We start from the raw sequence: 56,693 nt of genomic DNA on the forward strand, positions 1-56,693 counted from the left end.
CCAGATCCGCGCCCAGGTCGGCAGCGACAACGTCCTGCTGGGCCTGTCCGGTGGTGTCGACTCCTCGGTGGTGGCGGCCCTGCTGCACAAGGCCATCGGCGACCAGCTGACCTGCGTTTTCGTCGACAACGGCCTGCTGCGCCTGCACGAAGGCGAGCAAGTGATGGCCATGTTCGCCGAGAACATGGGCGTCAAGGTGATCCGCGCCAACGCCGAGGAGCAGTTCCTCAGCAACCTGGCCGGTGAATCCGACCCGGAGAAGAAGCGCAAGATCATCGGCCGCACCTTCATCGACGTGTTCGATGCCGAATCCTGCAAGCTGGAAAACATCAAGTACCTGGCCCAGGGCACCATCTACCCGGACGTGATCGAGTCGGCTGGCGCGAAAAGCGGCAAGGCCCACGTGATCAAGTCGCACCACAACGTGGGCGGCCTGCCGGAAGAAATGAACCTCAAGCTGGTTGAACCGCTGCGTGAGCTGTTCAAGGACGAAGTCCGCCGTCTGGGCCTGGAGCTGGGCCTGCCGTACGACATGGTCTACCGTCACCCGTTCCCGGGCCCGGGCCTGGGCGTGCGCATCCTCGGTGAAGTGAAGAAGGAATACGCCGACCTGCTGCGTCGCGCCGACCACATCTTCATCGAAGAACTGCGCAAGGCCGACTGGTACCACAAAGTCAGCCAGGCATTCGTCGTGTTCCAGCCGGTGAAATCGGTGGGCGTGGTGGGCGATGGCCGTCGTTACGCCTGGGTCGTGGCCCTGCGCGCCGTGGAAACCATCGACTTCATGACCGCACGTTGGGCACACCTGCCTTACGAGCTGCTGGAAACCGTCAGCGGCCGGATCATCAACGAAATCGAAGGCATCTCCCGCGTCACCTACGACGTGTCGAGCAAGCCGCCGGCCACCATCGAGTGGGAATGATCCCGCAGCCTCACGAGAGTCAGGCTCGGGTGAAATGGACGAGTATTTTCTAGTCCGCCAAGAAGGCCCCTGATCGCGAGATCAGGGGCCTTCTTGCTAAAGAATATCGACCGTCCTGCGGGGCGGGTCATCGGATAGGGATGTTGAGATGAGTGTGTTTGGCAAGCTGCTGCGAACCTTGGGCCTGGCGGCAGAAGCGCCTGAACTGCCGAGCGCGATGGCGCAGCCATTGTCGCGTTTTGATCGTTTTGCCGCGGACAATCGCGAAGCCTTTGCGCTGATCGGCGCCTTGCCGGAGCAGGAGATCGTGGCTGAAGAGCGGCGCCTCGCTGCCGAGGTGACGGACATTCTGCTGTCGCTCAAGCCGTTTATGGTGGAGGGGGTGTCGCGTCTGGAGATTCAGGAACATGTGCTGCAGCAGCTTGATAGCCGGCAGTTACTGCCTGCGCTGGTGGGCTACAAGGGATACCCCGCAGCCGTTCCTGTCTCGGTGAATGCGGAGCTGATCGGTTGCCTGCCCTCGGAGAAATGCTTGCCGGCCAGTGCGTTGGTCAAGGTCGAGGTCGTGGTGTCATCGCGCAAGGGGTATGGGGCGCAGTCCTGGACCTTTGCCACGCCCGGCGCCAGCACAGAACAACTGCGCTTGTTGAGCGCTGCCAAGGACGCTCTGGAGCAGGGCTTGCGACAGGTACGCGGTGGTGAGTCCCTGGGGGCCATCGGCAGCGCGATCCAGGAAGTACTGGACGCCCAGGGATTCAGTGCGGTGTTTGAATACTGCGGTTATGGCATGGGCAGGCAGCGGATCCAGGCGCCTCAGGTACTGGGTTACCGCGTTGCGGGACGCTCCGAGCCCATGGTGGCCGGCCAGGTATTGAATGTTCAGGTGTTGGCCAAGGCCGGAACCTCACGTGTCCGGGTGATGCCCAATGGCTGGAATGTGGTCGCTCACGATCGGTGCGACGGGGTGGTGGTCAGTGCCATGGTCCGGGTGACGGAGGTGGGAGCAGAACGTCTCAGTCGGTTTGTCGACTGAAGTCACTGCGTTGCAAGACAAATGGCGATCGCACCTTGGGTGGATCGCCATTTGTATGTCCAGGTATTGGAAAACCCGGGTTTTTCGCGTTCACGCAATACCGGGAAAGACATTGCCCCGTCGAGCCTCCGGGGTGCCGTGTACCTTTGAAGTCGTCCCTCAGTGTTTTGCCCTTGCAGCGAATTGTCGCTGAGCGGCATTGATCGGATTGTATTGGGTTGTCAATTGACAACCTTGTGTTCCTGACGATACTGGAGGCTATGGATGGCTCGTGCAACTCATCCCAAGAAGGACATTGAAATGGCCCTGCGCTACGCCGAATGGCAGGGCTGGCGCATCGAGGTCGGTGGTGGCCATGCGTGGGGGCGGATCTACTGCCCGTACAACAACGAAGTGTGTCGCTGTGGCGAGTTCTGCGTCACCAGTGTCTGGCGGACCCCGAAGAACCCGACCCAGCACGCCCGGGCGCTATGCCGGGTGATCGACAACTGCACCGTGAACCAGCTGCGTGGGGCCAAGGCGCCGGCAGCCCGTCAGGAGTAAGCACCATGGAATACCTGTTCACCCTCAACTATCTGCTGCCGCTGGAGGGCTGTGATCCGCTGCAACTGGTGGAGCGCCTCGGTGCGGCGGGGTGCACCGACGTCCTGGTCGGCACCGGCCTGGCCGGGCGCCTGGCCCTGGAGTTCAGTCGCGAGGCCGAGAGCGCCGAGGCAGCGCTGCTCAGTGCCCTGGGGGATATCAAGCGCATCATCCCCGAGGCGCGGCTGGTGGAGGCCAGTCCGGATTTCGTCGGCCTCAGCGAGATCGCCGAGATCGTCGGGGTGTCACGGCAGAACATGCGCAAGCTGATGCTTGGCCACGCCGACAGCTTTCCCCTGGCGATCCATGAGGGCAGCACCTCGCTGTGGCACCTGGCGGAGGTCCTGAGCTGGCTGGACAGCAAGGGCGGTTATCCCCTCAAGCATCCGGTGATCGAGGTGGCGCGGGTGGCGCAGCAGGTGAATACCGCCAAGGAGGCGCAGCGCATTGGCCCCCTCAGCGCTGAGCTGGCGGCCCTGCTGGGCTGACGGGGCAGGGCTTAGCGCCGGGCCACGTCGGAGAAGTAGAACTTGTCCAGGGTGTGCCGTGATTCGGTGTACTCGAACTGCCGCCCGTCCTGCAGAAAGGTCTGGTTGCTCACCACGATCACATGGCTCTGGCCGTCCAGGTCGAGCAACTGCTGGTCGTCCTTGCTCCGCGGGCTGGCCTCGATGGTGCGCTGGGCATAGCTGATGTTCAGTTGCAGGGTCTGTTCGATGTAGGCGTAGATCGAATGCTCGGCGATCTGCCGGTCCAGCCCCGGAATCAGCTCGGCGACAAAATGGTTGATGTCGAGAATCACCCGCTTGCCGTCGATTCGCCGCACGCGCTTGATGCGGGTGATCAGGCTGCCTTCTTCGGCCTGCAGGTGATTGAGCAGCGCGCCTTGCAGGGGGAACTGGCTGAACTCCACCACCTCGGTGCTGACGTCATCCCCCAGGCGCGGATAGGTTTCCTGGAAGCTGACGATGCCGCCCAGCTGGAACTCGATGGGATTGGGCGAGAGCACGAAGGTGCCCTTGCCATGGATCTTCTGCGCGAAGCCGCGCTCCTGCAGCAGTTCGATGGCCTTGCGCACGGTGCCGCGGCTGGCCTGGTAGCTGTCCATCAGTTCGCTTTCCGAAGGCAGGCGGGCGCCACGCTCCAGGCGTTCGGTGGTGATGCTGGCAAGCAGATCACTGTAGATCTGGTTGTATTTGCTCATGGGATGGCTCTGTGCCGGACTGTGCTCAAGGCAGGCACCTTAAGGGCTGGACGGGGCATTTGTCCATGCGCCCGGGCCAGGCTTTCCCAGGCGGAAACCACCCGGCGCAAGGCGGTGGCGGAAGAAAATTTCAAACTCGTCTGTACGAGTTGTTGATTTAACTCGTACAGACGAGTAAGTTGCCCCTCGGCGTGCTGCCAATAACAAAAATCTCAGGTGGAAGAACAAGCATGAGCCACGACTATTCAACGATCGCCAGCGAGTTGCTGCACAGCCTCGGTGGCGCCGACAACCTCGAACAGGCGGCCCACTGCGTGACCCGCCTGCGCCTGGCCCTCAAGGACCCGAGCCTGGTCGACAGCGCCACCCTCAACCAGATCGACCTGGTCAAGGGCTCGTTCTTCACCGGTGGCCTGTATCAGGTGGTGATCGGCCCCGGCGAAGTGGAAAAGGTCTATGCGGCCTTGCGCCAACAGACCGGTCTGGCGGCCTCGACCATTGCCGACGTGAAGGACAAGGGCGCCCAGAAGACCCACGCCATGCAGCGCCTGGTGCGGGTGTTCTCCGATGTGTTCATGCCGATCCTGCCGGCGCTGATCATCGCCGGCCTGCTGATGGGGGTGAACAACCTGCTGGGGGCCAAGGGCATGTTCATCGAGGGCAAGACCCTGCTTGAGGCCTACCCGGGCCTCGACGGGCTCTGGAGCCTGATCAACCTGATGGCCAACACCTCCTTCGTGTTCCTCCCGGCCCTGGTGGGCTGGTCGGCGGCCAAGCGCTTTGGCGGTAGCGAGATCCTGGGCATCGTCCTGGGCCTGATGCTGGTCCACCCCGATCTGCTCAACGCCTGGAACTACGGCAAGGCGGTGGCCGGGCTGGATGGCCAGAGCCTGCCGTACTTCGACATCTTCGGTCTGTTCCAGATCGAGAAGGTGGGCTATCAGGGGCAGATCCTGCCGATCCTGCTGGCGGCCTATGTGATGAGCGTGATCGAAAAATGGCTGCGCGCCCGGGTGCCCAACGCCATCACCCTGCTGGTGGTGCCCATCACCACCATCGTGGTCACCGGCGTGCTGGCCCTGGCGATCATCGGTCCGGTGACCCGGCACCTGGGGATTCTGATCACCGAAGGCGTGGTCACCCTGTTCGAACTGGCGCCCATGCTCGGCGGCGCGATCTTCGGCCTGCTCTATGCGCCACTGGTGATCACCGGCATGCACCACATGTTCCTGGCGGTCGACCTGCAACTGATTGCCACCCAGGGCGGCACCTTCATCTGGCCGATGATCGTCATGTCCAACCTGGCCCAGGGCAGCGCGGCCCTGGCGGTGTTCACCATGAGCCGCAACGCCCGTGATCGCAGCATGGCGTCGACCTCGGCGATTTCCGCCTACTTCGGCATCACCGAGCCGGCGATGTTCGGCGTCAACCTGCGCTACAAGTTTCCCTTCTATGCCGCGCTGATCGGCTCGGCCCTGGGCTGCGTGTTCCTGTCGCTGAACAAGGTCCAGGCCTCGGCCATCGGCGTCGGCGGGCTGCCGGGGTTCATCTCGATCATTCCCCAGTACATCCCGATGTTCGTCATCGGCATGGTCATCGCCCTGGTGGTGCCTTTTGTCCTGACCTGCGGCCTGAGCCTGAAGATCATCCGGCCCGGCTATCGCGTGGCCTGACCCGCCCTGTAGGCGCCGGCTCGCCGGCGAATGTCCTCGTACTTTCCAAAGGATTCCCCCATGCAAGACTGGCAGCGTTCGGTGATCTACCAGATCTACCCGAAGAGTTTTCACAGCCACCAAGGGCGGCCCACCGGCGACCTGCTGGGCGTGGTGGACAAGCTCGACTACCTGCACTGGCTGGGGGTCGACTGCCTGTGGCTGACGCCGTTCCTGCGCTCGCCACAGCGGGACAATGGCTACGACATCAGCGACTACTACGCCATCGATCCCAGCTACGGCAGCATGGCCGATTGCGAGCTGCTGATCGCCGAAGCCGGCAAGCGCGGGATCAAGCTGATGCTGGATATCGTGGTCAACCACACCTCCATCGAGCACGCCTGGTTCCAGCAGGCCCGCAGCAGCCTGGACAACCCCTACCGGGACTTCTACATCTGGCGCGATGAGCCCAACAACTGGGAATCCAAGTTCGGCGGCTCCGCCTGGGAATACGAGGCCCAGACCGGGCAGTACTACCTGCACCTGTTCGATCACACCCAGGCCGACCTCAACTGGGACAACCCCCAGGTGCGCGCCGAGGTGTTCAAGATGATGCGTTTCTGGCGCGACAAGGGCGTCGGCGGCTTCCGCCTCGACGTGATCAACCTGATCTCCAAACCGGCGGATTTCCCCGAGGACCAGAGTGACGGCCGCCGCTTCTATACCGACGGCCCCAACGTCCACCAGTACCTGCAGGAGATGCATCGGGAAGTGTTCGCCGGCCACGATCTGGTGAATGTCGGCGAGATGTCCTCCACCCGCCTGGAGCACTGCATCCGCTATTCCCATCCGGAGTCGAAGGAGTTGTCGATGACCTTCAACTTCCATCACCTGAAGGTGGACTACCCCAACCAGCAGAAGTGGCTGCGGGCCGATTTCGACTTCCTCGAACTCAAGCGCATCCTCTCCGATTGGCAAACCGGCATGCAGGCCGGCGGCGGCTGGAATGCGCTGTTCTGGTGTAACCACGACCAGCCGCGGGTGGTCTCGCGCTTTGGCGATGACGGCGAACACCGGGTGGTCTCGGCGAAGATGCTGGCCACCGCGCTGCACCTGCTCCAGGGCACGCCTTTCGTCTATCAGGGCGAAGAGCTGGGCATGACCAATCCGCATTTCGAGCGCATCGAGCAGTACCGCGATGTCGAGACCCTGAACATCCACCGCCTCAAGCGCGAGGCCGGTGAAGACCCGCAGGTCATCATGGCGGCGATCCAGCAGAAATCCCGGGACAACGGACGCACGCCGATGCAGTGGCATGCCGGGGCCAACGCCGGTTTCAGCGGCGCCGAGCCCTGGATCGGGATACCGGCCAACGCCAGCCAGATCAATGTCGAGGCGCAACTCGACGACCAGGATTCGGTGCTGCATCACTACCGTCGGCTGATCGCCTTGCGCCGCCAGGAAGCGCTGATCCAGCACGGCCTCTATCGCCAGCTGCTGCCCGAGCATCGGCAAGTCTGGGCCTATGTGCGCGAGGGCGAGGGCGAGCGCCTGCTGGTGGTGAACAACTTCTACGGCGCGCCGTGCCAGGTCGAGTTGCCGGAAGCGGTAATCGGCGCGGGCATGCAACAGCGCCTGCTGATCAGCAACTACCCGGACCACGAGCCCCGCAGCCGGCACGTGCACCTGCGGCCCTACGAATCCTTCGTTCTGCACCTGACCCTGTAGCAGCCGGCTGGCCGGCGAACCGGGCCAGGGGATCTTTCTGGCCCAGCGCATCCGCCGGCCAACCGGCGCCGACGAATTCGAACAACACAATAAAAATAATGGGTGGCTTATGAGAACAACAATAAATCGCGGTCTGGCGGCGTCCTGCCTGTGCCTGGCCTTGCCTTTTCCGGCCCAGGCCCTGGAGTTTGCCGGCTACCTGCGCAGTGGCCTGGGCACCTCGGTCAACAGCGGCTCGCAGTCCTGCTTCCAGTTGCCCGGCGCGCAGTCCAAGTACCGCCTGGGCAACGAGTGCGAGCAGTACGCCGAGCTGGAACTGCGCCAGGACCTGTACACCCTGGACGACGGCTCGGTGCTCAGCGTCGACGGCATGGCCTCGCTGTACAACCGCTACGACCGCAACCTGAGCTTCCAGGGCGAGAACGGTTCGGCGCGGATGCCGCAGATGTACGCCCAGTGGTCGAACCTGCCCAGCCTCAATGGCGGTTCGCTGTGGGCCGGGCGCCGTTACTACAAGCGTAACGACATCCATATCTCCGACTTCTACTACTGGAACCAGAGCGCCACCGGCGGCGGGGTCGAGGACGTGCGCATTGGCGATCTGAAATACAGCTACGCCTTTTCCCGCAAGGACAATCTCTATCAGAAGCAGGCGGTGAGCCGTCATGACTTCAACGTCGCCGGCTTCCAGACCAACCCCGGCGGCGAGCTGGAACTGGGCCTGAGCTACCTGGAAAAGCCCGATCGCCGCGGTGCCCACAATGGTTGGGCGATCACCACCCAGCATGTGCAGAAGGACTTTTTCGGCGGCAAGAACAAACTCGCCCTGCAATATGGCGAAGGCCCCGGCACCGGCCTGGGCTACACCGGCAACACCTACCTGGATGACAGCAACAAGAGCTATCGCCTGGTGGAGTTCTTCGACTGGCAACTGACCCCGCGCTTCGGCGGCCAGGTGGAGGCGGTCTATCAGAAGGACATTCGCCCCGACGGCCAGGATCAGAACTGGATCTCGTTGGGCGTGCGCCCGGCCTACGCCATCACCGAGCAGTTCAAGCTGGTGACCGAGTTCGGCCACGATCAGGTGGAGGCGCCCGGGGGCACCCGCAAACTCAGCAAGTTCACCTTCGCACCCACCTGGTCACCCAAGGGCCCGGACTTCTGGGCCCGGCCGGAGGTGCGGCTGTACTACACCTATGCCAGCTGGAACGAGGCCGCCAAGCGCGCGGCCAATGAGCTGGCGGCCGGTTCCGCGCTGTCCGACAGCGGCGTGTTCGGCAGCGCCCGGCATGGCGCGAACGTCGGCTTGCAGGTCGAGTACTGGTGGAAATAAGCGATGCTGTCGGGGCTCGCGCTCCATCGGCACTTCAAGGAATCAACAGCAGGTGACGTCATGGCCATAACCCAACCCTTGCAATTGCTCGCGCCCCTGTCCGGGGTGCTGCTGCCCCTGGAGCAGGTCCCGGACCCGGTGTTTTCCAGCCGGGTGATCGGTGACGGGCTGTGCATCGACCCGACTTCCCAAACCCTCTGCGCACCGCTGTCCGGGGTGGTCAGCAACCTGCAGCGCAGCGGCCACGCGCTGAGCATCACCGGCGAACAGGGCCAGCAGGTGTTGATGCACATCGGGCTGGACACGGTGAACCTGGCAGGCAAGGGCTTCACCTGCCTGATCGAGGAAGGCCAGCAGGTCACGGCCGGCCAGCCGCTGATCGAGTTCGACGCCGACTACCTGGCCCTGCATGCCCGCAGCCTGCTGACCCTGATGCTGGTGGTCAGCGGCGAAGCGGTGACCGGGCTGGTCGGCGACCGACTGCTGGTGGAGCTGGGACAGCCGGTGTTGCAGATCGAGCCCGCCTCCGCAGAGGAAGGTGCCAAGGCCGAGGACGCTGAAGCTGAGGCGCTGTTTTCCAAACCGCTGATCCTTGGCAACCCCCAGGGCCTGCATGCGCGCCCGGCGGCGCTGCTGGCCCAGGCCGCCAAGGGCTTTGCCGCGAATATCTGCCTGCACCGGCGCCAGGACTTGGCCAATGCCAAGTCCCTGGTGTCGATCATGGCCTTGCAGACCGTGCAGGGCGATGCCTTGCAGGTCAGCGCCGTGGGCGCGGATGCCGAGCAGGCGATCCAGGCGCTGGTGGAGCTGCTGGCCTCCGGTTGTGGCGAAAAGATCAGCGCCGCAGCAAGCCCCGAGCCGCGAGTCGTGGTTGATGAAGCGCTGGATCCGTTGTGGCGAGGCGTTTGCGCGTCACCGGGCTCGGCATTTGGTCAGGTGCTGCAGGTGGCCGAGCAGAGCCTGCAGATACGCGAGGCGGCAACCCGCCCGCAGCAGGAGCGCGAGTCTCTGGAGCAGGCCCTGAGCCAGGCCCGGGCGGCTCTGCAGTGGCTGCGCGACAGCGCCAGCGCTGACGCGCAGCAGGACATCTTCCGGGCCCATCAGGAGCTGCTCGATGACCCGAGCCTGCTGGAGCAGGCCCACGCCCTGATCGCCAATGGCAAGAGCGCGGCCTTTGCCTGGAACAGCGCCATCGAAGCCACCGCCGAGTTGTTCAAGGGCCTGGGCAGCAGCCTGCTGGCCGAGCGCGCGGTGGATCTGGCGGATGTAGGCCAGCGGGTGCTCAAGCTGCTTCTCGGGGTGCAGGAGCCAGCCCTGATCCTGCCGGATCAGGCGATCCTGATTGCCGAGCAACTGACCCCGTCGCAGACCGCGAGCCTGGACACCACCAAGGTGCTGGGGTTTGTCACCGTCGGGGGCGGCGCCACCAGCCATGTGGCGATTCTGGCCCGGGCCCTGGGCCTGCCGGCGATCTGTGGCCTGTCGCCTCGGGTCCTGTCCCTGGCCAACGGCACCCGGGTCCTGCTGGATGCCGATCGCGGCGAACTGCATACGGACCCGGACCCGCAACGGGTGCAGCAATTGCAGGCCCTGCGTCAGCAGCAACGCCAGCGCCAGCAGCAGGACCTGGCCCAGGCCGCGCATCCTGCGGTGACCCGCGACGGTCATCACCTGGAGGTGACGGCCAATATTGCTTCCCTGGCCGAGGCCGAGCAGGCCATGAGCCTGGGCGGCGAAGGCGTTGGCCTGTTGCGCTCGGAGTTCCTCTACCAGGACCGCAGCCAGGCCCCGAGCCCCGAGGAGCAGGCCGCGACTTACCAGGCCATTGCCCAGGCCCTGGGGCCGACGCGCAATCTGGTGGTGCGGACCCTGGACGTGGGCGGCGACAAGCCCCTGGCCTATGTGCCCATGGACAGCGAAGCCAACCCTTTTCTCGGGCTGCGGGGTATCCGCCTGTGCCTGGAGCGTCCCGAACTGCTGCGCGAGCAGTTCCGGGCGATGCTCGCCTGTGCCGGGCAGGCCCGCCTGCACATCATGCTGCCGATGGTCAGCCAACTGGCGGAGCTGCGTCAGGCGCGCCAGTTGCTCGATGACGAGGTCCGGGCCCTGGGCCTCGTGGAGCGGCCCAAGCTGGGGATCATGATCGAGGTGCCTTCGGCGGCCTTGATGGCGGATCGTTTTGCCCCGGAGGTGGATTTCTTCTCCATCGGCACCAACGACCTGACCCAGTACACCCTGGCCATGGACCGCGATCATCCGCGCCTGGCCGGTCAGGCCGACAGCTTTCACCCTGCGGTGCTGCGCCTGATCGCCCGCACGGTGCAGGCCGCCCATGCCCACGGCAAGTGGGTCGGCGTCTGCGGCGCCCTGGCTTCCGAAACCCTGGCGGTGCCGCTGTTGCTGGGCCTGGGGGTGGATGAACTGTCGGTGAGCGTGCCGTTGATCCCCGCCATCAAGGCCCGGGTGCGGGAGTTGGATCTGAGCGAGTGCCAGGCCTTGGCAGCGCGGATCATCGATCTGGAAGACGCGGTTCAGGTACGTGAATGCCTGCAACGGCAGCAAGTCGCCGCCGACTCACTGGTTCTGGAGAACTGAAGATGTTCGAGAAATTGCAACGGGCGTTCTGGAAGGCCCTGACTCCAGACCTGATCCCTGATCAGCCGAAGGCCCCCCAGGCCAAGGGCAGTGTTCTGAGTGACGCGATGCTGGCGGCACTGGGTGGCAGCGCCAACATCAAGAGCCAACAACCATTGGCCCTGACCCGCCTGCGCCTGGAACTGCATGATCCGCAGTTGCTGGACAGCAGCGCCCTGCGAGTGGCGGGGGTGCCGGCAGTGATGCCCCTGGCCGGTGGTGTGGTGCATCTGCTGTTGGGATTGCAGGGCTGAGGGGCTTGTTCGCCGGCAAGCCGGCTCCTACAAGAGCAACGGGCTTGCCAGGGAGCAGGCTCCCGAAAATACCCATCGTTTCCCCGTCCCGCCTGCGTCCGGTCGCCGCGCCGGCCTTACTGTTTCTCAACTGCGGGTGTATCGTATTCGCCTTTTGCGGGCCTGGGCCCGCCGCGGATACGTGAGGTAGTTGAGTCCATGTCCTTTACCCGTCGACAAATACTCGGTGGTCTGGCCGGTCTGGTAGTGGTGGGCGTGGGAGCGGGCGGCGCCTCGCGCTACTGGCTGGGGAAAATGGCTGACGCCGAGGCGGGCCACGACTACGAGCTGATCGCCGCGCCGCTGGATGTGGAACTGGTGCCGGGGCACAAGACCGAGGCCTGGGCTTTCGGCCCATCGGCACCGGGCACCGAGCTGCGGGTGCGCCAGGGCGAGTGGCTGCGGGTGCGCTTCATCAACCACCTGCCGGTGGCCACCACCATCCACTGGCATGGCATCCGCCTGCCCCTGGAAATGGACGGCGTGCCTTACGTCTCGCAACTGCCGGTGCTGCCGGGGGAATACTTCGACTACAAGTTCCGCGTGCCGGATGCCGGCAGCTACTGGTATCACCCCCACGTCAACAGCAGCGAGGAACTGGGTCGCGGCCTGGTGGGCCCGCTGATCGTCGAGGAGCGCGAGCCTACCGGCTTCCAGTACGAACGCACCCTGAGCCTGAAAAGCTGGCACGTGGATGAAGAGGGCGCATTCACGCCCTTCAGCGTCCCGCGGGAAGCGGCGCGGGGCGGCACCGCCGGGCGCCTGTCCACCATCAACGGCGTGTCCCAGGCGGTGATCGACCTGCCGGCGGGGCAGATCACCCGGGTGCGCCTGCTCAACCTCGACAACACCCTGACCTATCGCATCAACATTCCCGACGTCGAAGCGCAGATCTACGCACTGGATGGCAACCCCATCGAGCCGCGTCCGTTGGGCAAGGAATACTGGCTGGGCCCGGGCATGCGCATCTGCCTGGCGATCAAGGCGCCGGCGGCGGGGCAGGAACTGTCCCTGCGCAACGGGCCGGTGCGCCTGGGCACCTTGCGTTCGGTGGCCAACAGCGATGCGCCGACTCAGTGGCCGCCAGCCCTGCCGGCCAACCCGGTGGCCGAGCCGGATCTCGACAATGCCGAGAAGCTCAACTTCAATTTCGAGTGGGTTGGCTCGGTCTCGGTGAACGTGGACAATGGCCAGCCGCCGAGCCTGTGGCAGATCAACGGCCAGGCCTGGGACATCACCGACAAGACCTGCGCCGACCGCCCGATTGCCACGCTGAAAAAGGGCAAGAGCTACATTTTCGAATTGAAGAACATGACTCAGTACCAACACCCGATCCACTTGCACGGCATGAGCTTCAAGGTCATCGCCTCGAACCGCAAGAAGATCACCCCCTACTTCACCGACACCTACCTGCTGGGCAAGAACGAGCGTGCCCGCGTGGCGCTGGTGGCGGATAACCCTGGGGTCTGGATGTTCCACTGCCACGTGATCGACCACATGGAAACCGGCCTGATGGCCGCCATCGAGGTGGCGTGATGCGCCAGATACGCCCGGCGCCGATCATCGACCGCAGCCGCGACCAGGACTTCATGCGCGAAGCCCTGGCCCTGGCCGCCCAGGGCGCGGCCCTGGGCGAAGTGCCGGTGGGCGCGGTGCTGGTGCTGGATGGCCAGATCATCGGCCGCGGCTACAACTGCCCGATCAGCGGCAGCGACCCCAGCGCCCACGCCGAGATGGTGGCGATCCGCGCGGCGGCCCAGGCGGTGAGCAACTATCGCCTGCCCGGCAGCACCCTGTACGTGACCCTGGAACCTTGCAGCATGTGCGCCGGCTTGATCGTCCACTCGCGCATTGCCCGCGTGGTGTACGGCGCCCTGGAACCCAAGGCCGGCATCGTGCAGAGCCAGGGTCAGTTCTTCACCCAGGGGTTTCTCAATCATCGGGTGCTGTACGAGGGCGGGGTGCTGGCCGAAGAGTGCGGCACGGTGTTGAGCGAATTCTTCAAGGCGCGCCGGGCGCGCTGAGCGCAAACCGGTTCGCGGCGTACACCAAACCGTAGGAGCCGGCTTGCCGGCGAAGAGGCCCTTGAGCCTTGCACCGCTTTGACGGGCGCCTTCGCTGGCAAGCGGAACGCCGCCCGGCCAGCTCCTACAGGGGGAAGGCGGGGTTATTTTCTGGCGACAATCACCGCGCGCATCGGCGCCGGCAGGCCTTCGATGGTCTTGCTGTGATCGTTGGGGTCGAGGAAGTCGCTCAGGGACTGGTACTTCATCCACTCGGTGCCGCGCTGCTCCTCGACGCTGGTCACGCTGACATCCACGCAGCGCACATCGCTGAACCCGGCGCGCCGCAGCCACAGCTCCAGGGCCGGCACCGAGGGCAGGAACCACACGTTGCGCATCTGCGCATAACGGTCTTCCGGCACCAGCACCTGATGTTGATCGCCTTCCACCACCAGGGTTTCCAGCACCAGTTCGCCACCCTTGACCAGGCAGTCCTTGAGCGCCAGCAGATGCTCGATGGGCGAACGCCGGTGGTAGAACACCCCCATGGAAAACACCGTGTCGAAACCTTCCAGGTTGGCCGGCAGGTCTTCGAAAGGAAACGGCAAGTGCCACACCGCAGGCTGCGACAGGTAGCGCTGCACCGCCTGGAACTGGCAGAAGAACAGCCAGTTGGGGTCCACGCCGATCACGCTGTGGGCGCCGGCGCCGAGCATGCGCCACATGTAGTAGCCATTGCCGCAGCCGACGTCGAGGATGCGTTTGCCTTCAAGGTTCAGGTGCGGGGCGACCCGCGACCATTTCCAGTCCGAGCGCCATTCGGTGTCCACGTGCACGCCGAACAGGTCGAACGGGCCCTTGCGCCAGGGTGACAGGCCCATCAGCGCGCTGCGCATCTGCGCCCGGGTGGCGTCGTCGCAGTCGGTGTCCAGGCGCAGGCCGTTGATCAGGTCGACTTCGCTGGGCTGGATGTTCGGCAATGCGTCCAGGGCGCTCTGCCAGCGTTCAAGGTCGCCATGGCCCTTTTCCATCTTGGCATCGAGCTGGGCTTGCAGACCGGCGGCCCAGGCGGCCAGGGGCGTGCCCGCCAGGCGGCGGGCGAGGGGGGACAGATCAATCATGGCAGGGCAATCAACGAGGCAAAGTTAAGACACTGGAACCACGGCACGACTTTCGAGAACCCGGCGGCCAGCAGGCGTTCGCGGTGTTCTTCGAGGCTGTCGGGCTTCATGACGTTTTCGATGGCGCTGCGCTTCTGGGCAATTTCCAGTTCGCTGTAGCCGTTGGCGCGCTTGAAGGCGATGTGCAGGTCGGTGAGCAGGGCGTGCTCCTCGGCATCGTTGAAGCGCAGCTTCTCCGAGAGGATCAGCGCGCCGCCGGGCAGCAACGACTGGCGGATGCGCCCGAGCAGGGCCAGCCGTTGCTCGGGGGCGATGAACTGCAGGGTGAAGTTCAGCGCCACCACCGACGCGGGCTGGAACTCCAGGGCCAGGATGTCGCCTTCGACCACCTGCACCGGCAGCAGCTCCTGGAACATCGAATCCTGGCCGTTGAGGTATTCCCGGCAGCGCTCGACCATGGCCGCCGAGTTGTCCACGGCGATTACCCGGCAACCGTCCGTGCGCACATGGCGGCGCAGGGCCTGGGTCACCGCGCCCAGGGACGCCCCCAGGTCGTAGAGCACGCTGTTGGGCTGGGCGAACTGCGCCGCCAGCACCCCGAGGTTCTCGACAATGGTCGGGTAGCCCGGCACCGAGCGCTTGATCATGTCCGGGAACACCCGCACCACATCCTCGTTGAAGGCGAAGTCGGGCACCTGGGCCAGGGGCTGGGCGAATAGGCGGTCGGGTTCTTTGCTCACGGCATTTCCAGCGATGGAGATAAAAAAGAGGGCGGCATTGTAGCGGCTGCCGCAGGCTGCGATAAGGCCCGCAGGGCCTTCAGCAGAGCAAGGGCGACGCAAGGTGTGGCCCTTGTCGCCGGCCAGCCGGCTCCTACAGCAAGTAGGGACCGGCTTGCCGGCGCAGGCTGATCAGCGCGGCTTCTGGCTGAACGCCGAAGCGGCGATGCCCCACTGGCCCAGCCAGTAGAAAATGATGATCAGGTAGGGCGCGGCATCGAAGGCCAGCACGAAGCGGCTGATACCGATCAGGCCGTCGGAGAAGGCGAAGCTCAGGGCCCCCGCGGCCGCCAGCGCCGCCGAGCGTTTGGGCACCGCTGAGCCGAGGCGTGCCAGGGCGCGCCAGAGCATGGCGCTGATGGTCAGGGCGTAGACGATCACCGGGATCAGCAGCGGGCCCAGGCCGTGGGCGATCAGAATGCTCAACAGCCCCGCGCCGATGGCCAGTGCCACCGCCAGTGGCAGCAGCGCCGGGCGCCGGCAATCGCTGAGGTAAGCCTTGAGGTAGGCCAGGTGGGCCACCAGGAAGGCCCCGAGGCCGAACACGAACAGGTCCGAAGGCCAGGCCAGCAGCACGTCACCCAGCACCGAGAACAGCAGGCCGAGGATGATCCAGCGGCGGTAGTCCCCGGACGGCGCATCATGCAGCCAGCCCAGCAGGGCCAGCACCGGCAGCGGCTTGACCAGCAGGCAGAGCAGCGTGGCATGCACGCTGACCCCGTAGATGAAAGTGGCGGCGCCCATCAGCGCGAGGATCAGCCAGCCCATGTCAGTTGACCGTGATCGAGCAGTCGAAGGCTTTCACCGGGGCCTCTTCCGGGGCCCAGGGTTGCTGGTAGGTCAGCAACAGCCGGCCCTGGCCCGTGGCGAAGGCCTGGAAGCGCCAGGTCGACTGCCCGCCGCTGCCCACCAGGCCGGTGTCCTCGGGGTTGCTGTAGACCTCGGGGCTGACCTTGCGCAGGATGCCGCCGGCCGAATCCTGGATCGCCCAGCGATAGCCGGTGGTGGGGTTGCTCGGCAGGGTCAGGGTCAGGGTTTGCCCGTTGTGCAGTTGCAGTGGGCATTGGTTCTGGTTTTCCACGCTGACGTTTTGCTTGGGCTGGCTGGCGCAAGCGCTCAGCAGGGCGAGACTGAACAAGGCAAGAAGGCGGTGTGCAGGCATGGGTCAGGAAGCTCCGATCATTCGTGACGAACGGCGAGCATAACTGAAGATGATGGGCGGTGTGGGGCAGGGATGGAGGTTGGCGGTTATGGCCTGTTCGCCGGCACGCCGGCTCCTACAAGGGATAACCCGTAGGAGCCGGCGTGCCGGCGAAGGGATTTAGAACAGGACCTTGGCCACGTCGGCAAAACGCTTGGCGAAGTGCACGGTGAGGCCTTCCTTGAGGTAGTCCGGCAACTCCTCGAAATGCCCGCGGTTGGGCTCCGGCAGGATCAGCTCGTGGATCTTCTGGCGCCGCGCGGCAATGACTTTTTCACGGACCCCGCCAATCGGCAGCACATGCCCGGTGAGGGTCAGTTCACCAGTCATGGCCACGCCTTTTTTCGGCGGCTGGTTGCGCGCCAGGGACAGCAGGGCGCTGGCCATGGTCACCCCGGCGCTCGGGCCATCCTTGGGCGTGGCGCCTTCCGGTACGTGCAGGTGGACGAAGGCTTCGTCGAAGAACTTGCTGTCGCCGCCGAACTGCTTGAGGTGCGAGCTGACGTAGCTGTAGGCGATTTCCGCCGACTCCTTCATCACGTCCCCCAATTGCCCGGTGAGCTTGAAACCGCGGTTGTGGGTGTGGATCCGCGTGGCCTCGATCGGCAGGGTGGCGCCGCCCATGCTGGTCCAGGCCAGGCCGGTGATGACCCCGGTGCCGCTCAGGACCTGCTCGTTGCGGAACACCGGCATGCCCAGGGAGGCTTCCAGGTCCTTGGGGCCGATCTTGATCGTGGCGTCCGGCTGGTCCAGCAGTTTGACCACCGCCTTGCGCACCAGCTTGCCCAGCTGTTTCTCCAGCTGGCGCACCCCGGCTTCCCGGGCGTAGCCGTCGATCACCGTGCGCAGGGCGCTGTCGCTGATGCTCAGGCTGGTCTTGGCCACGCCGGCCTTTTCCAGCTGCTTGGGCCACAGGTGGCGCTTGGCGATGGCGAGTTTTTCTTCGGTGATGTAGCCCGACAGGCGAATCACTTCCATACGGTCGAGCAGCGGGCCGGGAATCGAATCCAGGGTGTTGGCGGTGCACACGAACAGCACCTTGGACAGGTCCATGCGCAGGTCCAGGTAATGGTCGAGGAAGTCGACGTTCTGCTCCGGATCGAGGGTTTCGAGGAGCGCCGAGGCCGGGTCGCCCTGGTAGCTCTGGCCCATCTTGTCGATCTCGTCGAGCATGATCACCGGGTTCATCACCTCCACTTCCTTGAGGGCCTGCACCAGCTTGCCCGGCTGGGCGCCGATGTAGGTGCGGCGGTGGCCCTTGATCTCGGCTTCGTCGCGCATGCCGCCGACACTGAAGCGATAGAACGGCCGCCCCAGGGATTCGGCAATGGACTTGCCGACGCTGGTCTTGCCCACGCCCGGCGGACCCACCAGCAGCACGATGGAGCCGCTGATCTCGCCCTTGTAGGCGCCCACCGCGAGGAATTCGAGAATGCGGTTCTTGATGTCGTCGAGGCCGGCGTGGTGCTGGTCCAGCACTTTGCGCGCGTGCTTGAGGTCGAGCTTGTCCTCGCCGTAGACGCCCCAGGGTACGGCGGTGGCCCATTCCAGGTAGTTGCGGGTCACGGCGTATTCCGGCGAGCCGGTTTCGAGGATCGACAGCTTGTTCATTTCCTCGGCGATGCGTTTCTGCGCCTGGGCCGGCAGCACCTTGCCGCTCAGCCGCTGCTCGAACTGCTCCAGGTCGGCGCTGCGGTCGTCCTTGGTCAGCCCCAGCTCCTGCTGGATCACCTTGAGCTGTTCCTTGAGGAAGAACTCACGCTGGTGCTCGCCGATCTTGCGATTGACCTCGGCGGAAATCTCCTTCTGCAGGCGCGCCACTTCGACTTCCTTGCGCAGCATCGGCAGGACTTTTTCCATGCGCTTGAGCATGGGCACGCAGTCCAGCACCTCCTGCAACTCGTTGCCGGTGGCAGAGGTCAGGGCGGCGGCGAAGTCGGTCAGGGGCGACGGGTCGTTGGGGCTGAAGCGGTTGAGGTAGTTCTTCAGCTCTTCGCTGTACAGCGGATTGAGCGGCAGCAGCTCCTTGATCGCATTGATCAGCGCCATGCCGTAGGCCTTGACCTCATCTGTGGGTTCGCTGGGCTGGTGCGGGTATTCGACTTCCACCAGGTACGGTGGCCGATGGTGCTTGAGCCAGGTGCGGATGCGTACCCGGGTCAGGCCCTGGGCGACAAATTGCAGCTTGCCGTTCTCGCGGCTGGCGTGATGGACCTTGACCAGGGTGCCGTACTCCGGCAGCGCCGACGTATTGAAATGCCGCGGATCCTCGGCAGGCGTGTCCATGTAGAACAGGGCAAGGGAGTGGTGCTCGGACTGGCTCACCAGTTCCAGGGTTTCGGCCCAGGGTTCGTCGTTGACAATCACCGGCAGCACTTGGGCCGGGAAGAACGGCCGATTGTGGATCGGGATGATGTAGACCTTGTCCGGCAGGCTCTGTCCGGGCAGGGCCAGGCCGGTGCCGTGGGCACTCGATTGTTCGGTATTTTCCGGATCGACGTAGTCGCGGGGATCTTCGGGGAATTCTTGCTGGTCGCTCATGGAGGCTCCTGCGCGATGGGCTATGCAAGTTAGATGGGGCAGGTCATGACGGGTTTCAATGGGAAACAGGTTTCAGCTTTTTTCCGGCCGGGGAAAACCCCGCCGAAGGCCTCGTTCAGCCGTACCGAGGAGGAACCGATGGCGCACTTGCACACTTTGACGGAGATTGATTGTCAATAAAATGACTGTGTAATCACCGATTTTATTGCGTGATCTTCTGCAATTTGAGGATTAATCTGAACGGCCGGAATGCCGGGGCGATACTGGCATTTATTTGACGCACGCATTCAGCTTTTCAGAGGGATGGGTATGAAGAATGGACTTTTCAGTGCTCGGCGGTCGTCGTCCGCAGCGCCAGGTTTCCGGCCCGAGGGGCGATCAAATCTGCTGGGCACGACCTTATGAGGTGGCGCCGAACCTTTCAGGCAAGGATTGTCGGGGTGCTGGCGCTGTTGCTGTTGGTGCTGATCGGCGCGGTGTATTTCGCAGTCAAGACCGCGACCACCCAAGCGGTGGAAAAGCAGGCGCAGCAGCAATTGAAAATCGGCACCCGAGTCTTCGAGCGTCTGTTGGATCTGCGGGGGCGCACTCTGCAATACGGGGTCGACTGGCTGGTGGTGGACTCGGAGTTCCGCCGGGCCGTGCTCAGTGGCAAACCGGTGGATATTCTTGCGGCACTGGCCCAGCACCGGGGCGGTATCCGTTCCAGCGAGATGTTCGTGCTCAGTCCCGAAGGCCGGGTCATCGCCAGTACCTTGCCGGCGGTGGCCCGGGACCGGCCCTTCCCCTATGACCAGGCCCTGCGCCGAGCCTGGCGCCACGACACCCACATGCTGTTCGTCGCGATCCAAGGCCGCCCCTACCTGTTGGTGCAAGGGCAAGTGCAGGCTTCGTCGCCCCTGGCCCGGGTGGTCATGGGGTTTCCCATGGACGAGCTGTTCGCCCGGGAGCTGCGCTCCATGAGCAACCTGGAAGTTTCGTTCCTGACCGTCGACGCCCAACGCCCCGGCGAGCTGTTCAGCACCCAGCCCGAATTCTTCTGGTCACCCATCATCAACGCCCTGGGCGATCCGCTGTGGCAGTCCCTGCCGCCGTTGAGCGAAGCCCATGGCCAGCGCTTTCTCAACCAGGCCCTGCAACTGGCCAATACCGGGGACCCCGGCGATCCGCGGGTCATGGTCCTGCTGCAAAGCCCCCTGGAGCAGGCCCTGCAGGCCTTCGCGCCACTGGATCGGGAATTTTTGTGGATCGCCCTGGTGGCCCTGGTGATTTCCCTGGTCTGTGCGCTGTTGATGGCCCGGCGGGTTTCGCGGCCCCTGGAAGACCTGGCCGAAGCGGCCCGGCGCATCGGCGCCGGCAATTATCAGGCGGCGGTGGCCATCAAGCGCAGCGATGAATTCGGGGTCCTGGCCGATGCCTTCAACGCCATGCAGAGCGCCATTGCCACCCGTGAGCGGCAACTGGCCCACAATGCCCTGCACGATCCCCTGACCGGTCTGCCCAATCGGACCCTGGCCATCGAACGCCTGGGCCAGGCCATCGCCGCCCGGCGCAAGGTGGTGCTGCTGTACCTGGGCATCGACAATTACCGGGCGATCCATGAGGGCTTCGGCAGTGAAGGGCTGGAGCTGATGATGGGCGAGCTCAGCCGACGGCTGCGGGAAGTGCTGGCCCAGGGCGATACGGCCGCGCGGATCAACGCCAGCGAATTTCTGCTGCTACTGGAGAACTCCGAACTCGATGGCGCCATTGCCGTGGCCGATCGCCTCCACGAGCTGTTGAGCCGGCCGCAACTGATCCATGGCGACGAGGTTCGGCGGCAGATCTGCATGGGCATGGCGGTGTACCCCGCCGACGGCCAGTCCGCCGAGGAATTGATCAGCCGCGCGGCCATCGCGCGCCACGACGCCTCGCTCAATCCCGGCTACCTGCAGGTCTATCAGCAGGACCGTGACTTGGCCCACCAGCGGCAGATCAGCCTGATCCGCGATTTGCGCCGTGCCGCGGCCGAAGGCGAGCTGTTCCTGCTGTATCAGCCCAAGCTCGATCGGCACCGGGATGATTGGCACCAGGCCGAAGCCCTGCTGCGTTGGCAGCATCCGGTGTTCGGCGTGGTGTCGCCGGCGGAGTTCATTCCCCTGGCCGAGCGGACCGGCAGCATGCACAGCCTGACGTCCTGGGTCATCGAGGCCTGCATCGGCCAACTGGCCGAGTGGAACCGCCGGGCCTTGCCGGTGCGCCTGTCGTTGAACATTTCTGCCAGTGACCTGGAGGACGACGGCCTGGAGGTCCGGGTCCGCGAATGCCTGGAGCGCTACCAGGTGGCGGCCGAGCAATTGGTCTTCGAAATCACCGAGAGCGCCATCATGCGCAATCCGCAGCAGGCCCTGGCCGTGCTGCAGCGCTTGCGTGGCTGCGGCATCAGCCTGTCGGTGGACGATTTCGGCACCGGCTATTCATCCCTGGCGCAGTTGCAGCGTCTGCCGGTGCAGGAGCTGAAGATCGACCAGTCCTTTATCCGCAACCTGAACGAAACCAGCGGTGATGCGGTGATCGTGCGCTCGACCATTGAAATGAGCCACAAGCTGGGGCTCAAGGTGGTGGCCGAAGGGGTGGAGTTCGAGCATTGCCTGAGGCTGCTGGAAAGCTGGGGCTGCGACACGCTGCAGGGTTACCTGATCAGCCGGCCCCTGGCCACCGAGGCCTTCGAGCGCTGGGTGTCGAGGTCGCGGGTGTCCAGCTGAGGGCGTTGGATGCCGGCCGCGGCCGGCATCCGGGGAGGGATCAGAGGCGGGCCGATTCGGCCTTGTTCAGCAGGCTGTGCAGCTCCGGTTCGATGTCTTCGGCGCAGAGGTTGTCCATGACCTCCTGGATGCAGGGCGCGTAGCGCTGTTCGATGGCGGCTTCGGCCCAGTCCAGCTCATAGATCGCCATGATCCGTACATCCAGGTAGGGCGAGTCTGCCAGCAGACGTTTCAACAGGGCGATGGCCGGTGGGGTGCGCAACTCGCCCAGGGATACCGCGCAGCGTTGCTGCCAGTATTCGGGCCGTGACAGCAGCGTCTCGCCGAGTCGTTGCCATTGCGTCGGGGTAAAGGCGCCTAGCACGCCCTTGGCCACCTGCTCGGTGGTGTATTCGTTCCAGTTGGCGGCTTCCGAGTCGCCGAACCAGTGCTGTAACCGGTCAAACAATTCATCACGTTTATCCGTATTCATGATGTCTTTCTCCTGCTTAGGGCGGCGGCGCCAGCACGCTGTTCCTGGCCTGCCACCCAATGCCATGGTGTTTATTCAGGCGTGCCAGGACCGATGCTGCCTGATTTACGCAGGGCTTCCCAGCATTAAAGGGACTACCGGGACCAATGACCGCGCTCGCCGCCGGGCAGCGCTTGGCCCGCCGCAGCCCCTGCCCAGGTCGCGGTTTACCAGGCGCCGGCGAATTTCACCGCGGCCGCGGCGCGCGAGGGCACCTTGAGGGTGTGCAGCAGGGACGACACATGGATGCGCACGGTGAACGGCGAGATCTCCAGTTCCCGGGCGATTTCCTTGTTGGTCTTGCCCTGGGCAATCAGCCGCAGGACTTCCTGTTGCCGGGTGGTCAGCTGGCTCACTTCGGCACCGGCATCCAGGGGCAGCAGCAGGCCGGAAGGCGCGTACTTGACCACCACTTCGCCTTCGCGGATGGCCTGGATCGCCTGGCCGATTTCCTCCGGGCTGATGCTCTTGCCGATGAAACCGTCGGCCCCGGCGGCCATGACCTCGCCGATCAGGTCCTGGTTGTCGACCATCGACACCACGATGATCGAGGTCCGCGGCAGTTGGCGGCGCAGGTCGGCAATCAGGCTCACCGAGGTCAGGCCGGGAAAGCGCAGGTCGAGAATCAGCGAGTCCGGCTCCTCGCCGGCCTGGGCCAGGGCCAGCACCGCGGCCAGGTCGCCGGCCTCTTCGAGCACGGCGTCGGGCAGCAGGCGCTGGAGGGTGCGCAGCATGCCTTCGCGAAACAGCGGGTGGTCGTCGGCGACGATAATCCGGCAGGTCATGTCGTGAAACTCCTTGAAACATCCAGTCCTGCGCCCATGCTAACTTGACGCGCGGCGTTATAACGGGCCGCTGGTCGTGTTCGAAACGCGGTTTGGCCGAGCGGCAAAAGACCACGGCCACACAGATTGCACAAGGAGGTGATCGCATGAACGTTGAGAAGGACAGCGAACTCGACCAGGCCACCCTGCGGATTATCGTGTCCGGTTGCGCCCTGGTCTGGTTTGCCGTGATCGGCTTTCTGCCGGGGCAGCAGGTCGACCCTTATGTGCCGGTGATGATCTACATTGCCCTGTTCATGCTGGGTTCGATCATCCTGCGCATGGCCATCGCCCGCTGGCCCGGGCACTACCCGGCGCGGCGCATCCTGGGCATGGTCTACGACTACACCGGCACCTGTTACGGCCTGGTGGTGGGCGGCGAGGGGGCGCTGCCGATCTACGCGGTGATGGTCTGGGTCAACCTGGGCAATGGCATGCGTTTCGGTTCGCGCTACCTGGCGATTGCCACGGTGCTGGCGCAGGTCGCGCTGTTCATGGTCTACCTGCTGACCCCCTATTGGCAGGCCCAGCCCTACATGGTGCTGATGCTGATGATCACCAGCACGGTGATTCCGGTGTACGCCCATATCCTGCTCAAGCGCACCCGCCTGGCGTCCGAAGAGGCGATTGCCGCCAACCTGGAAAAGTCCCGCTTCCTGGCCCAGGCCAGCCATGACCTGCGCCAGCCGATCCACTCCATCGGTCTGTTCACCGCCTGCCTGCGCGAAGCCAACCTGGGGATGGATGAGCGGCGGCTGGTGGACAACATCGACCGTTCGCTGCTCAACGTTTCGCAGCTGTTCCGTTCGATCCTCGACCTCTACACCCTGGACAACGGGCGGGTGCAGCCCAAGTACGACACCGTGCACCTGGGCGAGCTGCTGCGCGACCTGGTACGCCAGAACACCGAAGCCGCGCGCTGGGCCGGTGTCGAGCTGCGGTTGCGGCCTTGCGCCCATTGGGTGCGAGTCGATCCGGGGTTGTTGGCGACCATGGTGCAGAACGTGCTGTCCAACTGCTTCAAGTACGCCGCCGAACGGCCGGTGCTGATTGGCGTGCGCCGGCGCGGCGCAGGCCTGGCCATTGTCATTTATGACCAGGGCCGGGGGATTGCCGAGGAACATCTGCCGAAAATCTTCGATGAGTTCTACCGGGTCCGCCAATTGCGCGACAAGGACGTCGAAGGCGTCGGCCTGGGTCTGTCCATCGTCAAGCGCCTGGGGCAGTTGACCGGCCTGCAGGTGACGCTCCGCTCGCGGGTCGATCACGGCACCACGGTCAGCCTGCATGGCTTGTCACCGGCCGCGCCACAGCGCTTGCACGGCCGTGACGAGGCGCTGCAGAGCGGCTTGCTGACCGGGTTGCGGGTCTGTCTGGTGGAAGATGACCGCAACGTCCTGCTGGCCACCTCGGCGCTGCTGGAACGCTGGGGTTGCGTGGTCCAGGCCGAGTCGAGCGGGGAAGATTTGCTGACCGACTGCGACATCATCGTCGCCGACTACGACCTGGGCACCCGGGCCTCGGGCATCGAATGCATCGACAGCATCCGCCGACAGCGCGGCTGGGAGGTGCCGGCGCTGATCATCACCGGGCACGACATCGAGAAAATCCACGCGGCCCTGCACGACCGCAACATCGCCATCCTCTCCAAGCCGGTGCGCCCGGTGGAACTGCGGGGCACCTTGCGCGCCCTGCGCGAAACGCCGCTGGCGTCGGCCCGCAGCGCTTCGGCGACAGAGGTGGTTACCAGGTCCGGCACGGGATAAGCAGGGGGTAGTTGGTCATGGTCAGCTTCTTGTTCTCGCCGCTGGCCACTTCGACGAAGTCATCCAGCATCCCTGAGTACGAAGAGATCGAACTGCGCTCGGTGTAGTAGTGGGTGGTCACCGGCCCGTAGTTGGTGTTGCTCTGGCCGGTGCCCACGTACTCGTTCCAGCGGCTGGTGCCGTACACCATGTCCTGGCCCTGGACGAAGTAGCGGCCCGGTTGCAGCCCGGTGAACTGGAAGATGCCGTTGCCGTCGGTACGGGTCACCCGGTGCACGGCCAGGGCCTCGGGGACCATGCTCACCGGGGCGCCTTCGGGCTGGGACGCGCGCAACTTGTGCCAGGCCTGCAAGTGCGGGGTGACCGGGTAGAGATAGATCTTGACGTCGCGGCTGTCCTCGATGCCGTCGTTGCCGACGATGCAGAACTTGCCGGTGAGCGTGGCGCTGCCGGGCTGCAGGGCGGCGCGCGCGGCCTGGGTGTCGAAGGGCACGTCGGGGTACTGCACGCTGGGAATCTTCACCGGCGGGTATTCGGCCAGGGTTCGCCCTTGGCGCGGCGCACAGGCCATCAAGGTACAGGCGAGCAGGGCCAGGCCTGTCACCATGAAGAGACGGGGTTTCATCAACTTGGGACCTTTTCAGGAGGGAGCGGTGCTCGCCCGACGCTGTCCCGCTGCTACACCGGGGCAGCCCGTCGTGGCGAACCAGGTTGGCCTTGGGGCTAGCGCTTTATTGCTTGCTGCACTCGGCCGGCAGCGCTACCGCTCCGCCCATGGTGGCGAAGGCGACCATGCCGCCGCTGGGCAATACGCAGTTGTATTCGCCGGCGCTGGTACTGGCGGTGAAGTAGGTCTGGGACGCGTCGCTGCGCACGTTGGAAACCGTGGAAACCGGCTTGCCGAGGGTAATTTGCGCGCGGTTCTTGAGGTCGTCGTTGCTCGGTTTGGCGATGGCGCAACCGCCCAGGGCAAGGGCCAGGGCGCTGAGCAGGGCGAGGGGACGAAGGCTGGACTGGAGTTTCATGATGGCTCTTCCTTGGTGTTGTTGTGTTTTCAACGGCGCAGCCGCTCCCGACACCGCAGAACGGCGGTGTTGGGGGTGATCGGGTGGTTGCCCGGCACTATATCCCCGGGCTGGGGGAGGGTCGATTAGCACAAATGGGCTAATGTCGCTTTGCAATTACGGGGCGCTGGGGGAGGCGCACAGGGCCGCCGGATGGGACCGGCGAAGTGTTGCCGGTCCCGGATCAAGCTCAGGTGAGCAGTTGTTCCTGCAGGCGCCGGCCGAGCACGTCCAGCAGGTCGCAGCCGTCGCGCAGGGGGATGACGCAGAGTTGGGCGAAGTCCTGGAGCAGGGCCGGGTTGCTCTGCAGGTTGTCGTGACTGGCGATGTTTTCCAGCAATTGGGTGGCCGCGCGGATGCGGTGGGCGGCGGCCTCGTGGAGCGCGTCCAGCGGGGCCTGGGTGTCCACCAGCAGGGCGGGGATGTTGTAGTCGTTGCTGGTCAATGGCATGTGACGAGAGTTGGGCTCCGTCGCAGTGGTGTCAGATTTGTTGGGTTTGACCTTTTTCATTTGATCGAGCTCCGGGTAGGCATGAGAGCTGCCAACGGCCTTCCTACGGGCTTGGGTGGCAGCCGCGCGCGGGGTAGGAATACCGAATACCCTTGGACTCGGCCACGCCGAAGCGTGCCCGCGCACGGCCGCCGCGGCTGATCTTACGGATGCGACAGATGCTCCGCAATCAGACGGGCGCTTATGCGCCAAGGGTTATCGAAGGGTTCCTACGCCCTGTCACTGAATTTGCAGTGACCCCCAGACCTTAAGGGCTGAACCTTTGAGGGACAAGGTGATGCAATTGGACGCGAGTTGTAGGAATTTTCGGTGGGCGCGATTTGTGGCGAGGGAGCTTGCTCCCGCTGGGGCGCGCAGCGCCCCCAAAAATGGGACTGCTACGCCCTGGAGCGCCGGCCGGTCCTACGGGAGCAAGCTCCCTCGCCACAGTAGAGGCCTCAAGCCTGGGTTGCGGTTTTTTGGGGGTACATATCCGTTGCTGCGGCTGTGGCCACTGGCGGTTTCGCTCTTACAGCGACTCACTTTTGAAAAGCGCAAAAGTAAGCAAAACGCTCCTGCCCCCGCATCCGGCGCCTCGCCTAGGCTCGGCGTTCCCTCGTTCCGGCATTGCTCCGGGGGCACGCCGCCACAGGCCATCCATGGCCTGGGGCGGCTAGCTCGGCATCCATGCCGAGCTGCCCCCTACGCAATGCCTACACTCGGCCTCCTGAAGGGGCAGGAAAATCAAGATCAAAAGCCAAAGCCAAAGCCAAAGCCAAAGCCAAAACAAAAAAAGCCTGATGATTGGAGCTTGAGGCTTGAGGCTTGAGGCTTGAGGCTTGAGGCTTGAGGCTTGAGGCTTGAGGCTTGAGGCTTGCCGATAAAAAAGGGGCGGCTACCCCCAGGTAGCCGCCCCTTTCTAACACTGGCAGTGGTGCTTATTCCGCCAGTTTGTAGGCAATGATGTAGTCGCCCATCTTGGTGCCCAGGGAGCCGTGGCCGCCCACCACCACCAGGACGTACTGCTTGCCGTCCTTGCCGGTGTAGCTCATCGGCGTGGCCTGGCCGCCCGCTGGCAGGCGGGATTTCCACAGTTCCTTGCCGTTTTTCACGTCATAGGCGCGGATGTACTGGTCCAGGGTGCCGCTGAGGAAGCCCACGCCACCGCCGGTGACCATGGAGCCGCCCATGCTCGGTACGCCGATTGGCAGGCCGATCGGGATCGGCGAGCTGTCGCGGCTGGTGCCGTTCTTGTGCTTCCACACCACCTTGTTGGTGGTCAGGTCGATACCGGCCACGTAGCCCCAGGCCGGTGCCTGGCAAGGTACGCCCAGAGGCGACATGAACGGGTGCATGATCACCGCGTAAGGCGCGCCAGTGTTGGGTTGCACGCCCGAGGTTTCGCTTTCGCGCTTGCTGCCGGCGGCGACTTCGGCACGCGGCACCAGCTTGGAAACGAAGGCCATGTAGTTCGGGCTGGTGAACAGCAGTTGACGGACCGGGTCCAGCGACACGCTGCCCCAGTTGAACACGCCGACGTTACCCGGGTAGATCAGGCTGCCCTGCACCGACGGCGGGGTGTACTGACCTTCATAGCGCAGTTCCTTGAACTGGATGCGGCACAGCATCTGGTCGAACGGCGTGGCGCCCCACATGGCTTTCTCGTCCAGTGGCGGTGGCAGCAGGTTCAGGTCCGAGCGGGCCTGGGTCGGGGCGGTGTGGTCGCCTTCGACCGCGCCGGTCGGGGCCGGGATTTCCTGGATCGGTACGATCGGGGTGCCGTCGCGACGGTCCAGCACGTACAGGCTGCCTTGCTTGGTCGGCTGGATCAGCGCCGGCTTGACGCCGTTCGCGGTCTTCATGTCGAGCAGGGTCGGCTGGCTGCCCACGTCCATGTCCCACAGGTCGTGGTGGGTGAACTGGTAGTTCCAGCGCAGCTTGCCGGTGTCGATGTCCAGGGCCACGGTGCCGGCGCTGAATTTCTCGGCGCCTGCGGTGCGGTTACCGCCCCATTGGTCAGGCATCTGGTTGCCCAGTGGCAGGTAGACCATGCCCAGCTTCTCGTCGACGCTGGCCAGGGACCACATGTTCGGCGAGTTGCGGGTGTAGGTCTTGCCTTCCGGCAGGGGAGCGGTTTCGTCGGGGTTACCCGAATCCCAGTTCCACACCAGGTGACCGTCGTGCGCGTCGAAGGCGCGAATCACGCCGGACGGTTCGTTGGTCGATTCGTTGTCGGTGACGTGGCCGCCGATGATCACCAGGTTGCGGGTGATGGCTGCCGGCGAGGTGGAGTAGTAGCCACCCGGGGTGAACGGGCCGATACCGGCCTTGAGGTCCACGGCGCCCTTGTTGCCGAAGTCTTCACAGACCTTGCCGGTGTCGGCGTTGATGGCGATCAGGCGCGCATCGGCGGTGGGCAGGAACAGGCGGCGCGGGCAGCTGGCGGCGATGGCCTGGCCCGCGGGGGACAGGGTGGCCGGCTGGCTGATGGCGTCGGAGTTCTTGTAGTTGGCTTCGTCGTAGTACGACACGCCACGGCAGGTCATGTGCGCCCAGCCACGGAAGTCGTCGCCGTTGGGGCCTTGGATCTGCGGGTCGAAGCGCCAGATTTCCTTGCCGGTGTCCGGGTCCAGGGCCAGCACCTTGCTGTGGGCGGTGCAGGCATAGAGCATGCCGTTGACCTTCAGCGGGGTGTTCTGGTTGGTGATTTCCACTGGGTCCTTGGCGGTCGGCATGTCGCCGGTGCGGATGCGCCAGGCTTCCTGCAGCTTGCCGATGTTGCCCGGGGTGATCTGCTTCAGCGGCGAGTAGCGGTCGCCGAACTCGGTGCGGCCGTAGGCTTGCCATTCACCCTCGGGCATGGCCGGGGCGGTGCTGGTCATGTTGGCGCTGTCGCGACCCAGGTCGCCGGAGATTTCACCAGGGTGGGTGAACTGGCTGCCAATGGCGGCGCCACCGGCCAGGACCACGGCCACGCTCAGGGCCGCGGTGCCCATCGGTGCCGGGCCATCGCGCAGCAGCGGACGGCGGAACCAGGGCAGCAGCAGGACCACGCCGAGGGCGAACCACAGCGACAGGCGTGGCACCAGTTGCCACCAGTCCAGGCCGATTTCCCACAGCGACCAGACGGTGCTGGCGAACAGCACCAGGGCGTACAGACCCAGTGCCGCGCGTTTGCCGGCCAGCAACAGCAGGCCGGTCAGCGTCAGGCCGATACCGGCCAGGACGTAGTACAGCGAGCCGCCGAGCATGCTCAGCTTGATCCCCCCGGCCAGCAAGGCCAGGCCCATTAGCAGCAGCAAGATCCCGAGCAGGCTTGGCAGCCAGCGGCTCGGACTTGAAGCACCCTCAGTGCTCATAGTGTGGTTCTCCGTGACGTTAAGAGTGGACCCGCGCTTGTTCACTGTAGATGACGATCAGGCGCGGGCTTGGTTCAGCTGAAAACTGTGAATGACGTTGTTGGGTACCAGGGGCCTTAGAACGAACTCTGGATCTTGATCCCGCCGATCAGGGCGTCGTCGACCTGGCTCACGCCACCGGGATGGCGGATGTATTGCAGGTTGGGGCGCACGGTCAGCCAGTTGGCCAGGTGCACGCCGTAGTACAGCTCGGCGCTGTACTCGGTGTCCTGCGGCGGCAGGTAGCCGGGGTTGTCGTAGTCGTAGATCGCGCGGGCCTGGTTGCTGGCCTGGGCGTTCTTGCGGTACGCCGGGTTGACGTGGACTCGGGCCAGGGCAAAGCCGATGTCGTCCTTGGCGCGGGCATCGAACAGGCCCTTGTAGACCAGACCGGCCTGGACGTAGTTGTCGATGGCGTTGGTCTTCTTGTCATGGGCGGTGACGTTGGCGAACAGGCTCAGGCCGCGGGAATGGTCGCTGGCGACGCTGGTGACTTGCTGTTGCGCGCCGAACCACAGGCCGTGCTTGCTTGAGCTGCTGCGGTAGGCTTCGCCGCTCAGGGCCGCGCTCTGGCCGTTGCTGTCCTTGTACACGTCGCTGGCCTTGGCGCTGCTGTAGTAGTAGCCGGCGCGGTACTCGCCGGCCAGGCCGTTGAGCTTGGGCGTCCACACCAGTTCCACCGGCAACAGGGTGCCCTGGGTGCCGCTGCCGCTGAGCTTGAAGCCGTTGTCGCGGTCCAGGTTCGATGGGTTCTGCTCATAGGCGCCGATCTGCGCGTAGACCTCGGGCGTTAGGTGGTATTTGACCCGCAGCGCCCACTGGCTGACCGGCCAGTTGTACCAGACGCTGCCGGCCCAGTTGCCCACCTGGGAGCCGCAGAACGCCAGGTTCTGGAAGTCGCAGGGGAAGCTGTTGAAGTCTTCGCCCTGGCCGAAGCGACCGGCCTTGATGTCGAGCTTCTGGTCGAAGAATTTCTGCTGGTACCACATCTGCGTCAGGCGCCAGGTCTGGCCGCGGCCCCAGACTTCCTGGGCCGAGGTGAAGCCGCCGACCCGTGGGTCGTTGATCCGGTCGTTGCTGATGTTGTCGCCGTCGCGCTTGGTCACCGTCAGTTGGAACTCGGCGTCATCCCAGCCGAGGATCTTCTGCAGGTCCAGGTGGCTGCCGAAGGCGAACTGGTCGCTGTAGCGCGCGGTGCGGTCGTGGTCGTAGCCACCGTGCAGGTTCGACCCCATCTCGCCGACGTAGTCGACCTTGAAGTCGTAGCCCTTGTTCGCCAGTTCCGTGCGTGTGCCGTTCCAGTCGCCCAGCATCCAGGGCGAGTCGCTGTCGAAGGCCGGGGCGGCCTGGGCGCAGGCGGCGAACCCCAGGGCGCCGAGCAGGCTCAGGGTCTTGGGCAGGGCAACGGGAGTCAGGACAGCGCTGTCTTTTAAGCGCTGAAAAACGGGCATAGGCATTCGAGTCAGGTCTTTTTCTAGGAATAGGCAGAAGCAAGGGCAGGCTGCGTGGCTTTGATCGCGATGGATCAAGGTGGCATGCCGCTGATTTCAAAAGGAAAGATGAAGCGTTTCAGCTTCAGGGTGCGAAGGATAAAGCGCCGTCTCCTGGAGAGAAAGCGCTTTTATTGACATGAACCCTTTCGGATTCGGTAACAGTGGCCGGGGCCGGGCAGGTTCAGCGCGGCGCGGTGGCCGCGGCGAGGGCGTGTTTCTGCCGGGTGTAGCTCAAGACGAAGTGCGCCACCAGGCCGAAGATCAGCCCCCAGAACGCCGCCGCCAGGCCGAGGAAACTCATGCCCGAGGCGGTGACCAGGAAGGTGATCAGCGCTGCTTCACGTTGCTTCTCGTCGGCCATGGCGCCGCTGAGCCCGGCGCTGATGGCACCGAACAGGGCCAGGCCGGCCAGGGCCGCGATCAGTTCCTTGGGCAGGGCGGCGAACACCGAGGCCAGGGTCGCGCCGAAAATCCCCATGAGGATGTAGAACAGGCCGCAGGCGATCCCGGCGATGTAGCGCTTGTTCGGGTCTTCGTGGGCTTCGCGGCCGGTGCAGATGGCGGCGGTGATGGCGGCGAGGTTGATGCCGTGGGAGCCGAAGGGCGCCAGCAGCGCCGACGTGATGGCGGTCCAGGACACGATCGAGCGCGCCGGGGTGGTGTAGCCGGCGCTGCGCATCACCGCCATGCCCGGCACGTATTGCCCGGTCAGGGTCACCAGGGCCAGGGGCAGGCCGATGTTGACGATGGCGTGCCAGTTCCACTCGGGGGCGATGAAGATCGGTTCGGCCAGGGCCAGGGTGATGGAGCCGCCGTTGAACTCGCCAAGGCCGGCGGCCACGGCGCAGCCCACCAGCAGCACCGCGAGAATCGCGTAGCGTGGCGAGAAGCGTTTGCCCAGCAGATAGGCGGCGATCATTGCCAGCACCAGGGCCGGTTGCAGGGTCACCGAAGTGAACAGCCCGGCGCCGAAGCGGAACAGGATGCCCGCCAGCATGGCCGCGGCAATGGCCTTGGGCAGGCGGCTCATGAGCTTGTCGAAGGCCCCGGACAGGCCGAGCACGGCGATGATCAACGAGGCCACGACATAGGCGCCGATGGCCTGGGGCAGCGATACCGTGGGCAGCATCGATACCAGCAGCGCTGCGCCGGGAGTGGACCAGGCGGTGATCACCGGCACTTTCAGGCGCCAGCTCAGCAGCAGGCCGGTGAGGCCGCTGCCGATGGAGATGGCCCAGATCCAGGACGACACCTGGTCACTGGGCATATGGGCTTCGCGGGCGGCCTGGAACACGATGATCAAGGGGCCGGCGTAGGAAATGATCACGGCGATCAGGCCGGCGATCACGGCGGAGAGGGACAGGTCCTTGCTGAGACTGTGCATGGCATCTCGACTGGGCATGGGGTGGAAGAAGTTGAGTCGATTGAGTTGGCGCGGGTCGAGTGTATTTCAATGAATTGAATCGATTCAATTGTTTCTCGATGTGGGCACGGCAAAATCGTTGGTGATTGGCAGTCAAGTTACTGATTTATAGAATTTTATAGGGTTTTCAAAAAATTGTTGGGCGAATCTAGGTCAGCTGTTTGGCCTATGGATCGAATCAATTTGTCAAATGAGTCGATGTTAAGGTCGATGCACGGCTGTGATATGCTCCGGTCCACCTCAACGCAGCCGATGGTCATCAGCCTTCATGTGGGTTCCCCAGTTAAGCGAGTTCAATCAGCCGGTCTACCTGTCCATTGCCGATGCCCTGGCGCGGGATATCGGCAGCGGTCTGTTGAATGACGGTGATCGTCTGCCGACCCTGCGCGAGCTGGCGGTGACCCTGAATGTCACCCCCGGCACCATCAGCCGCGCCTACAGCGAAGCCCAGCGGCGCGGGCTGGTGCAGGGGGAAGTCGGGCGTGGCACCTACGTGCTGGCGCAGCCGCCGCTGGCGTTGCCCGAAGGTTCCAGCGCGCCGTCGCTGTCCCTGGGCCAGTCCGACGTCCTGGACCTGTCGATCATCAAGCCCTATAGCGAAACCCTGGAGTACTGGTTGCGCGGCGCCCTGGTGGGCATGGCCCACAGCAGCGACTTCGGCCGCGCCCTGGACTACGCCCCCGACGGTGGCCATCCGGCCCATCGCGAAGCCGGTGCCCAGTGGTTGCGCCACTCCCTGTCCGAAGTCCATTGGCAACAGGTGGTGCTGACGGCCGGGGCCCAGCACGGCCTGACGGTGGCCATCAGCGCCTTGAGCAACGCCGGTGACCTGCTGCTTTGCGAGTCGTTGACCTACCCGGGCATCATCTCCGTGGCCCATGGCCTGGAGCGGCGCCTGAGGGGCGTGGCGATGGACGAGGAGGGGATGCTGCCCGAGGCCCTGCGCGAGCAGTGCCTGCGGGAAAAACCGACATTGCTGGTGTGCGTCGCCAGTTGTCAGAACCCCACCACGGCGATCATGTCGCCCCGGCGCCGGGCGCAGATCGCGGCGATTGCCGAAGAGTTCGACTTTCTGATCATCGACGACGATATCTACGGCTTTCTTGCCACCGATCCGTCGATCAAGCCGCTTTCCAGCTATGCGCCGCAGCGTTCGGTGTACCTCACCAGCCTGTCCAAGGCGATCATGCCGGCGTTGCGCGTGGGTTACCTCTACAGCCCGCCCAAGCTGCTGTCGCGCCTGAGCTCGATGGTTCGCAGCAGTGTGTGGATGCCGTCGCCCCTGACCGCGCAATTGGCCAGCAACGTGATTGTCGAGGGGTTGGATCGCAAGCTGGTGCAGACCCAGCGCAGCGAAGCGGCAGTGCGCCAGGCGATTGCCCGGGAGGTGTTTGCCGGTCTGCAGATCCAGACCCAGCCCCACAGCTATCACCTGTGGCTGACGTTGCCGGAGCCGTGGAGCGCTGATGAGTTCGCCACCCTGGCCCGGGCCAATGGGGTACTGGTGATGAGCGGCAGCCAATTCCAGGTGGAACGCGGCGTCAGCTCCCGTTGTGTGCGGGTGGTGCTGATGTCGCCCACCACCCGGGACGAGTTGCGTTTTGCCCTGACTCAGCTGGCCAGCCTGATCGAGGCGGACCCGCGCCGTTATCGCTAAGCCCTTTGCCGGCAAGCCGGCTCCTGCACCGATCGGTAGGAGCCGGCTTGTCGGCGAACAGGGCCCTTAGAAGGTGGTGCGCAAGCCCACTTCCACACTGCGCCCGGCAGCCGGGGCGATATCCCGCAGGATCGAGCTGGCGTAGCGCACGGTCTGGTTGGTCAGGTTCTCGCCCTTGACGAAGGCCAGCCACTGGCTATGGCCGATGTCGAAGCGATAGCCGGCGCTGGCGCCAAAGGTGGTGTAGCCATCGGTGCCGCTTTCGTGGTCCGGCACCCGGCCCTGGCTGGCGGCATGTTGCACATCCAGGCGCGCCTGCCAGCGATCCAGTTCCCACAGCAGGCCGCTGTTCAGGCGCAGCGGAGCAATGCGCGGCAGGTCCTGGCCGTTGTCCAGGTTCTTGGCCCGGGTGTAGTCGCCGGACAGCTCCAGGGCGAACTTGCCGTAGGCGCTTTCCCCCAGGGTCCAGCGATCCTGGGCTTCGATCCCGGTGAAGCGTGCTCGTACTCCGCTGTAGGCGTATTCCGGAATTCCGCCTGCCTCTTCTTCGCCTTCATCGTTGAGGGTCCGCCCCGTGCCCAGCAGGCCGATGTAGTTGGAGAAGTGACTGTAGAACACCCCGACGCTGCCTTTGTGGGTGCCGTTGTCGAAGCGCAGGGCCAGGTCGCTGGACACGGCTTTTTCCTTCGACAGCTTGGCGTTGCCCACTTCATAGGTGCCGGTGGCGACGTGGGCGCCGTTGGCATACAGCTCATAGAAGGTCGGAGCGCGTTCGGTGTAGCCCAGGGTCGCGGCCAGGGACCAGACCGGGGTCAGGGTGTAGACCGCGCCGGAGGACAGGCTGCCGGCGGTGAAGCTGCTGGACTTGTCGGCCTGGGCGAAGCGTGGGTTGCCTTTGCCGTCCGGGTCCACGGTGGTGTGTTCCAGGCGCCCGCCGAGACTCAGGCGCAGGCGTTCGGTGGCTTGCAGCTCTTCGAGGATGAACAGCGCGCCGCTGTTGGTATCGGTTTGCGGGACGAAGGCTTCTTCGCCCAGGGCGGAGAACTCGTTGCGATTGACCTGGGCGCCGATCACCCCTTCCAGCGGGCCGAGGGGCTGGTGCCGGGCTTCGACCCGCGCTTCGTAACCCTTGTTCTTGAAGGTGGTGCCGGTTTCGCCGCCCTCGATCTCACGGTGTTGGTAGTCGGTATAGCCGGCGTTGAACTTGAGCGAGCTGAATGGGCCCTGCAGGTTGCGCAGTTCCGAAGCGAAGGCGTAGTGGTCCTGCTTCATGCGGATGCGCACGTCGTCTTCGGCGGGGGAGCCGTAGTTGGAGTCGTAGTTGCTGTAGGACAGGCCGGCATAACCGTCGTCCCAGGTGTAGGAGCCGCCGATGGCGCCGCCGTCCTGGCGTCCGTCGCTGTTGCCCAGGCGGCCTTTCTTGGCATCGCCGTCGTCACTGGCCGGGGCGTGGCGGCTGCGAGCGTAGCCGGGAATCTTCAGGTCGTTGAACTGCCGGGAGTTGGCGTCCAGGTGCAGGGCGAAGGTGCCGTCGCCGGCTTCCAGTTTGCCGGCGCTGCTGCGGGTGGTGTCGGCGCCGCCGTAGCGCAACTCGCCGGCGCCGTGAATCCCTTCGATGGCTTCGGTGGGAATGCGATTGTCGAAGCTGTTGATCACCCCGCCAATGGCGTTGCCGCCGTACAGCAGGGCCGCCGGGCCGCGGACGATTTCAATGCGCTCGACGTTCACCGGGTCCAGGGGCACCGCGTGGTCGTAGGACAGCGACGAAGCATCCAGGGCGCCGACGCCGTTCTGCAGGATGCGGATGCGGTCGCCGTCCAGGCCGCGAATCACCGGGCGGCTGGCGCCGGGGCCGAAGTAGGACGAAGACACCCCCGGCTGTTTGTTCAGGGTTTCACCGAGGCTGCCTTTCTGTTCCAGGGTCAGTTGGTCGCCTTCCAGCACGGTGCTCGGGGCGGCCAGCTCAGTGCTGCCCAAAGGGTTGGCGGTGATGACCTGCCGGGGCAATTCCACGGCGTGGGCCTGGGAGGCAAGCAGCAGTGCGGCGGACAGGGGCGACAGGCGCCACAGTAAAGAGCGAGAAGGACGGGAGGCTGAACGGGACATCGGTCATTCCTTGGCAAGCAGGGCGCTAGGCGCTTTGAGTCAGAGGACAGGCGGGACACGGGGGTGCCCAGAATGCGGGTGAGTTGTTATTGATTGATACAATATAACATCTCTTTTATCGCGAAAAGCCAGGAACTTTTTGTCGCTCATGCCCGAGCGCCGCACGGGCGGGTGGCGGCTACAGTTATTCAAGCGCTCTGGCGCGGGGGCATGCCCTCGGCTAAGGTGCGCGGCTTTCCCTCTTTTCTTCCCGCAAAGGCCTGGCATGACCGACACCCACACCGACCCGCTGCATGGCGTGACCCTGGAACAGATCCTCAAGGCGCTGGTGGAGCACTACGAGTGGTCGGGGTTGGCCGAGCGCATCGATATCCGCTGTTTCAAGAGCGATCCGAGCATCAAGTCGAGCCTGACCTTCCTGCGCAAGACGCCCTGGGCGCGGGAAAAGGTCGAGAAGCTCTACGTGAAGTTGCAACGCACCAAGCGCCCGCTTTAAGGAACCCCATGGCTGGCTTCTCGCTGCGGGGGCTGTTCACTCGGCGCGGCCTGATTGCCGTGGCGGCGATCCTTGGCTGGTTCGGGCTGACCGTCCAGCTGTACCTGATCCTGCTGCTGCGCTGGGAGGTGGGCGCCAGTCTGTTGGGCGGCCTGGTGAATTTCTTCAGCTTCTTCACCGTGCTCAGCAACACCCTGGTGGCCAGTGTGCTGACCTGCGCCCTGAACCTGCGGATATCCCGGGGGCAGGCATTCATGCTCAGGCCCGCGGTCAGTGGCGCGGTGGCGGCGAGCATTGTGCTGGTGGGCTTGGCCTACAGCCTGCTGTTGCGTCACCTGTGGCATCCCCAGGGCTGGCAATGGCTGGCCGATGAGTTGCTGCACGACGTGATGCCGCTGCTGTTTTTGCTCTATTGGTGGTGTTGTGTGCCCAAGGGCGGGCTGCGGCTCAAGCACATCGGTCTGTGGATGCTCTACCCGGTGCTGTATTTCGCCTACCTTCTGTTGCGCGGAAATCTGCTGGGGCTGTACCCCTATCCCTTCATTGCGGTGGACAAGTTGGGGTATCCCCAGGTGTTGCTCAATGCCCTGGGGATATTGGCCGGATTTGTCCTGGTGTCCCTGCTGTTGCTGGGCCTGGACCGCTGGCTGGGCAGGCGCCAATCCCAGCCCCGGTAGGCAGGGTTATTCCGCTTCGCTGCTGTCCAGGCGCCAGTAACCGGCAGCCTTGACGAATTCGTCGTTGAGCCGGTGTTCATCCAGCAACACCCGACGAACCTGGCGCGACACTTTGCTCTCGGTGGCCACCCAGGCGTACAGCTTGCCTGGCGGCATCTGCAACTGACGCACGGTGCTGAGCAGGTCCTGCCCGCCACCGTCACGTTCGACCCAGATCACCTGCACCTCGGCGGCGCTGTCCAGGGGCTGACATTCGGCGGCGTCCTGTACCTCGATCACCGCCAGCACCCGGCGGCCGGCCGGCAGTTCTTCCAGGCGCCGGGCAATGGCCGGCAAGGCGGTTTCGTCGCCGATCAACAGGTAGCTGTCGAAGATGTCCGGCACGATCATCGAACCCCTGGGCCCGCCGATGTGCAGGTACTGCCCCGGCTTGGCCTGCTCGGCCCAGGTCGAGGCCGGGCCGTCGCCGTGGAGCACGAAGTCGATGTCCAGTTCGCCCAGCTCCAGGTCGTAGCGGCGTGGGGTGTAGTCGCGCATGGCCGGCATCGGGCCGCTGTCCTTGCCCGGGCCCAGCACCAGGGTTTCCAGGGCGGCTTGCTGTTCGGCGTTCTGCGGAAACAGCAGCTTCACATGGTCGTCGCTGCCCAGGCTGATGAAGCCGGCCAGCTCGGGCCCGCCGAGGGTGATGCGGCGCATGCGCGGGGTCAGGTCGACGACGCGCAGGACCTCCAGGCGCCGGCGCTTGATCTCGTGCATGACCCGGTGAATGGACAGTTCTGGGCTGGCAGTCATTGGCTTTTCTCCTGGGCAGGGTGGCTGAGGGGGCCATCGACAATGGCCTTGGCGGTGTTGTTCAGCAGGTCGCGGACCCGGAGGATTTCTTCCGGGCTCCAGCGGCCGTGGTGCATCTGCAGGGCGTGGCGCAGGTTGTGCACCGCCTCGTGGATCTCCGCGGGGCGATCGTGCCCGCGCAGGGAACGCTTGCTGACTTCGATGCGCATGCGCACGCCGTCCAGGGCGATGGCTTGCTCCTGCAGGGACTGACGTCCGGCGTCGGTCACGCTGTAGCGCTTTTTGCCGCCTTCGGCGTCGCCCAGGATCAGCTCGCTTTCTTCCAGGAAGGTCAGGGTCGGGTAGATCACCCCGGGGCTGGGGCTGTAGGCGCCGTCGAACATGCTTTCGATCTGGCGGATCAGGTCGTAGCCGTGGCACGGCTGTTCGGCGATCAGCGCCAAGAGCAGCAGTTTCAGGTCGCCGGGGGCGAAGACCCGGGGTCCGCGACCACCGCGTTCGCGGCCGGGGCGGCGTTCGAAAATCTCATGGTTGTCCCCGTGTTCACGATGGGGAGGAGGGTGATGCTCGCTCATTTTCTCGTTCTCCGTTTCGATTTAGACATAACTTAAGATATATCTTAAGTGGCGTGCAAGCATTTCTGCCCGCGACGCAGCGGCCGTTTGTCGGGGAAGGAGGAGTGAACGACGAACCCGGATTCAGCGTTGGGCGAGGTTGCCCAGGCACTGGGTACTGCTGTCCGGCTGCAGGTACGGCATGAGGATCGGCGCCATACCCTTGAGCACCTGCACCGGCAAGGCCGAGGTGAACTTGAAGGCTTGTGCCGAGGCGCCCGGCACGTAGGCGGTGAGGGTGCCGAAGTGGTGCTCGCCGATATAGAACACGAAGGTCGCGGTGCGGTTGATGGACTTGGAACTCAGCACCCGACCGCCGGCACCGATGGCTTCGATGCGGTTGTCGCCGGTGCCGGTCTTGCCGCCCATGGCCAGCGGGGTGCCATCCGCCAGCTTGAAGCTGCCGGACACCCGTTTCGCGGTGCCGGCATCCACCACCTGGGACAAGGCCCCGCGCAGGGCGGTGGCGACTTCCGACGGCATGACCCGCTTGCCCTTGCCCGGGTCATTGCTCAGGCGGGTTTCGTAGGGCGTGCCGGCGGCGAAGTGCAGGCTGTCGATGCGCAAGGTCGGCAGGCGCACGCCGTCGTTGAGGATGGTGCCCACCAGCTCGGCCAGGGCCGCCGGACGGTCGCCGGAGCTGCCGATGGCGGTGGCCAGGGACGGCACCAGGTGGTCGAACGGATAGCCGACGCTCTGCCAGCGCTGGTGAATATCCAGAAACGCCTCGATCTCCAGCATGGTGCGGATGCGACTGTCCCGGGCGCTGCGATGGCGACTCTTGAACAGCCAGCTGTACACCTCCTGACGCTCGAACTCGCTGGCCTTGACGATCTGGCTGAAGCTCGCGTCGGGGTTGTTCATCAGGTAGCCCAGCAGCCACAGATCCAGGGGATGGACCTTGGCGATGTAGCCCTGGTCCGGCAGGTCGTAGGCTCCCGGGCCATAGCTGGCGTAGAGCTTGTCCAGGCGTTCGTCGGTGAGCTTTTCGCCGGTCTTGGCGTTTTTCATGTGGGCCCGGACAAAGCGCTTGAAGCTTTCCTGGCTGGCATCGGGCAGCAGGTAGCGGTGCACCGCGGCCAGGCGGATCGCCGTGGGATGCATGCCGTCGAGAAAGGTGTCCAGGCGTGTCTGGGTGTCCTTGTTGCGGTACTTCTTCCAGAACCGCAGGAGAAACGACGTGCCTTCGCGATCGGCGAAGCGCGCCAGGTACTCCTGGCGCCGCGGGTTGGCGTCGTCGCTGAGCAGTTCGGCGCTGGCGCTGTCGCCACCGTAGGTGCTGTAGCGCACCAGATCGCGCATCAGGCGGATGAACGGCAGGTTGATGGATTCGCGCAGGGCATCGCGCAGGGTCGGGCTGCGGCCGTTGTCTTCATTGCGGAAGTTGTGGAAGTGATGCACCCCGCCGCCGGTGAAGAAGGCTTCGCCGGGACTGGCGGAGTAGGTGCGGTCCAGGGCCGCGTCGAGCATCTTCGGCAGGCTGCGGTCGCTGTTCTGCATCAGGTAGTCGATGGCCCAGCGGCTCAGCCGGTCCTGGTCGTTGACCGCAACCTTCTTCAGCTCGGCCGGGGTCTGTCCGGCATGCCTGTCGTGCAGCTCGGCGATGATCTGCAGGTAGGTGGTCAGCACCCGCAGCTTGGCAGTGGAGCCCAGTTCCAGCTTGCTGCCTTCGTTGATATCGAACGGCTGGTCGGTGCTGTCGGTCTGCACTCGCACCCGCGAGCCATCCGGGGTCAGTTCGAACAGGGTGAAGCTGTAGCGCACCTGGGTGGTGCTGGTGGGGGTCAACAGGCGCTCGCCGAGCACGCCGATCTGCGCGGCGAAGGCCGGGTCGGCCAGGTGCTTGAGGTAGTCGGTGGCCTGGCGTTGCAGGTCGCTCTGCAGGGTGCTGGTGGCGGACAGGTCGAGGCGGTCCAGGTCGTACAGGGGCCGGTTGAGCAGCGCCGCCAGCCGGCTGCGGGCCACGCTGATGCCCTTGTTGGTTTCGATCGGCTGGATCGTCGGCTGTTGCTGCCAGTCGCGGTAGCTGACCTTGCTGGCCAGGGCGGCGGCGCTCAGGGCCGGGTCGATGATGTCGTTCTGGGCCAGCAGGCGGATATGGCTGTCGGTCAGTTCCGCCAGCTCTGCGCGGCCCTTGGCCAGGTAATGGGAAGGGCGACGTTGCGCGATCATCAGCGACAGCACCTGACGCAGGGCCAACCCGCGCTGGGCCAGGCTTTGCGAGTCGTTGGCGGTGCTGCTCAACGCCCGGTTGACCTGTTCGAAATCGGCGCCGTACCAGACCCGCAATCCTTCGGCCATGCCATGCACCTCACCGTGTCCGGGCACTGCCGACAGCGGCACGCTGTTGAGGTAGTCGCGGACGATCCGGCGCCGGGCTTCCAGGGTTTGCGGGCCATCCTGATAGGCACGCACGCTGGCAGAGACCATCTGCCGGATCTTCTCGCCCCCGGACAGCGTCAGGCCGTCGGGGGAGTGGCGGTATTTCTCCAGCTGGGTGGCCAGGGTGCTGCCGCCGGCTGTCTGTCCCGGCAGGTGCATGAGCTTGGCCACCTGGGACCAGGCGGCCTTGGCGAAGCGTGGCCAGTCCACCGCCGGATTGGCCAGGGCCAGCTTGGGATCCAGCAGGTCGCGGTTCTCGATGAACAGCAGGCTGTGCACCATCAGCGGGGGGATGCTGGCGAAACTGGCATACAGCTGTTGCGGATAATTGAAGCGGTACAAGGGCGCGGCGCGGCAATCGGTGATGGACAGGCCGGCCTGGATCTTTTCGGTATAGGGCACGAAAAAGCCATGTTTGCTGTAGTCCATCAACGCTGCGGAAAACCGCGTCTGCGCGTCGATCTGGTAGCCGCGCTTGAGCAGGCGCGGCAGGAATTCCCCCAGGGCGCTGTAGCCCAGGCGGCGGTCGAAGGGACCGGCGCCAGGGTAGAGCACGGCATCGCTGGGCCCGGGTTGCAGGGAGTAGCTCAAATCGCTGGCCAGCCGGCTGAATTCCCGGGCCTGGAGCTTGGAGGTGCGCATCTCCCGGGACGCGGCCACCCCCAGGGCAATCAGGGCAATCAGCAGCAACAGCCAGAACAGGCGCCAGGCATAACGGCGCGCTCGGGGCTTTTTGGGTAAAGGCGCTTCGTCCTCGCTGTGGCCTGGCACTGCGGTTTTACGCGAATCGGTTTGCCACAGAGCGCCCATAGTCGATTGATCCATTCACGCAGATTGATCGGACTTGCCTGAAGCTTAGTCGGTGGCGGCCATGGGTGAGGAAATTGTGAAAACGACTCGGTCCCGCTTCTGTGGCGAGGGAGCTTGCTCCCGTTCGACTGCCCAGCAGCCGCCAAGCCTGAGCATGGGTTTCGCCAGAGAGATCACGGTGGCTGAGTCCAGGGCCGCTGCGCGACCCGGCGGGAGCAAGCTCCCTCGCCACATCAAGAGTCATTGGAGCCAGCAGGCGTCCCACAGAGGGTAATCGCCAATGCGTTGCACCAGGCCTGCGCGCAAGGGGTTGGCGATGATGTAGCGGGCAATGGGGCGAATATCCTCGCCGTCACGGACTGCCCTGTCGTGATAGCCGCTTTGCCACTGTGCGCCCCGCAGCCCCAGGTGTTGATTGAGTTGGCGAGTGCTGCGCGATTTCATCCTTTGCATCACCTGGGGCAATGTTGCTGCGCGCAGTTGCAGCAGCCAATGCAGGTGGTCCGGCATCAGGACCCAGGCCAGTGAGTCGGCCAACCCCAGGTCCTGGACGTGTTTGAGCTCAGCAACCACCAGTCGCGCCAGGCACCAGTCGGAGAACAAGGGCCGGCGTTGATGAACCACGGTGGTGATGAGGTAGGCGCGGCCACTCTCGGAGTAGCGCCCACGGCGCAAGCGATGGGACTTGGGGCGCGATGGCATGCCATTGCCTGCAAGGTCAGTGAGCGAATGCCGGACGCTAGCATTCTTGTCCCCGAACTGAAGCCCGTGATGGTTTGCTGGTATTTCAGGCTTGCTCCGAACTGTGGCGAGGGAGCTTGCTCCCGTCCGGCTGCGTAGCAGCCGCAAAGCCTGAGCATGGGTTCCGTCAGAGAGATCACGGTGGCTGAGTCCAGGGCCGCTGCGCGACCCGGCGGGAGCAAGCTCCCTCGTCACAGGGTGGTGGGAGATTGCCGGGCTAGAGCCTTTGCATAGGTAAATACGCCCTAGGTAGGGGCATGACGATGCACCAGGGCTGTGCAATACTCCGGACCCTTTCGGAATGAGGTATTGAGGCAAAAAGCAGGTAATGCTTCTTTGCAAAAGCGCTTTAGGCCGAGATTTCTCTCTGAATTTAGCTACTTATAGAGTGAAAAGCCCTATCAGGAGCTTTTTATACTGCGCACCCCGCTGATCTGGCAGGTCTTGTCCTACAGACGCGCCGCCCCACAAGGCCGGAACGGTTGAGCAAGCTGCGGCTACCCGCCATGGCTTCGCAGACTCGGTGGTTCAATCCAATAACAAAATGAGGTTGTATCTCTATGTCAGTTGGCAACCAACTGCCCCACGGCGAGTCCGCTCAGGGCGGTCCGCTGAAACGCGAACTGGGTGAACGGCATATTCGCTTGATGGCCCTGGGCGCCTGCATTGGTGTCGGCCTGTTCCTGGGCTCGGCCAAGGCCATCGAAATGGCCGGCCCGGCCATCATGCTGTCCTACATCATCGGCGGCCTGGCGATCCTGGTGATCATGCGCGCCCTCGGCGAGATGGCGGTGCACAACCCGGTCGCCGGTTCCTTCAGCCGTTACGCACAAGACTACCTGGGTCCATTGGCGGGTTTTCTCACCGGCTGGAACTACTGGTTCCTGTGGCTGGTGACCTGCGTCGCGGAAATCACCGCGGTGGCGGTGTACATGGGCATCTGGTTCCCCGATGTGCCGCGCTGGATCTGGGCCCTGGCGGCCCTGGTGAGCATGGGCTCGATCAACCTGATCGCGGTCAAGGCCTTCGGTGAGTTCGAGTTCTGGTTTGCCCTGATCAAGATCGTCACCATCATCGCCATGGTCATCGGCGGTGTCGGCATCATTGCCTTCGGCTTCGGCAACGATGGCGTGGCCCTGGGGATCTCCAACCTGTGGACCCACGGCGGCTTCATGCCCAATGGCGTGACCGGCGTGCTGATGTCGCTGCAGATGGTGATGTTCGCCTACCTGGGCGTAGAGATGATCGGCCTCACCGCCGGTGAAGCGCGCAACCCGCAGAAGACCATTCCCAACGCCATCGGCTCGGTGTTCTGGCGCATCCTGCTGTTCTACGTGGGCGCGCTGTTCGTGATCCTGTCGATCTACCCGTGGAACGAGATCGGCACCCAGGGCAGCCCGTTCGTGATGACCTTCGAGCGTCTGGGCATCAAGACCGCCGCCGGCATCATCAACTTCGTGGTGATCACTGCCGCGCTGTCGTCCTGCAACGGCGGCATCTTCAGCACCGGGCGCATGCTCTACAGCCTGGCGCAGAACGGCCAGGCCCCGGCCGGCTTCGCCAAGACCTCGAACAACGGCGTGCCGCGTCGCGCGCTGCTGCTGTCGATCTTCGCCTTGCTGCTGGGCGTGCTGCTCAACTACCTGGTGCCGGAGAAGGTGTTCGTCTGGGTGACGTCGATCGCCACCTTCGGTGCGATCTGGACCTGGGTGATGATCCTTCTGGCCCAGCTCAAGTTCCGCAAGGGCCTGAGCCCGAGCGAGCGTGCCGCGTTGAAGTACCGCATGTGGCTGTACCCGGTCAGTTCCTACCTGGCCCTGGCGTTCCTGGTGCTGGTGGTGGGGCTGATGGCCTACTTCCCGGACACCCGCGTGGCGCTGTACGTCGGCCCGGCGTTCCTGGTGCTGCTGACCGTGCTGTTCTACCTGTTCAAGCTGCAACCGACCAATGTCCAGCAAGGGGCGGTACGCTCGGCGTCCTGAGAGGTGCTGCGGGGATGCGGCTGGCTTGAACATCCCCGACTGAAAAGCTGAGACACGCCATCCGGCGGCCTGCCAAGGCCGCCGGATTTTTTTTGCCCGGGTCAGCCGCCCAGGGTGCCGCTGCGATCGGCGTCGAAGATGGCCTTGGCCTGTTGTGCCGGGGGCGTCAGCAGGGCCAGCAACGCTGTCTCGCTGTAGAGCTGCCGGTTGGCCAGGGTTTTCGGCGTGGGTTCGATGGGAATCAGCTGATCCTGGTCGCCGCCGTGCAGCCAGATCGCGGTCATTTGCAGGGCCGGGACGAACAGCAAGCGCAGCTCATGGCTTTGGCCCTGCAACTGGGGAGCCTGCTCGGCAAGTTCCAGGGCACTCACCACGGACGCCGCCAGGGCACCGTGGTTCAGCGCCGAGAAGCCGAGCTTGCCGGCCACCTCGCTCAGTTGCGCATCGGCGATCGACACCCCGGCATCGAACACCAGGTAGTGCCAGTCACCGGCCTTGGCCTCGGCCAGCCCTTTGCCCTGGGCCAGGTCCTCCAGGCCCAGGGTGTAGCCGCGAAAGGCCTGGGACAGCTTCAGGTTGCCGGCGCGGGCCTGGGCAAACCCGCGGTTGATGCCGAAACCCTGGGTCTGCAGGGCCGCCTGGAGTGCCGAACGCAGGTGCTGGACGCCATCGACAGGCGCCTTGGGGTAAGTCAGTTGCATGACGCCTCCTAGTTTTTCCGGGTGAAGTAGGTGTGGGTCCAGTAGCCGCCGCCGTTGTAGGAGGCGGGGAAGCTGTTCAGGGCGCGTGTCGAGTAGCCGTAGATCGAGTCCGCCACCAGAAGGTAGCCGCCGTCGCTGCCGTAGATCGTCAGGAAATGCGCGCCGCCGCCGTACCAGGCGCAGCGCAGGCCCACGGGACGGCCCATGCCCAGCTGGTTGTCGATGGCCGGCATCTGCATCCGGTCTTCGCGCATGCCGCCATAGCAGCGGGTGGTGCGCAGGGCCGAGTCCAGGTAGCCGTAGACGTTGCACGGCCCGGGCTGGCTGCAACAGGAGTTGCGGCCCAGCTCGGCATTGGCCACTGCGCATTGGGTCCAGGACCCGGTGCCGTAATAGTTGCCGACCGAAGCGGACAGGGCGGCCCAGCACCAGTTGCTCTGGGTTTGCGGCTGCACGCTGAAATTCAGCCGGGCAGCGGCCTGGGGCGCCGCTTCGGCGCGGGGATCGACTTCGCTCAGTTGCGGGTCCAGCAGCGTATCGGCCAGGCACTGGGGCAGGGCCTGGAGAGTGCCGCTGGGGGTCAGGTTGCTACTTAACATGTTCATCCTCCATGAATGAAAACCAGCCTCCGGCTGGGTCGCTGTAACGTGTCGGCTACGGTCAGTAGCCGGACCCGGCGAGCTGTTGCTGCGCCGTGCCAGCCTCGATGGCCGGCGCTGACCGGGTCTGTAGACAACCTTAGAGGGTTTATGCGTTTGTGCAATTTAATGATGCATAAATGCATTATTGCGCGCATGGATGTCCCCGCTAAGGGGGGCATCCGTGGCCGTAGCCGGAGGCGAGTGCCGGGCTATTTTTCGTCGAGGAAGTGCTCCAGGGCCGCATTGAACAGGCCCGGGTCCTGGAGGAAGGCGAAGTGGCTGACGTTCGGCAGAATCAGCAGTCCGGCGCCGGGAATGGTCGCGGCCATGTACTGGGTGTGCTCGCGCTTGATGGCTTCATCGTGGTCGCCATCGACGATCAGCACCGGCGTCTTGATCCGCGCCAGGTCGGCGTCGCTCCAGTTCGGTTGGCTGGCCCACATGTGGCCGATCTGCTCGACAAAGGCCGGGTACTCCTTGGGTGTCGGTGACAGTCGGGCGTACTCCTGGCCGGCCCGCTCGATGTAGGCGGCGAAGGTCGGGTTGTTCTCCACGCCTTCCTTGACCCCGGAGGTCTGGGTGTTGGCGGCGTAGGCGAAGACCTTGCCGACCCGCTGCGGGTAACGCATGGCCAGGTCCAGGCCGAGGATCGCGCCGTCGCTCCAGCCGACGAAGTCGGCGCGAGGGATCTTCAGTTGATCCAGCAGGGCGATCACGTCATCGGCCATCAGGTCGTAGCCGTAGGGCCGGGCATCTCGGGTGCTGCGCCCGTGGCCGCGGCTGTCGACGCTGATCACCGTGTGCCGGGCGGCCAGGGCCTTGGCCTGCAGCCCCCAGTAGTCGGCATTGCCCAGGCCGCCATGCAGCAGCACCACCGGCGAGCCGTGGCCGAGCTTGCTGTAGTAGAGGCGGATGCCGTTGACCTCGGCATACCCGGCTTGCGCCCCGGCCACCGGCGCGGGTGTGGGCGGCAGGGTCTGCCAGCGTTCGCCGGCAAAGGCGCTGTTGAAAGACATCACTAGAGCGATCACTGCAAATAGACGACGAGGCATGGGCTTCTCCGTGCATGGGCCCTCGGGTCGGACCGACCTTGGGGCAGGTGGTTACCGCGGTTGAGTCGATGAGGGACAGGCTAGACGTCGATGATCACCAGGGTGCCGTGGCTGCCGGGCAGTACGCTGTGGGGCTGGCCGGCCTCCACCAGGTACATCTGGCCCGCCAGGACTTCCACGGTGGCCTGGCCAATGCCCAGGCGCAGGCAGCCCTGGGTCACCAGCAGGCCTTCGTTGTAGTCGTGGGTTTCTTCCGGATGGGGCTGCTGGTCCATGCGCAGCACCTTGATGCGGGCCGGGCCGACCTGGCCCACCCGCGTGGAGTGCCAGGGACTCGGCAGCTGGCTGGACAGGTGTTCGAATGACAGCAGGGGCATGGCGGATCTCCGAAAGGTCAGTGAGGCTGGGGGCTGCTTTCGGTGGTCCGGTCAAGCAAGGGCTGGGTCGGGTTTTCTAGAATTCGTCCATCAGCAGCACGCGGCATTCGCGGCGCTGGAAGGCATTGATCTGCGGTACCAGGCGGGTGAAGTGCTCGGTCTGGCAGTGGGCGTCGAGGGCCGCTTGGTCCGGCCACTGTTCGACGAAGATGAAGTGCCCGGGGTCTTTCTGATCGACGAACAGATCGTAGGCGATGCACAGCGGTTCCTGGCGGGTTTTTTCCACCAGTTCGGCGTACCACGGGCGCACGGTGTCCAGGTGTTCGGGGTGGATGAAGTCTTCAGCGATGACCTTGAGCATTGCAATCTTCCTTGGCTGTCGCCCGGCGCTCCCCGGCAACCGGGCAGCGTCGGGCAATAGGGGGTTAAGCCGCGGCTTGGGTATTGGGTTCGAAGCTGTCGGCCCGGGCCAGTTGCCACATGCGCGAGTAGAACTCGCCGTTGACCTCGCCGGTCAGCAGTTCGCCGGGCTTGAGGAACACGTGCAACTGGGAGAACAGCTTGATCTCGGTGGCCGACATGCGCCGCACCAGGTGCTTGGCCTCCAGTTGCGAAGGGTGTTGCAGGCCGGCGGCGGCGAGCATTTCTGCCAGGGCCTTGAGGGTATTGCGGTGGAAACTGTAGACCCGCTGGGCCTTGTCCGGCACCACCAGGGCGCGCTGGCGCAGGTTGTCCTGGGTGGCCACGCCGGTCGGGCACTTGTTGGTGTGGCAGCTTTGCGACTGGATGCAGCCGATGGCGAACATGAAGCCGCGGGCCGAGTTGGCCCAGTCGGCGCCGATGGCCAGCACGCTGGCGATGTCGAAGGCGCTGACGATCTTGCCGCTGGCGCCGAGCTTGATCTTGTCTCGCAGGTTCAAGCCCACCAGGGTGTTGTGGACGAACAGCAGGCCTTCGCGCATCGGTGCGCCGATGTGGTCGGTGAATTCCACCGGTGCCGCGCCGGTGCCGCCTTCCTTGCCGTCGACCACGATGAAGTCCGGAAGGATGCCGGTTTCCAGCATGGCCTTGGCAATGCCCATGAATTCCCACGGGTGGCCCAGGCAGAACTTGAAGCCCACCGGTTTGCCACCGGACAGCTCACGCAGCTGCTGGATGAAGTGCATCATTTCGATCGGGGTGGAAAAGGCACTGTGGCTCGATGGCGAAATGCAGTCCTCGCCCATGCGGATGCCGCGGGTGTCGGCAATTTCCTGGGTCACCTTGTGCTTGGGCAGGATGCCGCCGTGGCCCGGCTTGGCGCCCTGGCTCATCTTGATTTCGATCATCCGCACTTGCGGGTTCTGTGCCTGGGCGGCGAAGCGCTCGGGGTCGAAGCGACCGTCGGCGGTGCGGCAGCCGAAGTAGCCGCTGCCCAGTTCCCAGGTCAGGTCGCCGCCGTGTTCGCGGTGGTAGGGGCTGATGCTGCCTTCACCGGTGTCGTGGGCGAAGTTGCCGAGCTTGGCGCCCTGGTTCAGGGCGCGGATGGCGTTGGCGCTGAGGGAGCCGAAGCTCATCGCCGAGATGTTGAATACCGAGGCCGAATAAGGCTGGGTGCATTGCGGGCCGCCGACCGTCACGCGAAAGCTGCTGGGATCGCTCAGGGGCGCCGGGCGCATGGAGTGGCCGATGAACTCGAAGCCCGATTGATAGACGTCGATCAGGGTGCCGAAGGGCTTGTCGGCGCTTTCGTTCTTGGCCCGCGAGTACACCAGCGAGCGCTGGGCGCGGGAAAAGGGCAGGGCGTCGCTGTCGGACTCCAGCAGGTACTGGCGAATCTCCGGACGGATGCCTTCCACCAGGTAACGGATATTGCCCAGGATCGGGTAGTTGCGCCGTACCGCGTGCGGGCTTTGCAGCAGATCGAAGATCCCCAGCAGGCTCAGCAGGCCGGTGACCAGGGTGAATGGCCAGAGCCAGTCGTGTTCGAGAAAGGGCAGGCTGGCGAGGGTGAACATCACGCAGGCGGCAAAGAAGGCGTAGCGGCTCAGAAGGGACAGGCTCATACGGTTTCCTTGGTTCGGACTCATCGGTTCAATCAGGCAGCAGGTGCCTGGGCAACGGGTAATCGACAGCGCCACCGAACGGCTGGGACGGTGAGCTGCGCGGGTATTTCTTATAGGAATTCACGGCTGTGTCAGAGCGTCGCAGGCCAGCATACTGGCCCGCCAGTGCCGTGCGGGCAAGCCTGAATCGGCGGATCAGGGCTGGCGTTAGACCATTGTTGCAGGATCTTATTGCGATAAATTCTCGTTTGAGTTGGGTTTTATTGTTACTGTATAACAGTATTTTTACCCCAGCCGCTGGAGACTCCGATGAAACCCAACATCCACCCCGACTATCGCACCGTGCTTTTTCACGACACCGCCGCCGACGTGTTCTTTCTCATCGGCTCCACCGTCGACACCGATCGCACGCACACCCACAGCGACGGCAAGACCTACCCTTACGTGACCCTGGACGTGTCCAGCGCCTCGCACCCGGTGTACACCGGCCAGCAGCGCAAGACCCAGTCCGAAGGCCGTATCGCCGGCTTCAACAAGCGTTTCGCTGCATTCGGCTCCAGCGGCAAAGCGGCCAAGTGAGGACCTGGCCGGCGGGCGTTGCCTGAGGGCGGCGCCTGCTCCTGGCCGCGCTTGGACGCTGGCAACGGATGGATGGCATTAAAAAGCCATCATTGGGCTGGAAATTCTTCTAGTCTTGAATCAGGCGACAGGGATTGCGGTTGCCAGTCCAACTCATCAAGGACATGTGCATCGATGGTGACCCGAGGTGTCTCATGGGTGAACTAAACGTTGCCACAGTCACACGCTTGCCCGGGGTCCTGCTGGTGGATAGCCAGGACACCATTCTGCAACGCCTGCATCAACTGCTCAGCGCCCATGACTACCGCCTGTTCCTGGCCCACGATGCCGGCGAGGCGTTGCAGGTCATGGCCCGCGAGGAAGTGGACCTGGTGATCAGCGCCGCCCATCTGCCGCAGGTGGACGGCGCGACCCTGCTGGCGCGCATGCACCAGGACTATCCGGCCACCACGCGCATCCTGCTGACCGGTGATCCGGACTTGAAGCTGATCGCCAAGGCCATCAACGAAGGGGAAATCTACCGTTACCTGAGCAAGCCCTGGGATGACCAGGAGTTGCTGCTGACCCTGCGCCAGGCCCTGGACCATCAGCATTCCGAACGCGAGCGCCAGCGCCTGGAAGCCCTGGCCCAACAGCAGAATCGCGAGCTCAAGGCGGTCAATGCCTTGCTCGAGAAGCGGGTTGCGGCGCGTACCGCCGAGTTGCAGCAAACCGCCGACATGCTCGATCTGGCCTATGAAGAGCTCAAGCACAGTTATGCCACCGGCGCCGAGCTGTTCTCGCTGCTGGTGAACCAGCGTCTGCCCAGCGACAAGCAGACCAATCGCCGGATCATCGAACTGGTGCGCGCCTACTGCAAGGTCCAGGGCATCGACGCCGTGGCCCAGCGCGACCTGGCCATGGCCGCGGCCCTGCACAACATCGGCAAGCTGAGCTGGAGCGACAGCATGATGATCACCCCGGCCGATTTGCTGCATCACCATGAGCGCGAGCGTTATCGGGCCTATCCGGCGCAGAGCGAGTCCCTGCTGATGACCCTGGAACCGGTGCAGGATGCCGCGCGTCTGATCCGTCACCATCAGGAACACTGGGACGGCACGGGCTTTCCCGATCACCTCAAGGGCGAGGCAATTCCCCTGGGCTCGCGGCTGCTCAAGCTGGCGGTGGATTTTGTCGAACTGCAGTGCGGGCTGATCCTCGAACGCCGCATGAACAGCGACGAGGCCCTGGTGTTCATCCGCAAGTACGCCGGCCGGCTGTACGATCCGCAACTGGTGGAAGGCTTCATCCAGGTGTGTTCGGTGTACCTGAGCGACGTGACCCTGGGCGACCCTTCGGTCAAGGTCCTGAGCACCCGGGAGCTGCAGGCGGGCATGGTGCTGGCGCGCAACCTGAATGCCGACAACGGCATGCTGCTGCTCAACGCCGGCAAGGTGTTGAGCATGCCCCTGGTGGACAAGCTGATCGCCTTTGAAACCATGGAGGGCGGCCGCTACAGCGTGTTCGTCAAACTGCCCCGGGAGCAGCCGGCCCAGGCTTGAGGCGAGCGGCAGCGGGTCGGTCAAGGCGCTGTTGGCGGATGACGAGCGGCCGCCGGGCATGGGATCCTTGCGCCCTCTTGTTCAAGGTTTCGGATGCCCATGTCGCTGTCTTGCGTTGCTGTACCTTCCCTGATTCGTATCGCCGCGGCCCTGTTGATCGGGGCCGACGGCCACACCCTGCTGGTGCGCAAGCGCGGCACCCTGGCCTTCATGCAACCCGGTGGCAAGATCGAGCCCGGTGAGCTGCCGGTGCAGGCCCTGGCCCGGGAGCTGGAGGAGGAACTGGGGTTGCGCATCGACCCGAGCCAGGCTCGCTACCTGCAGCAGTTTTCCGCGCCGGCGGCGAACGAACCCGGGCATGTGGTGCAGGCCGAAGTCTTTCTGGTCCACATCGATGCACCGGTGCTTCCGGCGGCAGAGATCGAGGAGGTGCGCTGGATCGATCCGGCCGGCGATGGCGATTTATTCCTGGCGCCGTTGACACGGGATCTGATCTTGCCGTTTTATCGCCAGGCCCAGGCGGATCTCGCCTGACCTCCCCCCCGCTCGCCAAGGACTGCCATGATTCCACTCCACGATTTCCTGATCTTCGCTGCCGCGTCGCTGTTGATGGTGCTGACCCCCGGGCCGAACATGATCTACCTGATATCCCGTTCGATCTGCCAGGGGCGCAAGGCCGGCGTCACTTCGCTGTTGGGCGTCGTGGCGGGTTTCTTTGTCCACCTGTTCGCGGCCGCCCTGGGGCTGACCGCGGTGTTCATGGCGGTGCCCCTGGCCTATGAAGTGCTCAAGTGGGCCGGTGCCCTGTACCTGCTGTGGCTGGCCTGGCAGGCGCTCAAGCCGGGCGCCCGCTCGCCGTTCGAAGCCCAGCAACTGCCGGCGGACTCGCCGCGCAAGCTGGTGACCATGGGGTTCCTGACCAGCGCCCTGAACCCCAAGATCGCCATGTTCTACCTGTCGATCTTTCCCCAGTTCATCAACCCTGAACACGGTTCGGTGTTCTCCCAGAGCCTGATTCTCGGTATGACCCAGATCAGCGTGAGCTTCTCGGTGAACCTGCTGATCGCGCTGTTTGCCGCGGGCATTGCCTCCTGGTTCGCCAACAACCCGACCTGGCTCGCGGTACAGCGCTACTTCATGGGGTTCGTGCTGGCGGGGCTGGCGGTGCGCTTGATGTTCGAACAACGCCGTACCAACTGACTATCACGCCCTGACGATCCCGCATGAGCCCGCAGATCCAGCACCTGACGCCTGACGATGCCGAGCAATACCGGGCCTTGATGCTCGAGGCCTATGAGCGCCATCCCCAGGCGTTCACCTCCAGTGTCAGGGAGCGCGAGAAGCTGCCCCTGGCCTGGTGGGGCGCCCGTCTGGACGGGGAGCTGGACCTGATGCTCGGAGCCTTTGTCCAGGGCCGGCTGGCGGGGATCGTCGGCCTGGCCTTCGAGCTGCGGGAAAAGGCCCGGCACAAGGCGACCCTGTTCGGTCTCTACGTCACCGCCGAGCAACGTGGCAGCAGCCTGGGCCGGCAACTGGTGCAGCAACTGCTGGCCGAGGCGGCGCGCTATGAAGGACTGCGCCTGGTGCAACTGACAGTGACGGCGGGCAATGACCCGGCGCTGTCCTTGTACCGGCGCTGCGGCTTTGTCCAGTTCGGTCTGGAACCCCAGGCGGTGCGCGTGGGGGACGACTATTTCGACAAGATCCATATGTGGCGGGAAGTGCCGGTCGACGCGTGAACCGGGCCGCGGGGCCCGGTCGCTGGCCAGCCGATGCCAGGCGGATCAGCGTACCGCGCTGACACCGTCCAGGGTCGAGAACGAGGTGTCCTTGGCCGTCAGCAGGAAATCGCGCATGTAGGGCGCGTCCAGCATGTCGGCGCGAACCGCGGCGTACAGCGTGGCGAACAGTCCCTTTTCACCCAGGCGCTTGGCCTTCACATAGCCCCGTGAGCTGTATTCATGCAGGGCCCAGTGGGGCATGCCGCACACACCGCGGCCGCTGGCCACCAGCTGCATCATCATCACCGTCAGTTCCGAGGTGCGCACCTGCGCCGGCTCGATGTCCGCCGGTTCCAGGAAGCGGGTGAAGATGTCCAGGCGGTCCCGTTCCACCGGGTAGGTGATCAGGGTTTCGTTCAGCAGGTCTTCGGGCACTATGTAGGGCCTGTTCGCCAGGGCGTGCTGGTTGGCCACGGCGAGCATGGCTTCGTAGGTGAACAGCGGCACATAGGTGATACCGGTCAATTCCACCGGATCGGAGGTCACCACCAGATCCAGGTCGCCCCGGGCCAGGGCGGGCAGCGGGGCGAAGGAAAAGCCCGAGGCCAGGTCCAGCTCCACTTCCGGCCAGGCGTCGCGAAACTGATCGATGGTCGGCATCAACCACTGGAAGCAGCTGTGGCATTCGATGGCCATGTGCAAGCGGCCGGCGGTGCCGCCGGCCAGGCGGGCGATGTCCCGTTCGGCGCCGCGCAGCAGGGGCAGGGTCGCGTCCGCCAGTTGCAGCAGGCGCAGGCCGGCGCTGGTGAAGCGCACCGGTTTGGTCTTGCGCACGAACAACGGCATGCCCAGGCGCTCTTCAAGTTCCTTGAACTGATGGGACAGGGCGGACTGGGTCAGGTGCAGGCGTTCGGCGGCTTCAACCAGGCTGTCGGCTTCGCGCAGGGCGTGCAGGGTCTTCAGGTGACGGATTTCGAGCACCAGTTCCTCCATGAGTAAATTTTGTGATCAACACGAAAAGGTTGAGTTTGTCTCATGTTGCTCGGGCTGTCGACAATAGCGCCATCTTTTACAAGGAGGCACTTTCCCATGGCACTGGCCCACACCCTCGGTTTTCCCCGCATCGGCGCTGACCGCGAACTGAAAAAAGCCCTTGAGTCCCACTGGAAGGGCGACCTCGATCAGGCCGCCTTGCAGGGGATTGGTCGCGAGCTGCGGGCCCGGCACTGGCAATTGCAGAAAGACGCCGGCATCGACCTGCTGCCGGTGGGCGATTTCGCCTGGTACGACCAGGTGCTCACCCACTCCCTGACCTTTGGAGTGATTCCCGAGCGCTTCGACAACCTTCGCGATGCCCAGGGCCGCCCGACCCTGGACACCCTGTTCGCCATGGCCCGCGGCGCGTCCAGCGGTTGCTGCGGCGAGCAGGGGCAGGCGCAATACGCCCAGGAACTGACCAAGTGGTTCGACACCAACTACCACTACCTGGTCCCTGAATTCAGCGCCGACCAGGCTTTCCAGCTGAGCTGGGAACAGTTGTTCGACGAGGTCGAAGAGGCCCATGCCCTGGGGCATCAGGTCAAGCCGGTGATCATCGGCCCCTTGACCTACCTGTGGCTAGGCAAGGCCAAGGGCAACGCCTTCAACAAGCTCGATCTGCTGGAGCGCCTGTTGCCGCTGTACGGCGAGATCCTCAACCGGCTCAAGGCCCAGGGCGTGGAATGGGTGCAGATCGACGAGCCGATCCTGACCCTCGACCTGCCCCAGGAATGGAAAAGCGCCTTCGAGCGGGCTTACCACATCCTTCAGTACTCGCCCTTGAAAAAGCTGGTGGCCACCTACTTCAGCGGCTTGGAAGACAACCTGGGCCTGGCGGTGGGCCTGCCGGTGGACGGTTTGCACATCGACGCGGTGCGGGCCCCGGAACAACTGGGCCAGGTCCTGGACCGGCTGCCGACCTACAAGATTCTTTCGGTGGGGCTGGTCAACGGGCGCAACGTCTGGCGCTGCGAACTGGAGCAGGCCCTGCAACAGCTGCAGGTGGCCCAGGAGCGTTTTGGCGACAACCTTTGGGTCAGCAGTTCCTGCTCCCTGCTGCACAGCCCGGTGGACCTGTCCCGGGAAGATCAGCTGGATGCCGAACTGAAAAGCTGGCTGGCCTTCGCCGTGCAGAAATGTGGCGAGATCTCGGTCCTGCGTGATGCCCTGAACGATCCCCAGGCCCCGGCGGTGCAGGCGGCCCTGGCGCAAAGCCGGGCGGTCCAGGCCAGTCGCGCCCGCTCGCCACGGATTCACAAGCCCCAGGTCCAGGCGCGGGTCGAGGCCATCAGCGCCGCCGACAGCCAGCGTCGCTCGCCCTTTGCCCGACGCATCGAGCAGCAGCGGGCTCGCCTGCAACTGCCGGCCTTTCCCACCACCACCATCGGCTCTTTCCCGCAGACCTCGTCGATCCGCCTGGCGCGCCAGGCCTACAAGCAAGGCAAGCTGTCGCTCAATGACTACACCGACGCCATGCACCGTGAGATCCGTCACGCGGTGGAGATTCAGGAGCGCCTGGGCCTGGACGTGCTGGTCCACGGTGAAGCCGAGCGCAACGACATGGTGGAGTACTTCGCCGAACAGCTGGACGGCTACCTGTTCACCCGCTTCGGCTGGGTCCAGAGCTACGGTTCGCGCTGCGTCAAGCCGGCGATCATCTACGGCGACCTGAGCCGGCCCCGGGCCATGACTGTGGACTGGATCCAGTACGCCCAGAGCCTCACCGACAAGATCATGAAAGGCATGCTCACAGGCCCGGTGACCATGCTCATGTGGTCCTTCCCCCGAGAGGACGTGTCACGCAAGGTCCAGGCTCAGCAGCTGGCCCTGGCCCTGCGCGATGAAGTGCAGGACCTGGAGCAGGCCGGGATCAGGATCGTGCAGATCGACGAGGCAGCGTTCCGCGAAGGACTGCCCCTGCGCCGGGCGCAATGGCAGGAGTACCTGGATTGGGCGGTGCAGGCCTTCCGCCTGAGCGCCTCCGGGGTGAAGGACGAAACCC

General features: G+C 64.6%; 49 protein-coding genes (2 of these 49 only partly in view). 23 read left to right on the forward strand and 26 right to left on the reverse strand.

What is annotated here, in order from left to right; all coding sequences use genetic code 11:
• From guaA to L1O02_RS06425, 4 genes are all read left to right on the forward strand, one after another.
• On the forward strand, positions 1–922 hold the 3' portion of the coding sequence (guaA, locus tag L1O02_RS06410; RefSeq protein ID WP_060840865.1) for a glutamine-hydrolyzing GMP synthase. The gene continues 656 nt to the left of window position 1, outside the view; only the last 922 of its 1,578 coding nucleotides appear in the window; its start codon lies off the left edge, out of view; it ends in the stop codon at positions 920–922.
• A gap of 154 nt (positions 923–1,076) precedes the next feature.
• Entirely contained in the window at positions 1,077–1,955 is an 879-nt protein-coding gene (locus L1O02_RS06415) for a M24 family metallopeptidase (RefSeq protein ID WP_235759714.1), read from the forward strand.
• A gap of 264 nt (positions 1,956–2,219) precedes the next feature.
• Positions 2,220–2,498: a hypothetical protein gene (locus tag L1O02_RS06420; RefSeq protein WP_060840864.1), complete on the forward strand. Its 279-nt coding sequence runs from the start codon at positions 2,220–2,222 to the stop codon at positions 2,496–2,498.
• Positions 2,499–2,503: 5 nt separating this feature from the next.
• Positions 2,504–3,025: a hypothetical protein gene (locus tag L1O02_RS06425; RefSeq protein ID WP_060844507.1), complete on the forward strand. Its 522-nt coding sequence runs from the start codon at positions 2,504–2,506 to the stop codon at positions 3,023–3,025.
• An 11-nt stretch (positions 3,026–3,036) separates the two neighbouring features.
• On the opposite strand, the gene treR is transcribed toward L1O02_RS06425, so the two are convergent.
• Positions 3,037–3,741 (reverse strand): trehalose operon repressor, encoded by a 705-nt coding sequence (gene treR, locus L1O02_RS06430; protein ID WP_108545279.1) that lies wholly within the window; start codon positions 3,739–3,741, stop codon positions 3,037–3,039.
• A gap of 230 nt (positions 3,742–3,971) precedes the next feature.
• Here treR and treP point away from each other — a divergent pair, with 230 nt between their 5' ends.
• The 7 genes from treP to tadA all read left to right on the forward strand — a co-directional run bounded on the left by treP (position 3,972) and on the right by tadA (position 13,405).
• Positions 3,972–5,414 (forward strand): PTS system trehalose-specific EIIBC component, encoded by a 1,443-nt coding sequence (gene treP / locus L1O02_RS06435; protein ID WP_060840861.1) that lies wholly within the window; start codon positions 3,972–3,974, stop codon positions 5,412–5,414.
• A 60-nt stretch (positions 5,415–5,474) separates the two neighbouring features.
• A complete protein-coding gene (gene treC / locus L1O02_RS06440; RefSeq protein WP_235759715.1) occupies positions 5,475–7,121 on the forward strand; it encodes an alpha,alpha-phosphotrehalase in 1,647 nt (548 codons plus the stop codon).
• 109 nt (positions 7,122–7,230) lie between these two features.
• Positions 7,231–8,454 (forward strand): carbohydrate porin, encoded by a 1,224-nt coding sequence (locus L1O02_RS06445; RefSeq protein WP_060840859.1) that lies wholly within the window; start codon positions 7,231–7,233, stop codon positions 8,452–8,454.
• Positions 8,455–8,514: 60 nt separating this feature from the next.
• Positions 8,515–11,049 (forward strand): phosphoenolpyruvate--protein phosphotransferase, encoded by a 2,535-nt coding sequence (ptsP, locus tag L1O02_RS06450; protein WP_235759716.1) that lies wholly within the window; start codon positions 8,515–8,517, stop codon positions 11,047–11,049.
• Between the two features lie 2 nt (positions 11,050–11,051).
• A complete protein-coding gene (locus tag L1O02_RS06455) occupies positions 11,052–11,342 on the forward strand; it encodes a PTS transporter subunit EIIB (RefSeq protein ID WP_060840857.1) in 291 nt (96 codons plus the stop codon).
• Positions 11,343–11,540: 198 nt separating this feature from the next.
• A complete protein-coding gene (locus tag L1O02_RS06460; protein ID WP_060840856.1) occupies positions 11,541–12,917 on the forward strand; it encodes a multicopper oxidase family protein in 1,377 nt (458 codons plus the stop codon).
• Positions 12,917–13,405 carry a tRNA adenosine(34) deaminase TadA gene (gene tadA / locus L1O02_RS06465; RefSeq protein ID WP_047305914.1) on the forward strand — a complete coding sequence of 163 codons (489 nt, stop codon included), beginning with the start codon at positions 12,917–12,919 and terminating at the stop codon, positions 13,403–13,405. Before L1O02_RS06460 ends, tadA begins: the two co-directional genes overlap by 1 nt.
• A 143-nt stretch (positions 13,406–13,548) precedes the next feature.
• Here tadA and cmoB read toward each other — a convergent pair whose 3' ends face one another.
• The 5 genes from cmoB to lon form a co-directional block, all read right to left on the reverse strand.
• Complete coding sequence (cmoB, locus tag L1O02_RS06470) at positions 13,549–14,505, reverse strand: tRNA 5-methoxyuridine(34)/uridine 5-oxyacetic acid(34) synthase CmoB (RefSeq protein WP_060840855.1); 957 nt, start codon at positions 14,503–14,505, stop codon at positions 13,549–13,551.
• Entirely contained in the window at positions 14,502–15,245 is a 744-nt protein-coding gene (gene cmoA, locus L1O02_RS06475) for a carboxy-S-adenosyl-L-methionine synthase CmoA (RefSeq protein ID WP_060840854.1), read from the reverse strand. The genes cmoB and cmoA overlap by 4 nt, the downstream gene beginning before the upstream one ends.
• Positions 15,246–15,416: 171 nt before the next feature.
• Positions 15,417–16,052, reverse strand: coding sequence for a lysoplasmalogenase (locus L1O02_RS06480; protein ID WP_108545285.1), 636 nt, complete (start codon positions 16,050–16,052; stop codon positions 15,417–15,419).
• A gap of 1 nt (position 16,053) precedes the next feature.
• Positions 16,054–16,446, reverse strand: coding sequence for a protease inhibitor I42 family protein (locus tag L1O02_RS06485; protein WP_060840852.1), 393 nt, complete (start codon positions 16,444–16,446; stop codon positions 16,054–16,056).
• 159 nt (positions 16,447–16,605) lie between these two features.
• The gene (gene lon, locus L1O02_RS06490) at positions 16,606–19,026 is read right to left on the reverse strand and encodes an endopeptidase La (protein WP_060840851.1); all 2,421 of its coding nucleotides are present in this window, start codon (positions 19,024–19,026) and stop codon (positions 16,606–16,608) included.
• Positions 19,027–19,427: 401 nt separating this feature from the next.
• Here lon and L1O02_RS06495 point away from each other — a divergent pair, with 401 nt between their 5' ends.
• Complete coding sequence (locus tag L1O02_RS06495) at positions 19,428–21,770, forward strand: GGDEF domain-containing phosphodiesterase (protein ID WP_108545286.1); 2,343 nt, start codon at positions 19,428–19,430, stop codon at positions 21,768–21,770.
• Between the two features lie 40 nt (positions 21,771–21,810).
• Here L1O02_RS06495 and L1O02_RS06500 read toward each other — a convergent pair whose 3' ends face one another.
• Together L1O02_RS06500 and L1O02_RS06505 are read right to left on the reverse strand one after the other, a co-directional pair.
• Positions 21,811–22,242, reverse strand: a complete 432-nt coding sequence (locus L1O02_RS06500; RefSeq protein ID WP_060840849.1) for a HEAT repeat domain-containing protein — start codon at positions 22,240–22,242, stop codon at positions 21,811–21,813.
• Positions 22,243–22,448: 206 nt separating this feature from the next.
• Positions 22,449–23,066 carry a response regulator transcription factor gene (locus tag L1O02_RS06505; protein ID WP_060840848.1) on the reverse strand — a complete coding sequence of 206 codons (618 nt, stop codon included), beginning with the start codon at positions 23,064–23,066 and terminating at the stop codon, positions 22,449–22,451.
• Positions 23,067–23,212: 146 nt separating this feature from the next.
• On the opposite strand from L1O02_RS06505, the gene L1O02_RS06510 reads away from it, so the two are divergent.
• Entirely contained in the window at positions 23,213–24,871 is a 1,659-nt protein-coding gene (locus tag L1O02_RS06510) for a hybrid sensor histidine kinase/response regulator (RefSeq protein ID WP_060840847.1), read from the forward strand.
• On the opposite strand, the gene L1O02_RS06515 is transcribed toward L1O02_RS06510, so the two are convergent.
• The 6 genes from L1O02_RS06515 to L1O02_RS06540 all read right to left on the reverse strand — a co-directional run bounded on the left by L1O02_RS06515 (position 24,849) and on the right by L1O02_RS06540 (position 32,700).
• Positions 24,849–25,496, reverse strand: coding sequence for a carboxypeptidase-like regulatory domain-containing protein (locus tag L1O02_RS06515; RefSeq protein WP_108545287.1), 648 nt, complete (start codon positions 25,494–25,496; stop codon positions 24,849–24,851). The genes L1O02_RS06510 and L1O02_RS06515 overlap by 23 nt on opposite strands.
• 106 nt (positions 25,497–25,602) lie before the next feature.
• Positions 25,603–25,896: a hypothetical protein gene (locus tag L1O02_RS06520; protein ID WP_047305906.1), complete on the reverse strand. Its 294-nt coding sequence runs from the start codon at positions 25,894–25,896 to the stop codon at positions 25,603–25,605.
• A gap of 229 nt (positions 25,897–26,125) precedes the next feature.
• Positions 26,126–26,446 carry a hypothetical protein gene (locus tag L1O02_RS06525; protein ID WP_108545288.1) on the reverse strand — a complete coding sequence of 107 codons (321 nt, stop codon included), beginning with the start codon at positions 26,444–26,446 and terminating at the stop codon, positions 26,126–26,128.
• A 917-nt stretch (positions 26,447–27,363) separates the two neighbouring features.
• On the reverse strand, positions 27,364–29,784 hold the full coding sequence (locus L1O02_RS06530) for a glucose/quinate/shikimate family membrane-bound PQQ-dependent dehydrogenase (RefSeq protein WP_108545290.1): 2,421 nt from the start codon (positions 29,782–29,784) through the stop codon (positions 27,364–27,366).
• A gap of 116 nt (positions 29,785–29,900) precedes the next feature.
• The gene (locus L1O02_RS06535) at positions 29,901–31,274 is read right to left on the reverse strand and encodes a carbohydrate porin (RefSeq protein WP_108545291.1); all 1,374 of its coding nucleotides are present in this window, start codon (positions 31,272–31,274) and stop codon (positions 29,901–29,903) included.
• A 223-nt stretch (positions 31,275–31,497) separates the two neighbouring features.
• Complete coding sequence (locus L1O02_RS06540; protein WP_060844490.1) at positions 31,498–32,700, reverse strand: benzoate/H(+) symporter BenE family transporter; 1,203 nt, start codon at positions 32,698–32,700, stop codon at positions 31,498–31,500.
• Between the two features lie 307 nt (positions 32,701–33,007).
• On the opposite strand from L1O02_RS06540, the gene L1O02_RS06545 reads away from it, so the two are divergent.
• Positions 33,008–34,396 (forward strand): PLP-dependent aminotransferase family protein, encoded by a 1,389-nt coding sequence (locus L1O02_RS06545; RefSeq protein ID WP_060840839.1) that lies wholly within the window; start codon positions 33,008–33,010, stop codon positions 34,394–34,396.
• Between the two features lie 66 nt (positions 34,397–34,462).
• Here L1O02_RS06545 and L1O02_RS06550 read toward each other — a convergent pair whose 3' ends face one another.
• On the reverse strand, positions 34,463–36,502 hold the full coding sequence (locus L1O02_RS06550) for a TonB-dependent receptor (protein ID WP_060840838.1): 2,040 nt from the start codon (positions 36,500–36,502) through the stop codon (positions 34,463–34,465).
• Positions 36,503–36,767: 265 nt separating this feature from the next.
• On the opposite strand from L1O02_RS06550, the gene L1O02_RS06555 reads away from it, so the two are divergent.
• The gene (locus L1O02_RS06555) at positions 36,768–36,998 is read left to right on the forward strand and encodes a VF530 family protein (protein ID WP_019093117.1); all 231 of its coding nucleotides are present in this window, start codon (positions 36,768–36,770) and stop codon (positions 36,996–36,998) included.
• A gap of 8 nt (positions 36,999–37,006) precedes the next feature.
• Positions 37,007–37,675, forward strand: a complete 669-nt coding sequence (locus L1O02_RS06560; RefSeq protein WP_108545292.1) for a Pr6Pr family membrane protein — start codon at positions 37,007–37,009, stop codon at positions 37,673–37,675.
• Between the two features lie 6 nt (positions 37,676–37,681).
• Here L1O02_RS06560 and L1O02_RS06565 read toward each other — a convergent pair whose 3' ends face one another.
• The 4 genes from L1O02_RS06565 to L1O02_RS06580 form a co-directional block, all read right to left on the reverse strand.
• Complete coding sequence (locus L1O02_RS06565; protein WP_235759717.1) at positions 37,682–38,467, reverse strand: siderophore-interacting protein; 786 nt, start codon at positions 38,465–38,467, stop codon at positions 37,682–37,684.
• Positions 38,464–39,042 carry a PadR family transcriptional regulator gene (locus L1O02_RS06570; protein WP_060840835.1) on the reverse strand — a complete coding sequence of 193 codons (579 nt, stop codon included), beginning with the start codon at positions 39,040–39,042 and terminating at the stop codon, positions 38,464–38,466. Before L1O02_RS06570 ends, L1O02_RS06565 begins: the two co-directional genes overlap by 4 nt.
• A gap of 123 nt (positions 39,043–39,165) precedes the next feature.
• Entirely contained in the window at positions 39,166–42,273 is a 3,108-nt protein-coding gene (locus L1O02_RS06575; RefSeq protein ID WP_060840834.1) for a transglycosylase domain-containing protein, read from the reverse strand.
• A 240-nt stretch (positions 42,274–42,513) separates the two neighbouring features.
• On the reverse strand, positions 42,514–42,975 hold the full coding sequence (locus L1O02_RS06580; protein ID WP_108545295.1) for a transposase: 462 nt from the start codon (positions 42,973–42,975) through the stop codon (positions 42,514–42,516).
• A 599-nt stretch (positions 42,976–43,574) separates the two neighbouring features.
• Here L1O02_RS06580 and L1O02_RS06585 point away from each other — a divergent pair.
• Entirely contained in the window at positions 43,575–44,996 is a 1,422-nt protein-coding gene (locus tag L1O02_RS06585; protein ID WP_016968550.1) for an amino acid permease, read from the forward strand.
• Positions 44,997–45,097: 101 nt separating this feature from the next.
• On the opposite strand, the gene L1O02_RS06590 is transcribed toward L1O02_RS06585, so the two are convergent.
• From L1O02_RS06590 to L1O02_RS06615, 6 genes are all read right to left on the reverse strand, one after another.
• Positions 45,098–45,697 carry a hypothetical protein gene (locus L1O02_RS06590; protein ID WP_060840833.1) on the reverse strand — a complete coding sequence of 200 codons (600 nt, stop codon included), beginning with the start codon at positions 45,695–45,697 and terminating at the stop codon, positions 45,098–45,100.
• A gap of 8 nt (positions 45,698–45,705) precedes the next feature.
• Positions 45,706–46,296 carry a papain-like cysteine protease family protein gene (locus tag L1O02_RS06595; RefSeq protein WP_108545296.1) on the reverse strand — a complete coding sequence of 197 codons (591 nt, stop codon included), beginning with the start codon at positions 46,294–46,296 and terminating at the stop codon, positions 45,706–45,708.
• A 251-nt stretch (positions 46,297–46,547) separates the two neighbouring features.
• On the reverse strand, positions 46,548–47,390 hold the full coding sequence (locus L1O02_RS06600; protein WP_108545297.1) for an alpha/beta hydrolase: 843 nt from the start codon (positions 47,388–47,390) through the stop codon (positions 46,548–46,550).
• Positions 47,391–47,470: 80 nt separating this feature from the next.
• Positions 47,471–47,767, reverse strand: coding sequence for a cupin domain-containing protein (locus tag L1O02_RS06605; protein WP_108545298.1), 297 nt, complete (start codon positions 47,765–47,767; stop codon positions 47,471–47,473).
• A 76-nt stretch (positions 47,768–47,843) separates the two neighbouring features.
• Positions 47,844–48,128 carry a putative quinol monooxygenase gene (locus L1O02_RS06610; protein WP_060840829.1) on the reverse strand — a complete coding sequence of 95 codons (285 nt, stop codon included), beginning with the start codon at positions 48,126–48,128 and terminating at the stop codon, positions 47,844–47,846.
• A gap of 64 nt (positions 48,129–48,192) precedes the next feature.
• Positions 48,193–49,812 carry an FMN-binding glutamate synthase family protein gene (locus tag L1O02_RS06615; RefSeq protein ID WP_060840828.1) on the reverse strand — a complete coding sequence of 540 codons (1,620 nt, stop codon included), beginning with the start codon at positions 49,810–49,812 and terminating at the stop codon, positions 48,193–48,195.
• Positions 49,813–50,121: 309 nt separating this feature from the next.
• Between L1O02_RS06615 and L1O02_RS06620 the strand changes: the two genes are divergently transcribed.
• The 5 genes from L1O02_RS06620 to L1O02_RS06640 all read left to right on the forward strand — a co-directional run bounded on the left by L1O02_RS06620 (position 50,122) and on the right by L1O02_RS06640 (position 53,671).
• Positions 50,122–50,391 carry a type B 50S ribosomal protein L31 gene (locus L1O02_RS06620; RefSeq protein ID WP_060840827.1) on the forward strand — a complete coding sequence of 90 codons (270 nt, stop codon included), beginning with the start codon at positions 50,122–50,124 and terminating at the stop codon, positions 50,389–50,391.
• Between the two features lie 194 nt (positions 50,392–50,585).
• Entirely contained in the window at positions 50,586–51,932 is a 1,347-nt protein-coding gene (locus L1O02_RS06625) for an HD domain-containing phosphohydrolase (protein ID WP_060840826.1), read from the forward strand.
• A gap of 99 nt (positions 51,933–52,031) precedes the next feature.
• Positions 52,032–52,466 (forward strand): NUDIX domain-containing protein, encoded by a 435-nt coding sequence (locus tag L1O02_RS06630; protein WP_060840825.1) that lies wholly within the window; start codon positions 52,032–52,034, stop codon positions 52,464–52,466.
• A gap of 27 nt (positions 52,467–52,493) precedes the next feature.
• The gene (locus L1O02_RS06635; protein ID WP_060840824.1) at positions 52,494–53,132 is read left to right on the forward strand and encodes a LysE family translocator; all 639 of its coding nucleotides are present in this window, start codon (positions 52,494–52,496) and stop codon (positions 53,130–53,132) included.
• A 23-nt stretch (positions 53,133–53,155) separates the two neighbouring features.
• A complete protein-coding gene (locus tag L1O02_RS06640; RefSeq protein ID WP_060840823.1) occupies positions 53,156–53,671 on the forward strand; it encodes a GNAT family N-acetyltransferase in 516 nt (171 codons plus the stop codon).
• A gap of 45 nt (positions 53,672–53,716) precedes the next feature.
• Here L1O02_RS06640 and metR read toward each other — a convergent pair whose 3' ends face one another.
• Positions 53,717–54,634, reverse strand: a complete 918-nt coding sequence (gene metR / locus L1O02_RS06645) for a transcriptional regulator MetR (RefSeq protein WP_060842009.1) — start codon at positions 54,632–54,634, stop codon at positions 53,717–53,719.
• Between the two features lie 108 nt (positions 54,635–54,742).
• Between metR and metE the strand changes: the two genes are divergently transcribed.
• Positions 54,743–56,693, forward strand: partial view of a 5-methyltetrahydropteroyltriglutamate--homocysteine S-methyltransferase gene (gene metE / locus L1O02_RS06650; protein ID WP_235759718.1) — the 5' portion only. 359 nt of this gene lie beyond the right edge of the window; only the first 1,951 of its 2,310 coding nucleotides appear in the window; it begins with the start codon at positions 54,743–54,745; the stop codon falls past the right edge of the window.

Origin of the sequence: Pseudomonas sp. BC42 (genome assembly GCF_021560055.1) — a bacterium.
Classification (GTDB): Bacteria; Pseudomonadota; Gammaproteobacteria; order Pseudomonadales; family Pseudomonadaceae; genus Aquipseudomonas.

Excerpts from the sequence above, each read along its gene's own strand:
- L1O02_RS06420 (WP_060840864.1), top strand. The coding sequence starts at position 2,220 with ATGGCTCGTGCAACTCATCCCAAGAAGGACATTGAAATGGCCCTGCGC.
- L1O02_RS06425 (WP_060844507.1), top strand. The coding sequence starts at position 2,504 with ATGGAATACCTGTTCACCCTCAACTATCTGCTGCCGCTGGAGGGCTGT.
- treR (WP_108545279.1), bottom strand. The coding sequence starts at position 3,741 with ATGAGCAAATACAACCAGATCTACAGTGATCTGCTTGCCAGCATCACC.
- treP (WP_060840861.1), top strand. The coding sequence starts at position 3,972 with ATGAGCCACGACTATTCAACGATCGCCAGCGAGTTGCTGCACAGCCTC.
- treC (WP_235759715.1), top strand. The coding sequence starts at position 5,475 with ATGCAAGACTGGCAGCGTTCGGTGATCTACCAGATCTACCCGAAGAGT.
- L1O02_RS06445 (WP_060840859.1), top strand. The coding sequence starts at position 7,231 with ATGAGAACAACAATAAATCGCGGTCTGGCGGCGTCCTGCCTGTGCCTG.
- ptsP (WP_235759716.1), top strand. The coding sequence starts at position 8,515 with ATGGCCATAACCCAACCCTTGCAATTGCTCGCGCCCCTGTCCGGGGTG.
- L1O02_RS06455 (WP_060840857.1), top strand. The coding sequence starts at position 11,052 with ATGTTCGAGAAATTGCAACGGGCGTTCTGGAAGGCCCTGACTCCAGAC.
- L1O02_RS06460 (WP_060840856.1), top strand. The coding sequence starts at position 11,541 with ATGTCCTTTACCCGTCGACAAATACTCGGTGGTCTGGCCGGTCTGGTA.
- tadA (WP_047305914.1), top strand. The coding sequence starts at position 12,917 with ATGCGCCAGATACGCCCGGCGCCGATCATCGACCGCAGCCGCGACCAG.
- cmoB (WP_060840855.1), bottom strand. The coding sequence starts at position 14,505 with ATGATTGATCTGTCCCCCCTCGCCCGCCGCCTGGCGGGCACGCCCCTG.
- L1O02_RS06480 (WP_108545285.1), bottom strand. The coding sequence starts at position 16,052 with ATGGGCTGGCTGATCCTCGCGCTGATGGGCGCCGCCACTTTCATCTAC.
- L1O02_RS06485 (WP_060840852.1), bottom strand. The coding sequence starts at position 16,446 with ATGCCTGCACACCGCCTTCTTGCCTTGTTCAGTCTCGCCCTGCTGAGC.
- lon (WP_060840851.1), bottom strand. The coding sequence starts at position 19,026 with ATGAGCGACCAGCAAGAATTCCCCGAAGATCCCCGCGACTACGTCGAT.
- L1O02_RS06495 (WP_108545286.1), top strand. The coding sequence starts at position 19,428 with ATGAGGTGGCGCCGAACCTTTCAGGCAAGGATTGTCGGGGTGCTGGCG.
- L1O02_RS06500 (WP_060840849.1), bottom strand. The coding sequence starts at position 22,242 with ATGAATACGGATAAACGTGATGAATTGTTTGACCGGTTACAGCACTGG.
- L1O02_RS06505 (WP_060840848.1), bottom strand. The coding sequence starts at position 23,066 with ATGACCTGCCGGATTATCGTCGCCGACGACCACCCGCTGTTTCGCGAA.
- L1O02_RS06510 (WP_060840847.1), top strand. The coding sequence starts at position 23,213 with ATGAACGTTGAGAAGGACAGCGAACTCGACCAGGCCACCCTGCGGATT.
- L1O02_RS06515 (WP_108545287.1), bottom strand. The coding sequence starts at position 25,496 with ATGAAACCCCGTCTCTTCATGGTGACAGGCCTGGCCCTGCTCGCCTGT.
- L1O02_RS06520 (WP_047305906.1), bottom strand. The coding sequence starts at position 25,896 with ATGAAACTCCAGTCCAGCCTTCGTCCCCTCGCCCTGCTCAGCGCCCTG.
- L1O02_RS06525 (WP_108545288.1), bottom strand. The coding sequence starts at position 26,446 with ATGAAAAAGGTCAAACCCAACAAATCTGACACCACTGCGACGGAGCCC.
- L1O02_RS06530 (WP_108545290.1), bottom strand. The coding sequence starts at position 29,784 with ATGAGCACTGAGGGTGCTTCAAGTCCGAGCCGCTGGCTGCCAAGCCTG.
- L1O02_RS06535 (WP_108545291.1), bottom strand. The coding sequence starts at position 31,274 with ATGCCCGTTTTTCAGCGCTTAAAAGACAGCGCTGTCCTGACTCCCGTT.
- L1O02_RS06540 (WP_060844490.1), bottom strand. The coding sequence starts at position 32,700 with ATGCACAGTCTCAGCAAGGACCTGTCCCTCTCCGCCGTGATCGCCGGC.
- L1O02_RS06545 (WP_060840839.1), top strand. The coding sequence starts at position 33,008 with ATGTGGGTTCCCCAGTTAAGCGAGTTCAATCAGCCGGTCTACCTGTCC.
- L1O02_RS06550 (WP_060840838.1), bottom strand. The coding sequence starts at position 36,502 with ATGTCCCGTTCAGCCTCCCGTCCTTCTCGCTCTTTACTGTGGCGCCTG.
- L1O02_RS06555 (WP_019093117.1), top strand. The coding sequence starts at position 36,768 with ATGACCGACACCCACACCGACCCGCTGCATGGCGTGACCCTGGAACAG.
- L1O02_RS06560 (WP_108545292.1), top strand. The coding sequence starts at position 37,007 with ATGGCTGGCTTCTCGCTGCGGGGGCTGTTCACTCGGCGCGGCCTGATT.
- L1O02_RS06565 (WP_235759717.1), bottom strand. The coding sequence starts at position 38,467 with ATGACTGCCAGCCCAGAACTGTCCATTCACCGGGTCATGCACGAGATC.
- L1O02_RS06570 (WP_060840835.1), bottom strand. The coding sequence starts at position 39,042 with ATGAGCGAGCATCACCCTCCTCCCCATCGTGAACACGGGGACAACCAT.
- L1O02_RS06575 (WP_060840834.1), bottom strand. The coding sequence starts at position 42,273 with ATGGGCGCTCTGTGGCAAACCGATTCGCGTAAAACCGCAGTGCCAGGC.
- L1O02_RS06580 (WP_108545295.1), bottom strand. The coding sequence starts at position 42,975 with ATGCCATCGCGCCCCAAGTCCCATCGCTTGCGCCGTGGGCGCTACTCC.
- L1O02_RS06585 (WP_016968550.1), top strand. The coding sequence starts at position 43,575 with ATGTCAGTTGGCAACCAACTGCCCCACGGCGAGTCCGCTCAGGGCGGT.
- L1O02_RS06590 (WP_060840833.1), bottom strand. The coding sequence starts at position 45,697 with ATGCAACTGACTTACCCCAAGGCGCCTGTCGATGGCGTCCAGCACCTG.
- L1O02_RS06595 (WP_108545296.1), bottom strand. The coding sequence starts at position 46,296 with ATGTTAAGTAGCAACCTGACCCCCAGCGGCACTCTCCAGGCCCTGCCC.
- L1O02_RS06600 (WP_108545297.1), bottom strand. The coding sequence starts at position 47,390 with ATGCCTCGTCGTCTATTTGCAGTGATCGCTCTAGTGATGTCTTTCAAC.
- L1O02_RS06605 (WP_108545298.1), bottom strand. The coding sequence starts at position 47,767 with ATGCCCCTGCTGTCATTCGAACACCTGTCCAGCCAGCTGCCGAGTCCC.
- L1O02_RS06610 (WP_060840829.1), bottom strand. The coding sequence starts at position 48,128 with ATGCTCAAGGTCATCGCTGAAGACTTCATCCACCCCGAACACCTGGAC.
- L1O02_RS06615 (WP_060840828.1), bottom strand. The coding sequence starts at position 49,812 with ATGAGCCTGTCCCTTCTGAGCCGCTACGCCTTCTTTGCCGCCTGCGTG.
- L1O02_RS06620 (WP_060840827.1), top strand. The coding sequence starts at position 50,122 with ATGAAACCCAACATCCACCCCGACTATCGCACCGTGCTTTTTCACGAC.
- L1O02_RS06625 (WP_060840826.1), top strand. The coding sequence starts at position 50,586 with ATGGGTGAACTAAACGTTGCCACAGTCACACGCTTGCCCGGGGTCCTG.
- L1O02_RS06630 (WP_060840825.1), top strand. The coding sequence starts at position 52,032 with ATGTCGCTGTCTTGCGTTGCTGTACCTTCCCTGATTCGTATCGCCGCG.
- L1O02_RS06635 (WP_060840824.1), top strand. The coding sequence starts at position 52,494 with ATGATTCCACTCCACGATTTCCTGATCTTCGCTGCCGCGTCGCTGTTG.
- L1O02_RS06640 (WP_060840823.1), top strand. The coding sequence starts at position 53,156 with ATGAGCCCGCAGATCCAGCACCTGACGCCTGACGATGCCGAGCAATAC.